Consider the following 55,135-nt stretch of genomic DNA (forward strand, 5'->3'; position numbering starts at 1 on the left):
CTTACCACGCGATCGCAGAACTCCGTGGCAGAGACCTTTTTGCTTACCTCGCTGCACTCATCAAGAAGCCCCTCGACTTCACGTTTGTAGCCAACGCCGCCCGTGCCGAACGCGACCGCCGACAGGAAGAGGAGGGCTCCAAAGCAAAACAACACGCGCGAATCACGGCACTTGCCACAAGCCTCCGTGGTCGTGTCATAGCCGATCCCAACGGCGGCTCTTGGTCCGTAGACGAGGCATCAGTGACGCTCCGCCGTGGCACCGGCCGCGATGCCGCTACGAATGCCTGGCCACTAGCTCTCGCACTACCCCAGTTGGAGTTCCTCGCCCAACTCGCTGCCGGCCAACCCGTATCGGCACCTGGTACCCCGACTCCTGCCACGCGGAGCCTCCGTGCGGCAATTGCTGACCACCTAGACCGCGCCCGGGCAATTGTCGGAGCACGTCGGGCGCCGGCCATGTAAGGTATATACTGAAAAATGGCATATCGTACGCTCGTGCCGCTCCGCGGCAGTCCCGCGAGCAGGGCACCGGCCACGTTGCTTACCAGACACGGCCATTGGGGGAACGCCGGATGATGGTTCGCATGCTCAACCCGAGGACGGCTTGAGTTGATGCGTACGGCAATCTGCCGTATCATTGCCTCTGGAGAACCAGACTATGCCCACTGCCAATACCACCGCCCGCCTCGAAGCGCGAATCAGCTTTGATCTGCACGCGATGCTCAAGCGTGCCGCCGAGCTGCAAGGACGCACCATGACCGACTTCGTTGTCGCTGCGGTCCAGGAGGCAGCCCAGCGCGCCATCGAGCAATCCGACGTCGTCCGGCTGTCCCTCGCCGATCAGGAGTGCTTTGCCAACGCACTGCTGTCCCCGCCGCAACCGACACCAGCCCTCGAGCGCGCGTTTGCCCGCCGCGACAAGCTGCTGCGCGCTGAATGAGCGCCGCGCCGTTTCGGCTAGTCCCGCTTGATCCAGCCCATGATCGCGCCGGCTTCGATAGCGGATCGGACCCCCTGAATCGCTATCTCAGGGAACAGGTCAGTCAGGACGTTCGCCGCCGCGTCGCGGCATGTTTCGTGGCACTCGCCGATGGACCGCGGATTGCCGGCTACTACACCCTCGCATCTGCGAGCCTCTTGCTGGCCGAACTGCCACCCAGTATCAGCAAGAAGCTTCCGCGCTATCCGACGGTGCCGGCCGTCCGCATGGGGCGCTTGGCCGTCGATCAGACCTTCAAGGGGCGGGGCTTGGGCGCTGCCTTGCTAGCTGACGCACTGGAACGTGCCATCCGGTCAGAGATCGCCGCCTACGCGGTGATGGTGGACGCGAAGGACGAGGCGGCGGAGGCCTTCTATCGCTATCACGGCTTCATTGCGTTGCCTGATTCGCCACGCACCTTGTTCCTGCCTCTGGCGACCGTCCAGGCAGCACGCCGATCGTAGGACGGCTTGGTCTGAACGCGCCAGCGAATACACATTGGGACCAACGGTGGACCGGATCGCCTTCGTCGCGTAGCGCGGTGTCACAAGGCTCCGGAGTAGTGCAAGCCGGCGCGCCTGCGCCGATCGCGACTGCTCGATCCGCCGCGACAAGGTGAGGCCCGGGCACTGGCAAGCCCGCTCAGTCGCGCGTGCCGCCAGAACTTTGCCGCGCCAGCAGCCCGACGCCGTCCCCGCCCTGCAGGCGGATCCGAACCCCTCCGCGGTCAGCCCACTCGGCCTGACGGGGGGCGGCGCCATGGTCGGCTTGGGCCGGCGTGTCCCGCAGGATCGACCACAGCACCATGTACTGGCAGTACAACTTCACCTCCCACTCGGTCCCGTTCGTCATGACAATCCGCTGCGGGAGGCCGACGACAACGTCATCAGGCCGGCTGTCGGGACCCCAATCCAGCGGGGTGCGGCGCCGGCTCAACTCGTGCAAGGCACGAAAGAACAGATCAGCCCGATTTGGATTGTCGCGGTCGACTTCGCCCGAAAGGGGGGCTGCAAATGAGGCCTCAGTGGCCGGCAGGTCGAGCAGCCGGCAAACATGGCGAAGGCACGCGCGCTGAATTCCGACCGCATCGGCGGGTGGCGTTTGGACCACCCGGTTACGCGTGCCCGCGGAGGGAGTCAGCGTCCATCCCATGGTCCCCAGCGTCGCCCGAGAGAAGGTAGCTGCATGGAAGCCCAGCCCGCGGGGGAATTGCCCCTGCACGACTGTCGAGCGGAACCGCTTGCGCCCGCTAGGCCCGGGCAACTCATTGGCCACCAGCCGGCCCTCAGTGGGCACCAGATGGCTGCCGTCCGGCAGGGGAAGGCGCTGCTGGCGATGAGGCCAGATCTGCCGCTCCCAGTCCGCCTGCGCCTCCGGGCCGGACGTGGGGCCGCGAGAACCCTTCGACTCCACCAGGCACACGGCTGAGGGCGCGGTGGCCGTTCCATCGCGGAAGAACACGAAGTCGGGGTGCGCGTCAGCGGTCGGGCCGCCACAATCCTCCCAGTGCGCCATCCACGGGTAGCCGGCCTGCATCGTCTGCAGCAGCGTCAGACCGGCGCCCAGCGAGCCCGATAGGAAGGGCTTCACGAAGTCCTTGAGCCGGCCATAGTCGTGGGTCACCCGGAAACCGTCCGCATCCGCCTCGCATACGCTCAGTGCGGCCGCCGCCGTGGCGGCGACGGTGGCCAGGCCGGCGTCGCCCAGGGTCAGGCCCAACTGATTCGCCCGGCACATGGCGAGATATAGCCACCAGAGGTTGATGTGCGCCCCCGCCTTGGGGGCGCGCGCCGCCCAGGCCAAGGGGGGCGCGCCTGGCGCCAGGTGGAATTCCTGGTGGATGGGGACGATCGGCATAACGAGGGCAGGGCGCCGGCGGCGATGGCCGCATTGTCGCCGACCGCGGGCGCAGAAGCCCGCCTTGCGCCACTTCAGAACCGGAATTCTGCATTTTACGGTGCTTGATAATTACTATTATCAAGCACCGTCATAATAAGAGACGGGTGGTAGGTTTCCTGGCCGCCACTTGCGGCTACAATGAAGTCTTGCCGCGCGCACCCCGCGCCAGCGCTGGGCTGGCCGGCCGCCGGCGGCACGCCCACCTCGTGCGCTCACTCAGGACGCCCCTCGATGCCCGCAGCTGCTCCCGCCCGCCCCCTCGTGCTGCCTCCCACGGCACTGGACGCCATCGCCACCCCGTTCGCCGGCGACCTGCTCGGCCGCCAGGCGCTGGCCGAGCGGCTGACCACCTACCTGGACCGGCTGCGCGATGGCGCGGTGCTGGCCATCGACGCGCCCTGGGGCGAGGGCAAGACCTGGTTTGGCCGGCATTGGGCCAAGCAGCTTGAGCAGCAGGGCCACCCGGTGGCCATCATCGATGCCTTTGGCCAGGACTATGCAGAAGACGCGTTCCTCCTGCTGGCCAGCGCGATCGTGGGGCTGCGCAAGGCGGAGAGTGGGGTCACGGCAAAGCTCAAGCACCGGGCTGGCGCGGTCCTGCGCGCCCTGCTGCCCGTCGGCACGAAGGCGCTGGTCAACCTTGCAGGCCGCGCGCTTGGCACGTCGGACCTGGTCGACCAGGTCGATGAGGCGCTGGGTGAGGCGGCCGAGCAGGCGACCGAGAAGGCGGGCGACGCCGCCGGCGCTTGGGTCAAGGGCCGGCTCGACCAGTGGGAGGCCGAACAAAAGACGGTCCAGCACTTCCGCGAAGCTCTCACCGAGTTCGCGGCGGAGACGTTCAACGACACGGGCAAGCCCACGGTAATCCTGGTCGATGAACTGGACCGCTGCCGCCCCGCGTTTGCCGTGCAACTGGTCGAACGCATCAAGCACTTCTTCGACGTGCCGCATCTGGTGTTCGTGCTGTTGATGAACCGCGATCAGCTGGAGAAGGCGATTCGCGGGGTGTATGGGGCCGAGACCGACGCGGCCACCTACCTGGGCAAGTTTCTGCATCTGTCGCTGCGCCTGCCGACGGCGCGAAGCGTGGAGCCCGACGGTTCAATCCCGGGGCTGTCTGCCTATGTGTTCAATACGTTGGAGCGGCTCGGCGCGGTCGAGCGAGACTTCGCAGATGACTTCTCTCTGTGCGCCGCGCTGTTCGAGTTGTCGGCGCGGGATGTGGAGCGCGGGTGCACGCTCTACAGCCTGGCGACCACTGGGGGCGACTCGGCCAATGCGGCCCTGCTTGCTTATGCGATCGCGCTCAAGCTGAAGCATCCGGCGCTCTACGCCGGGCTGATGCAGGGCCGTGCCGATACCAATGTGACATGCATGGAACAGCTGCCCGCGATGCTCGTAGCGCTGCGCATGCGGGATCCATACGGCACGACGCGCGTCGCCGATATGACGCGCTTGACCATCTACCAACAGGCACTGTGGGCTCTCCACTATCGGTGGCTCTATCAACACGCGCCAACCTCACTTGGAGCGCACCAAGCCCCGAAGGACGAAGTAGCGTACAACGCGCATTTTCCGGGGGTAGGAGATCCGCAGTTGTTCTTCCAGAAGACCTTCCGCCGTTTGGATCTGGCGATCAGTTGAGCATCATGCCATCTTCCTCGACGCCCCGCCGCAAGCGTGCCCGTGCCCTCGATCCGAGCGAAGCCTCGCCGTTCCCCCATGGCAACAGCCCGGACGGCGACCCAAGGACGCGAGCGCCGCGGGCGCAACCCATGCCGGGCACACCTGGCACGCTGCCAGGCGGACAGGCCCGCGCAACCGGAGGTGCCGCAGCCATGAGCCGAGACCAACCGCTTCCCGATGGCCGCTACCGGGCACGATGCCGGGAACGATGCTGGGAACGCTCTCTGTTGGGCGCGGCCGCCAATGGTCACTCGCGCGTCTACCCGAGCGCGGATCTGGTCGTGGTCGACGGCTGGGCCCATTTCTACCGAGACTGCCAGGAAGTCTGGTCGTGCAACCCGAGCTACGCGGCCACGCACTTCGATGTGGTGGCGCAGGGGAGGTGACCGGATGACGACGGACCTGGTTCTCATGCAGGCGGAAGCGGTTGCCCCGCCAGCGCGCGCGCGGCGGCGACGCTCGGTCACGCGGCGGCACCTACACCGCGGGCATTTCGGCTTCCTGCGCGCAATCGTGCAGGGTCTGCACGCGCGCCCGATGTGGGAGCGCTACCTGGCTGAGGAGGGCGAGATCGAGGCGGAGCAGGAGGCCGCCGCGGCGAGCGAGGAGGAAGAGCCGGCGGCCCAATTCGCGCGCCACCCGAAGGTGCGCCGCGTGACTACATGGTTGCGCGCCGAGCTGCGCGCCGCGGCGGGCCGCGCGGAGCGGTTCGGCATGGCGCGCCTGGTGCATCTGGATCTTGGCCAGATCGGCCGGCCGGGCGAAGCCCTGCCGTCGCTTGAGGATTTCGCCGCCGAGGCGGGCCTCGATGGCTTCAGCCAGGCCGAGCAACTGGAGGCCTACCGCGGGCACTTCGGACGTGCGGTGGACCGCGAGGCCAAGCGGGCCTCGCTCATGCGCCGGCAGTTGGAGGCGATCGACTGGCTGGAAGGCAAGTATGCGCAGCCGGTGCTGGCCGCTGACGGCTGCCGCGCGTGGCTGGCCGACGCCCTGGCGCAGCGGCTCGAAGAGGCTGGTGTGGCCACCCTGGGCCAACTGATCGACCGCATCAACGGCTTGGGCACCGGCTGGTGGCGCGCGCTGCCGGCCATCGGCGCCGGCAAGGCCCGCGCGATCGAGGCCTTCTTGCGCCAGCACGCAGAGACCTTGGGCAAGGGCGTCGGCGAGCATGTCGCGGTGGCGCGCCGGCAGCGTTACGCGCACGAACTGGCCGCCGTGGTGCCGCGCGGGCTGGCAGCGGCCGACACCCTGGTGCCGCTGGACAAGTTGGTAGTGCCGGAAGCGCTGGACGGCCGGCTGGGCGCCTTCCGACTGCCGCAGGCGCGCTGCCTGATCAGCGCGCACAATGACTATGAGGCCGTGCTGTCTTGGCTGCGATCCAAGCCCGGGCTGCCGCCCGACCAGGTCGCCCGGCTGCGCGAGAAGCGTCGCGACCTCGGTTCAGTCCCGGGGCCGCTCGACTGGCTGCACTACCTGTCGCATACCCAACGTGCCTACCGCAAGGAGGCGGAGCGCTTCCTCCTGTGGGCCATCGTGGAGCGCCAGAAGCCCTTGTCGTCGATGGACACCGATGACTGTCTTGCCTACCGGGATTTCCTGGCGGCGCCGCCGGCGCACTGGTGCGCCCCGCGTTCCCGCGAGCGCTGGAGCCCGATTTGGCGGCCCTTCGAGGGGCCGCTGACGCCACGGGCCCAAGCCTATGCGCTCACGGTCCTGGGCAACCTGTACAGCTACCTAAACGAGAAGAACTACCTGGGGGGCAATCCCTGGACCGGCGTGCGCCCGCCGCGCACCGCGATGCCCGCGATGGACGTCGGCCGCAGCCTGAGCACGGACCAGTGGCAGTTCGTCACTCGGCAGCTGGCGGCGCTGCCGCCCACCTCGGCCAACCAGCGCCTGCAGGTGGCGCTGCCGCTGCTGTACAGCACCGGGCTGCGGCTGGCCGAAGTAGTGTCGCTGACGACGGCGGACCTGGACTGGGTGAGCCTGCCGCGCCCGGGCACGCGCGAGCGGGAAGAGGCGTGGTGGCTGACCGTGCTGGGCAAGCGCAGCAAGGTGCGGCGCGTACCGGTCCCGGACGGGGTGGTGGCCGCGCTGGGCCGGTATCTGGCGGCGCGCGGCTTTGCCGACGATCCGCGCGACCAGCGCGAGCCGGTGGCGCTGCTTGGGCACGCGACCGACACGGCCGAGCGCACGCCGTGGGGCAAAGCCGACACGGCGGGCGCCGCTGCGTCGCTGCAACCGGGCACGCTTTACAAGCAAGTGAAGCGGTTTTTCCAGGCGTGCGCGCGCGACCTGGCACTGGTCGATGCGCGCGGCGCGCAGCGCCTGGCCGAGGCCAGCACCCACTGGCTGCGACATACTCACATCTCGCATGGACTGGCTGCTGGCGTGCCGATCGAGGTGATGCAGCAGAACGCCGGGCACGATTCGCTCGCGACGACCACGCGCTATGTCACAACCGAGGATGCACGGCGTGCGGCGGCACTAAGGCGGTTTTTCGAACAGGGAGATTCCCAGTGACATGTGTAAGCAGAATGCCTGCCACCGGGAAACCAGCGCTGAAACCGTCCTGGCTACTTCGCTGTCGTATTCGGTTGTTTCGGTTCGGACCCTTCAGTCTTCGGGGGGCTATCATCGGCCTCGCCAGAACCATTTGATCCAGCGACTGGTCGCTGAACATACTGCGTCCTAGTTGGCTGAAGCGTTCCAGCAGTCTTGATCAATTCGGTTGCCAACAAGTGGACCTTTGCAGCTTCTAGTCCGTTCGCTTGCAATTGGCATATATAGAACCCCCCGACCATCAGAAACGACGTTCGCTCGGTGGTTGTATTCAGAGCATTTCCCAGCTTCTGAATCGTCGCAGACATCGCGCTAGCAGTAGCCTCGGCATCGTCCTTGTTTGGGGTACCCGTGCCAGTGCCCACCCCGTGTATGGCGGAGGCCGCTTTCAGCAGCGCATCGGATATTTTAAGCTTGGCGTCAGCGCTATACGAGTTTTCGACCATTGCAAATTGCGTGCAAGCTCTCACTTTATTATCGCCATCTGCCACAACCAGTGCGGCGGATCGACTATTTTCCCACGCGTATAACGCCGCGCCTGTCCGAGTGTATTCAGATGATGTCGCGCAACCAGAAATTAAGCCAACAAAGGCCAGTGATAGAATTGTTCGCGCCATGGTTCCTCCCTGATGGATAATGCTATTTTTTAGACGCTTCTTGTGACGTGCCGGTTATTAGCTCTTGGATATCATGGAATCAAAGCGCTCCCGATGTCTAGGGAAGTTCGGTGTCTCCCGACTCTGGAGGGGTTCCCCGCAAGTTGGGAGGTTCTTAGTACGAAAAGCGCAGCTTGACCAATCGACCAAGCGCAGTGCTATAGAATCAGTTCAGTCGCCCGTTGACAGCTCCATCGCGGCCACTGGGGATGATCATTTTGGTGGTGTACATTTCGCATCATGTCAGTCGAAATTGAAAGAGCAGCAGCGATCACCTGGATCCGTGTTCAGATGGCTCGCCACGGGATCAGTCTTGAGGACCTTCTCGCAGCCGGCTGTTTTGGAGTGAGAAAGCGCTCTGCCGCTACGGGGCGCGGCGGCTATGCCAATGCCGCTGGCGAAACCTGGGACGGCGAGGGAGCAATGCCGGATTGGCTGCAGCGTGCTGTAAATGCTGGTCAAGTCGCCGATTTCTTCCGTGTGGGTTCCTGACCCTTGTCCCTCGGCGAAAGTGGGGGGGGGTTCTTGAATACGTCGACTTCACGGTCAGATTGCCCGTCGAGAGCGGAATTCGTCAGCGACCGCCTTCCAGGATTCTTGCGCGGCGTTGAGCTGGTTGCTCCGCGGCGACGCCGACCGTGCCTCCAAGAAACCGGTGACGCCTATTCGTCGCAACCGGTCGCGGGCCTTCGCTCCCAACGCGATAATGGTTGCATTCGGAAATAGTCGGAGTGCCGGCCAAAGATAGGTGGTGGCGCACCTGGTCTCCATGCTGGCGGGTAACCGCCCGCCGGCCGTCTGGGCCGAACAGAGGACAGAGTTGGTGATCCACGTGCGTTCCATCTGTACCGAGAATGGCAGATCGCGCCAACAGAGATCTAGGATCTGCCGAAGGTTCTCATGGAATGGTGTCCCCTTGCGTTCCAGCAATCCCAGCGAAACAATCGCCGCATCGGAGATGTACTCATCCGCCGAGCAAGCTTGGGCATACTCTTCGTCTCGGCGAGGCGTACTTGGTTCGGCGCAAACGAGCACCAGCCGGACGATATCGAGCTCGGTGGTGGCGCCGCACTGGCCGCGGGGTACGTGACCTGCGGTCGGGTCCCAACGAGCATCCGCGCAACTGCTGCCGATACCCGAGCAGGGCTGGTAGGCCTGCCGCAAGATAGCGCGTAAGCGATTGTTCACGGTCATACGGCAATCTCCAGTGGCATGTTGAGGCAGAGCAGATTTTGCTCCTGGATATCGCGAACCGTAGCGCTTCGACAAGACGCCCGCAAGCCCGGTCATATGCGTGTTTTGGGCTTGGGGTCGTGTCGATGGATGCCGGCACGTCGGCGACCGCTAGAATCAAGGGTCTGCTTTGAGGGAGGTCCCATGTGCTATTCCGCCCTGGTCCGAATGGAGCACCGTCGCCTGGAGCGCGAGTATGGCGCGCGCGCCAGCCTGCAACGCTATCTGGATCTGTTCCAAGCAAAGAGCGAGGGCGGTGGATGGCGCCAGATCCCAAAGGCCATGCGCGCAGCCTTCGCGTCGCCGATCAGCGACGAAGAGGCACCTATCGCATCGGTCATCGCTGCGGCCGAGCAACAACTCGCGAGGGAAATCGAAGCTGAGCTCTTCCAGCAGAAAACGCGCCTGGCAAATGCCGAGCGGGTGCTGGCCAGCAAGGCCACCAAGAAGGCCGAGAGCGATCAGCGAATCGCCCGCGACAAGATCGAACGCGCACAGCGGAATCTCGCCGATCTGGCGCGCACCGACCTGGCCGAGCGAGACTCTCGGATCTTCCCCGGCATCTACGCATCGGTGATCATCGAGCACGGTGGCGAGCGGCTTGTAGTGCCGATGCGATACGGCTGCCGATTGCCAGGCTGGACCGAGGCGATCGAACGGAAGTACCCCGGAACCTACAATGCTCGTTCGGACCGCCTTGAAGAATCCTGGGGCAAACTGTTCGGACGCCGCCATGGCGTTGTCGTTGTGACCCGCTTCTACGAGAACGTGGCGCTTCATCGCTCCGAGGGGCGAGATCTGCGGCCAGGCGAGCAGCAGCAGAATGTAGTACTGGAGTTCGCCCCGCAGCCAGCGTTCGATATGCTTGTGGCCTGTCTCTGGAACATTTCCAAGACCGAGAGTGGCGATCTGCTGTCCTTTGCCGCCATCACTGATGAACCGCCGCCGGAAGTTGCAGCGGCTGGCCACGATCGCTGTGTCATCCCGCTGAAGGCTAACAACCTTGACGCGTGGCTTGCCGGGGGCTCAGGAGATTTGGCAGCGATGCACGCTTTGCTGCGCGATCGAGCGCCGACTTGGTTCGAGCATCGGTTGGCAGCATAGCGTGATCGCGTAGCGATCCGAGTGGAGCGATGGAATGCTGGTATGCCCCGTCACCTTCGAATAATGGGTGAAGCGCTGTCGCGGATCAGCCGACTGCAGGTTCTGCCAAGGAGCCCGTTGCAGAACACGACTAGGCACTTCTTGCTGTATCGAGCTTCGCTTTAATGATGTGACCAAGAGAAGCTAATGCTGTGTCTCGCAACTCGTCAAACGAGTACCTGGGCTTAATCTTTGAAGGGGAAACCCGACCCTCGTGCACATAGGTGGAGCGTATGTTATACATGGCTCTGAGCTTGCCCCCGCAAAACGAATCCCTTGCTGAGGTTAAACTGAAGCAAGGAGAGATGTGATGACAAGCAAGACAAAGCGGGCGCAGTACACGCTGGAATTCAAGCTGGAAGCGGTACGGCTGGTGAAGAGCGGGCAGAGCATGGCAGTGGTTAGCGCGACCCTGGGCATCAGAGCGCAGACGCTGCATAACTGGGTCAAGGCGGAGCGGGAAGGCAAGCTGACTGGTGCGGGTATGAAGCCGGTCAGCCCGGAGCAGATGGAGCTGGCCCGGCTTCGGGCGGAGGTGGCGCGCTTGAAGATGGAGCGCGATATTTTAAAAAAAGCCGCAGCATACTTTGCGAAGGAGTCGGTGTGAGGTATGCGTTCATCGAGCGAAACCGACGTTACTGGCCGGTCTCGGTCCTGTGTGAGCTGTTAGGGGTCAGCCCCAGCGGCTATCACCAGCGCAAGCAACGCACAGTAAGCACCGACAGGCCAGATAGAGGCCGACTCAGTGACGATGCCTTGTTGGCCCACATCAAGGCGATTCACGCCGGGGTCAAGGGGGAGTACGGCTGGCCGCGCATGTGGAAGGAACTGCTGGCGCGTGGGGTGCGGGTGGGCAAGGAGCGTGTTCGCAAGCTGATGGCGCTGCACGGCATCCGTGCCCGCCACAAGCGCAAGTACATCGCGACAACCAACTCGAACCACGATTTGCCGGTGGCCCCCAATCTGCTGCAACGCGACTTTAGCCCAGCAGCACCCAATCAAGTCTGGACGAGCGACATAACCTATGTGGCGACCGCCGAAGGCTGGCTCTACCTGGTGGTCATCATCGACCTGTTCAGCCGGCAGGTGGTTGGCTGGTCGATGCAACCACACATGAAGGCCGAATTGGTCACGGACGCGCTGCGCATGGCCTGGTTCCGGCGCCGCCCGGAAGCCGGTGTGATTGTGCACACCGACCGGGGAAGCCAGTATTGCAGCCATCTGTTTCAAGACGCCCTGAAGGCGTATGGCATGCGCTCGTCAATGAGCCGCAGGGGCGATTGCTGGGACAACGCGCCGACTGAGAGTCTGTGGGGGTCGTTGAAGGTCGCTCGCCTGCACGGTCGCCAGTTCGCTACCCGCCGCGCCGCAATGGACGAGGTAATTGACTGGCTTGGCTTTTATAATGCCAGCCGACTCCACTCGACGCTGGGCTACGTCAGCCCCATGACGTTCGAGAAAAACTGGTCCGCAGCTCAGCAACACCGGGCTGCCTAATTCCCTCGGTTATGGGATTCGTGGAACAGGGGCAAGGTCACTTGAGGCGTTCAGGCCATAGGAACCAAGTTTGATAGGTGCCGCTCGGATCGGATTTCCAGCGTTCGATGAGAGTTCGGATGGTGTCTGTCATGGCGTCATTTTTTTTGACAGGCAGTGTATCACCGCGGGTCCGGAAAAATGAATGCCACGCGTCAATTGCACTTGACCTTCCCACGGCGGGAAGGATTAAGGTATATCGGGCAGCGTTGTCTGGTTGTAGCTTGGCTAACTATCTGGAAGGGGACGTCATGGATTCCCACACAGGACAGGATGCTGGCTCGAACGTCGGGCTTAGCCGGCGCGTGGTTTGGTGGCTTGCGCTTGGGGCCGTATTGATCGTCGTACTCGCTTTCGCTTTCTCGGACTGGCAGCGGATTGCGTCGATGTTGCTTTTTGGGCTAGTGTTGCTGTGCCCGTTGATGCATCTCCATCATGCCGGGCGTCACAGGAATGCTTCCTCGGCGCGTGGTAACGCAACAAACGAACAGCGCGTCGGACAACAGGAGTCGCACAATGAATGAACGTAGTCCGCTCCAGTCACAAGATCACTCTGCGCACGGCGCAGCGTCGCCAGGCGATCATGACGCGCATCATGGACATTCGCATGCCGGGCCTGGCTCGCAATGCGATGGCAATCGTGCGCCCGAGACCGATTTGAAAGATCCGGTTTGCGGGATGTCCGTATCGACGGAATCCAAGTTCCGCGCCGAACATGATGGCAAGCAATATTACTTTTGCAGCAATTCCTGTCATCAGAAGTTTCTGGAGGAGCCGGCGAAGTATGTGGGGGTGCTAACCTCTGACGCCGCGGGACTACCACTACCCGTTGTCGAACCGGAAGGGACCATCTATACGTGCCCGATGCATCCGGAGATTCGTCGGGACCGTCCAGGTAACTGCCCGAAGTGCGGGATGGCCCTGGAGCCGCTACTGCCCGATATCGAAGACGGCGAAAGTCCGGAGCTGACGGATTTTCGACGCCGTTTCTGGTGGACGCTGCCGCTGACCGCAATCGTCTTTGTACTCGCGATGTTCGGCTCTCGGCTGGGCTTAATGTCTCCCGCCACTCAAAGCTGGGTGGAGTTCGTTCTAGCGACGCCGGTCGTGCTGTGGGCCGGTTGGCCATTCTTCGAACGCTGCTTGCAGTCGTTCGTCAATCGCAGTCCGAACATGTGGACACTGATTGGGCTGGGAACCGGTGCCGCCTACATCTATAGCGTCGTGGCGACGGTTGCGCCGGGCGTTTTCCCGCCCGCATTCGCCGCGCATGGGCGAATCGGCGTGTATTTTGAGGCCGCCGCAGTCATCATTTCGCTCACCCTGCTTGGGCAGCTTCTGGAGTTGAAGGCCCGCTCTCAGACCTCCGCCGCAATCAAATCGCTGCTCGGGCTCGCTCCGAAAACAGCCCGGCGCATTAGCCCCGACGGACAGGAGGAAGATGTGGCGCTGACCCACGTTCACGTGGGAGACCTATTGCGGGTCCGACCCGGCGAAAAAGTACCGGTGGACGGTGTCGTCACGGAGGGCCGCAGTTCGATTGACGAATCGATGATTACGGGCGAGCCCATGCCGGTTTCGAAACGCGCGGGTGACCACGTCATTGGGGCGACGATCAACACTTCGGGCAGCCTGATCATTCGGTCGGAGAGGGTTGGTGCGCAGACCATGTTGTCGCAGATCGTCCAGATGGTTGCCCAGGCGCAGCGCTCAAAGGCGCCGATGCAGCGCATGGCGGACCGGGTCGCCGGGGTATTCGTGCTCGCAGTCATCGGTGTGGCGGTGGCCACGTTTCTCGCATGGGGGCTCTTCGGTCCAGAACCGAGTTGGGTGTTTGGCCTGATCAACGCCGTTGCCGTGCTGATTATCGCTTGCCCGTGTGCTCTCGGATTGGCGACGCCAATGTCGATCATGGTCGCAAGCGGTAAGGGAGCTGCAAACGGCGTGCTGTTTCGCGACGCGGCGGCGATCGAGAACCTGCGCAAGGTTACCGCACTGATCGTCGACAAGACCGGTACATTGACCGAGGGCAGGCCCGCCTTTGCGCGATCTGTTGGCGTCAATGGCTATGCCGAGGAAGAGGTGCTGCGGCTTGCCGCAAGCCTTGACCAGGGGAGCGAGCATCCGCTGGCCGCTGCGCTGGTTACCGCCGCGCGGGATGCGGGACTGTCCCTGGAGAAGGCAGAGAATTTTGAATCGAGCACGGGGATTGGCGTTCGAGGCATCGTGGCCGGGAAAAGGCTCGCCATTGGCAACACGGCGCTCATGGAGGAGGAGCGTGTCCAGGTCGAGCCGCTGCGTGCGCAAGCCGACGACCTGCGCGCGCAAGGAGCCAGCGTCATGTATTTGTCCGTTGACGGCACGCTGGCTGGGCTACTTGCCGTATCGGACCCCATCAAGCACTCGACGCCGGAAGCGTTGCAGAGTCTGCGGGATGAGGGTATCCGCGTGATCATGGCCACCGGCGATGGCCTCGCCACAGCGAAGGCGGTGGCCACTAATCTGAACATCGACGAGTTCCGCGGGGAAGTGAAGCCCGCCGACAAGCTTGCGTTGGTGACGCAACTGCAGGACGCTGGCGACGTGGTAGCCATGGCGGGTGACGGGATCAACGACGCACCTGCACTGGCCAAGGCCGATGTGGGCATCGCCATGGGCACCGGGACCGATGTGGCAATGAACAGCGCCCAGGTTACCCTGGTGAAGGGCGATTTGCGCGGCATCGCCCGGGCCCGAAACCTCTCGGAAGCGACGATCCGCAACATGAAGCAAAACCTGGCATTTGCCTTTGTCTATAACGCGCTTGGCGTGCCCTTGGCCGCTGGCGTTCTGTACCCGCTTACTGGGTTGCTGCTGTCCCCCATGATTGCGGCGCTCGCGATGAGCCTGAGTTCCGCATCGGTGATTTCCAACGCGCTGAGGCTCAGGCGGACGAGTGTCTGACGCGAGCCGAGCGTTGTTTCAAGTAAGTCAGTACAAGGAAAATTCTAATGAAATACCTGTTTGCCGCTGCCATCCTGGCAGGAAGTACCGCGTCGTATGCCGCGGCGCCTGCCATGACGGTCTATAAGGATCCCAACTGCGGTTGTTGCGAAGAGTGGGTGAAGCACGTCAATCAAGCCGGCTTCCCCACCAAGGTGATCAACTCGACGGATGTGACCTCGGTAAAGACGCGACTTGGGGTGCCGGCCTCATTCAATTCCTGCCACACCGCCGTGCTGGAAACTAGCGGCCAGGTCATTGAGGGGCACGTGCCGGCCGCCGCTATCCAGAAACTGGTGGCCAATCGCGCAGTCAAGGGCGTCGCAGTGCCTGGCATGCCGACCAATGCACCGGGCATGGGCAAGCTGAACGGCGGCCTGGTCACGGTGGATTTCCAGGGCAAGCCCTTCTCCCAAGACTAACGGAATCAGAGCTGGCGGCACCCATGCCGCCAGACAATGCTGCATGGAAGAATCCAACAAGCCGCGCTGGAGGATCATCGGCCTCCTGGGGTTAGGTACCGTCGCCGCGACGGTCATCGCGCTGCAGGCCAAACGCTATCTGGAGACACCGCCAATCCCCGATCGGGCACGGAGTGGGCGCGAATTGCGCATTGACGCATCGGATTCACAGCGGGTGGAGCGAGGCAGGCAGCTATATGCGCAGGCGTGTGCCGCGTGCCACGGTGCCAAACTGGAAGGGCAGCCGAACTGGCGCGATCGGCTGCCAAGTGGGCGGCTGCCGGCCCCACCACACGACGCGTCAGGCCATACCTGGCACCATGCAGACGCGATACTATTCGCGCTCACGAAGAACGGATTGGTACCAGGCGTCTCTGCACCGAGCAATTATGTCAGCGACATGCCGGCCTTCAAGTCGTCGATGTCAGACGAGGACATCGTTGCAGTACTGGCCTACATCAAAAGCACCTGGCCAGAGAAGGTGCAGGCCGCCCAGCGCGAGGCGACCAACGAGTACATCGGTCGCTAGCCTGCCGAGCAACAAGAACGGGCCTCCATGCCTGTCGTCGTCACAGGTTGGAGGCCATCGGTCTGTTTGGCGGGAGTGGTTAGTCGCGCGTCGCGCTATTTTTTCACAACGACCTTGCCGACCATACCGGCTTCGAAGTGGCCGGGCACCAGACAGGCGAAATCGACGGTCCCAGCCTTGTCAAACCGCCAGACGAGAGTCCCCTGCGCGCCCGGTGCGAGCGTGAGCTTGTTGGGGGCAGCGTGCTTTTCGCCGGCCATCTCCCGCATCATTTTTGCATGCTCTTTCAGTTCGGCCGTCGTGCCGATCACCATTTCGTGCTCGACTTTCCCGGCATTGCGTACCTGGAACCGGATGGTTTCACCCGCTTTCACCGGAATCGCGTTGGGTGAGAATCGCATGGTGTCGTTCATCGTGACGTCCACCGTACGCGTGGCCTTGGCACTATCGCCAGGTTGTCCTGCGACCGATGCAGCCGGTTTGCGCGTGGCCGAGCTGTCATTGCTCGGGGCGGCTGTCGCCAGCAACGGAACAAAGGCCACGGCGATGAGGGAAAGCGCGAGTGTCTTCATGGCGAACCTCGGTGGTGGGATGTTAGGGCTAGGCTGAGTCGGATTGACTCAGCCTCTGGATTGGAGGGGTCTTACATTTGCATGGGGGAAAGTATGCCGAGCGACGCAACCAGAACCAGGATCAGCGTCGCGGCGCCGGTCTCGAGCGTCAAGCTGCGTTGCAGCGTGCGTACGGCGACCACGTGATCCCCGGTTCGAACCGCATGTTCAAGCTGCGGGCTGAGATGGAAACGGTTGGCCGCCGCAAGGAGCAGCATGACGCCGAAGAGTGCTAGCTTGAATAGCAGCAGGCCGCCGTACGACGCCAGGCTCAGTTCCGGCAGTTGCAACCCAAAAATCATCCAGTAGTTGACGACGCCGGTGACCACCAGGGTGGCAACCACCATCGTGCCGACCTGCGCGAATCCATTGGACGTCCGGCTCAGTAGCGCCACCTTGTTGGGCGTTGCGGCCGTGCGGGACAATAAAACGAAGGCGATCAGGGCACCGAACCATGCACCGGCTGCGATCAGGTGCGCGATGTCTGATGCAAGGTGGATATAGCCCTTCACGCCGTCGTCCATCGCGCCGTGTCCTCCCCACGCCAACGTTGCCAGCGCGAACGCGGCACCGCCTGTTATGGCGCTGAACTGGGACAGCGGCCGATTGCGCAGGAAGAGCGCGGCGAGCAGACACAGGAACAGGGCAACCAGACGAACAATCCAGGCCGTACCGAACGCGGTTCCGGTCACAATCATCTCGAAAACGTGGCCTTGAAGTTCAGTGTACGAAGCGGCGCCCGTCATGCCCTTCGCCATGACAGCGATGTTCACGAACGACAGGACGATACCGAGCGTTGCGGCCACCTTGCAAAGGGTTGCAAAGGAGGCGCCGATCGATGACCGCCGCTCCTCCTGGCGCAATGCATACAAGGCGAACAGCGGAAGGCCAAACAGCGCTGCAAGATCTAGATAGAGTGCTAAACGCACTGCGACAGTTGCCCAGTCCATTGCAGCTTACTTGACGGTGAAGGTGATATTGCCGTTGATCGGATGGGTGTCGGACGACACAGCGCGCCATTCCACACGATAGTTGCCGGGGCTAAGCGGCTGCGCAGGCGTGACTACCATGGTCTTGGGATCGTCGCCGCCGGCGACCTTTGCTGCGATCTTCATCGGCGAGTGGTCGGCCATGCCCGGCATGCCGGTCATCAGGAGATTTGCGCCGGAGAACTGCGTCGAAAGATTCTCCGAGAACTTCAGTTCGATCTTTTGGGGAGCGGCAACTTCCGCCTTGTCAGCGGGGGTCGATGTGAGCAGCTTCGGGTGCGCAAAGGCCACGGAACTGACGAGCAATGCGGCAGCCGCGAGGGTCGCACGAATAGTGAGGCGTGATGCTTGCATGAAAAACTCCAATTGCTGGTGGGGTGTGAAAAGAAAAAGACGATCAGAACCACATGCGAATACCCGCGACGAAGCGCGTCTCGCCGCTGCGGCCGCCGGAGGCTCGGACCATGTTTGCGGTATTGCCGAAGCTTTGCGAGCGTTCGATACCGATGTACGGCGCAAACTGCCGGCTAAATTCATAGCGCAATCGCACTCCGACAGCGCCGCTGGAAAGGCCACTGCCGATACCGATTTCGGGGTCGTTCTTGCCGTACAGGCTGGCTTCTAACCTAGGCTGCAAGATCAGCCGCTGGGTCAGCAGCAAATCATACTCACCGGAAAGGCGCAGCGCGGTTCGTCCCTCGGTGCCGACATAGCCGGTCGCCTCGACCTCGAACCAGTAAGGCGCCAACCCTTGCACACCGAACGCAAGCCAGTTGCGTGCAGGGCGCCCATAGCCGGCGTCGTTCCGGACACCCAGTTGGGTGTCCCAATACGTGGCAATGGCGTGTCCCCACAACAGTTCGGTGCGGGCTTCGGGAACCTTGCCCTTTTCCACCTCGCCTTCTGCCTTGATCACGAACTTGTTGAACGCATTCCCAATCCACGCCTGCGCTTCGTAGGATGCCGCATTGCTTTCGTTGCCTTTGGTCCATTCAAGGCGATCAACGAGAACGGACGCGAAGATATGTTCGTCCGCCATATGCAGCGACCGGCTGGGGCCAATCGCGTATTGGCCGACGCCGAGCTTTGCGCCGTCGGAATAAGCATCTGGATCTCTGGCGTCCGGCGGAGCGCTTCCACCCTGCATCTGCATGGCGCCATGATCCATGCCCTGCATTGAGCCCTGGTCCATGCCTTGCATTTTGCTGTGGTCCATGCCCTGCATTGAACCCTGGTCCATGCCTTGCATCTTGCTGTGGTCCATGCCCTGCATCGAGCCCTGGTCCATGCCTTGCATCTTGCTGTGGTCCATGCCCTGCATTGAACCCTGGTCCATGCCTTGCATCTTGCTGTGGTCCATGCCCTGCATCGAGCCCTGTTCCATGCCTTGCATCTTGCTGTGGTCCATGCCCTGCATTGAACCCTGGTCCATGCCTTGCATCTTGCTGTGGTCCATGCCCTGCATCGAGCCCTGGTCCATGCCCTGCATCTTGCTGTGGTCCATGCCCTGCATTGAGCCTTGTCCTGCGCTCGGCGTCGAGCCCTGCTTCTTCGCGGTTGGGGCTGCCGCCTTCTGGGGGCGTGAATCCGGCGTCGTTTCGTTTGCCGGCGCACCATCGTTGTTTGAACTGTTGGGCGAATGCGAGTGCTGTGCCCACGCGGCGCTCATTCCCGCAGCGAGCAGGGCGGCGACTGCAATTCGAGTGTACTTGTACATGGGATCTGGTAGTCGGTTGAAGAGAGTCGGATCAGGCCACAAGTACTTCGCGGAACATCCCGGCATCCATGTGCAACATAAGATGGCAGTGCCATGCCCAGCGGCCCAATGCGTCGGCGGTTACGAGGAAGCTGACCCGCTGCGCAGGTTGGACCGGGATGGTATGTCGCCGGGCCTGGAACGAACCGTCAGGCGACTCTAGCTCACTCCACATGCCGTGCAGGTGCATCGGGTGGGTCATCATCGTGTCATTGTGCAGAATCACACGCAGTCGTTCACCGTACTTGAAGCGGACCGGTGTGGATTTGCCGTACTCAACACCATCGATTGACCAGGAGTAGCGCTCCATGTTGCCGGTCAGGTGCAGTTCAACTTCCCTGGCGGGGCCACGCTTGTCGAGGGGGCCGCCAATAGTATGTTGATCGGCCAGGGTCAGAACTCGGCGCCCATTGTTGCGCAGGCCGATGCCGGGGTCGTCGAGATTGGTTCGGGCCATGTCCACGTGCATGTCCGTGGTGGCCCCATATTCGGTCTTGGCGTGCCGCGCCTTGGTGCTGGGGACCTTGAGCGAAGCGTCCATGGCGCCCATCGCGTGCTGGCTATGGTCCATGGTCATGGCCCCGTGGTTCATGCCACCCATGCCACCCATACTGCCCATCATGTCGGCCATGGTGAGCCACTCGGGCTTGTCGACTGCCGGCACCTGTGCGCTCAGTCCTGCTCGCACTGCGAGTGTGCCGCGGGCGTAGCCAGTGCGATCCATGGATTGGGAGAAGATCGTATAGGCGTCGTCTCGCGGCTCCACCAGCACGTCGTAGGTCTCGCCGGCACCAAAGCGGAACTCGTCAACGCTTACGGGCTCCAGATTTTGGCCGTCAACTTGGATAACTTTGAGCTTCAGGCCGGGAATACGGACGTCATAAAACGTATTTCCGGACCCGTTGATGAATCGTAGGCGCACTTTCTCACCGGGCTTGAACAGGCCTGTCCAATTGCCAGCGGGGGTGACGCCATTGGTCAGATAGGTCAGCGTGGCACCGGAAAGGTCCGCGAGGTCGGTCGGATTCATCCGCATCTCGTTCCACATCTTGCGCTTTTCGAAAGCGCTCTTCACACCGTCGTTTGAAACGTCGCGGAAGAAATCGAAGACGGTCGGCTTGTTGTAGTTGTAGTAGTCGCCTTGAACCTTCAGTTTTGACAGGACCCGCATGGGATCCTCGTCGGTCCAGTCCGAGAGCAGAATCGTGTAGTCCCGGTCGGCTCGGACACCGTCCACGCCGGCGGCCGGATCAATCACGATGCCGCCATACACGCCGGTCATTTCCTGGAAGCCGGAATGCGAGTGATACCAGTAGCTTCCGGTCTGTTCGACCTTGAACTGGTAGGTAAATGTCTCGCCAGGGGCGATACCGGCGAAGCTGATCCCCGGTACGCCGTCCATCTGGAACGGCAGGATGATGCCGTGCCAGTGGATCGACGTGTGCTCGCGCAATTGGTTCGTTACGCGGATCGTCACCGTGTCACCTTGCCGCCAGCGCAACGTCGGACCGGGAAGCATCCCATTGATAGTTGTCGCCACCCGCGGCGTACCGGTAAAGTTGACAACCGATTCGGCGATGACAAGGTCAAACTCCGTCCCCGTCAATACCGGGGCGGTGCCGGATGAAGCGCTTTCGGGGAGTCCCGATGATTGTGCCCACGCAGTTCCGCCCAAAGCACTCAGCCCCGCCATTACCCCGCCGGCGGCCAAACCTTGTACGAAACGGCGGCGTGGCAGGTTGGGCAGCAAGATGCCAGACAGTCGATCACGTCGCATGAAAATAGTCCTTTTCGCTTGAATGGCCGCTTCGGTTTTTGCGGCAGGTCAAAGAGTAGCGAGATGCTGGCTACCGACGACTTACCTGAACATTACATTCCGGACAGGTTGGGGTCACCTCGGTGCGTACTGGGTAGACTACGCCGAAGATAAAAATTTGTATTAACAAAACCCGGCCGATCGCGTTGGGAGGAGGTTGGGTAATGAAACTGCTGGTAGTGGAAGATGAAGTCAAGACGGGGGAGTATCTCCGGCAGGGCCTGACCGAGGCGGGGTTCGTGGTCGACCTGGTCGCCAATGGACTCGATGGTCAACACTTTGCGGTCAATGAAACCTACGATCTCATCATCCTCGATGTCATGCTGCCCGACGTCGACGGATGGCATATTCTGCATGCCATCCGCGCGTCAGGGAACGCGGTCCCGGTCTTGTTTCTGACGGCGCGAGACAGTGTTGCCGATCGCGTGCGAGGCCTCGAGCTCGGCGCGGATGACTATCTGGTCAAGCCATTTGCCTTTTCGGAGCTGCTTGCCAGGGTCAGGACGCTGCTGCGTCGAGGCGCGGTGCAACTAGCGATGGACCGGATTCAAGTGGCCGATCTGATTCTGGATCTGAGCCGGCGGCGAGCGTCTCGCGGTGGGCGACGCATCACGCTGACCAGTAAGGAATTCGCCTTGCTCGAGTTGTTTGCGCGTCGAAGGGGGGAGGTGCTTCCCCGATCCCTCATTGCCTCCCAGGTGTGGGACATGAACTTCGATAGCGATAGTAACGTGATCGACGTGGCGATCCGGCGCCTGCGGGCAAAAATCGATGACGGCTTTGAAGTAAAGCTGATCCAGACTGTGCGCGGCATGGGATACGTCCTCGAGGCACCTGAGGATCCTCTATGAGGCACCGTCTGTCCCTGACTGTTCGGCTGACCATCCTGTTCTCGCTTTCCTCCGCAGTGGTCCTGCTCGGACTTGGCGTGCTTATCTGGCTGGCGATGGACCGGCACTTCGCCAACGAAGATTTTGTGGTGCTGGGGGACAACATCCGTCTGATTGAACGCGTCGCGGATGAAACTCCTGTGGAACGTCTGCCTGCGCGCCTGCAGGAGTTGGTGGAGCACCATCCCGGCTTTGTCGCACGGGTGCAGACCGCGCAAGGCAAGACGATTTTTGCCACGCGGGATTTCGATTTCAGGCCGGCGGAGAGCGCTACGAACGAGGGGCCGAACTCCGAAGGCACCTTCGTGTGGCAGCAGGAAACCAAGCACTACCGCGGCATGCGAGCGGAGGTGCCCGTTTTAGGCTCGGATGTGGGCGCCTTGAAAGTGGTCGTCGGAATGGACACGGAGATTCATGCACACTTTATGCATGCCTTCCGCCGGTCCTTGGCTTTCTATACAACGCTCGCTGCTTTCGCTAGCGGCTTGCTGGGCTGGTGGGCTGCGCGCCGCGGTCTGGCGCCACTGCGCATGATGGCATCGCGCGCTAAAGATGTGACGGCGAACCGATTGGATGCGCGCATGCCGGTGGCCGCGGTGCCAGTCGAGATGGCGGATCTCGCGGCGACATTGAACGCGATGCTCGAGCGTCTGCAGAACGATTTTCAACGGTTGTCGGAATTTTCGTCAGATCTGGCGCACGAGTTGCGCACCCCGATTACCAACCTCATGACGCAGACCCATGTCGTTCTGGCCCAGCCGCGTGACGCTGCAAAGTATCGTGACGTGCTCACCTCAAACGCCGAGGAGTTCCAGCGTCTTGGACGGATGGTCTCGGATATGCTGTACCTGGCAAAAATGGAGCACGGCATTACGCTGCCCAACGAGGAATCGATCGACATTGCCGACGAGGTCCAGGCACTCTTCGACTTCTACGACGCGCTGGCCGAGGACAAGGGCGTCAACCTGCAACTTCACGGCAATGCCCGAATCACGGGCGATCGCCTGATGGTGCGTCGGGCGCTCAGCAACCTCTTGTCTAATGCGCTGCGTTACACCGCGGAGGGCCGTCAGATCATGGTTTCTGTGCGGGAGCAGGGTACAACTGCCATGATTGTGGTAGAGAATGAAGGCGAGGAGATCCGGCCGGATCTGCTTCCTTATATCTTTGATCGGTTTTATCGGGCCGACAAGTCAAGGGCGCGACTGGATTCAGACAGTGTCGGGCTGGGACTGTCGATCACGAAGGCGATCGTTGTTGCGCATGGCGGAAATATTGCCGCGTCGTCTTCCGACGGAAGAACCCGTTTCACCATGACTTTCCCGCATGGTCGCATCGGACTGACCTGATCCCACACGAGCGCGCGCGGTCAAAGGGGCCCCACTGGGGCGCGTTACCGTACCGGGCCGCTATCGCCGGGATACAGATGCACGTGACCGCAGTTTGTGTTTCAACTTTTCTACTGAGAAGGAGATAACGTTGCGTCGAATCAAGTTTGGAATTTTTGGGCTGGCGGGGTTGTCCGGGCTTGTCGCTCACGCACACATCATTCCCGTGCCGGACGTGCATCCTGCGGCGGCCGCATATCTGGCGCCCGGCGCGGCAGGGAAGACATTGCCGGTGACGGAGTGGGTGGTGGAAGTGGACCATCTCGACGGCCAGCCTGCGAGCCGTGCCGTCCGGACCGGTGAGACGGTTTCGCTCAGCTTGCGAAACCTGGGTGACAAAAGCATCGACATCGCTGTCGTGCTATCCCAGAGTGAAGCCATGACGCCGATGGCGAATAGTCAGCCCGTGACGATTCATTTGCTTGGGGGGGAACGGCAGGAATGGAGAATACAGGCAACGAAACCGTTGCGGATCTTTGTTTCTGCGCTCCCTGAGTGGGCGAAGTAGGGCGCTTAAAGCGCCCTTGTCAGATTAGCCCCCTTCGCTGTGGCCCTTCTTGAGGGCTTCGTCAAGCCTGAAAATCTCATTGCCCTTCATGATGATTTTCGTGCCGTCCTTGGTCTCCATGACCTTTCCTTCGGGCATGCTCATGGACTTGCCAAACTTGTTCTCCATGCCCATCTTGCCGTCCTTAAAGACGTGCACTTTCGAACCATCCTGCAATTCGTAGGTTTTTACGACATTGCTCATATCGACCGCGGCCGCAGTCAGCGATACGGCAGCAATGAAGGCTCCGACCATCAGCTTTTGTTTCATCGTTTAGATCTCCAGGTTATGGTCCTGCACTAGGGCGCATTGGGTCCACTATTTTTGGGAACAACGGGTTCAATGGACCTTGTCTTCTTGTCATCTTCGCAACCCGCCTGTTGACTGTCCGGCGCAGATGCCGGCTCCGACCGGTCCGTCGGGAGATTCGTCGCCTTCGGCGGCGTAACGTGCTTCATCAAGTGATGCCGGGGATTGGCCGCCAACGCCAATAGTTGGACCTCATCCCCTCCGTCGAGACGTTCTGCCTTGATTCCTTCAATGCCGAGTCCAGCAGGAGTCTCGGCAACCCATGCCAGTTGTATCGCCCACATCTGTCCAGGCGCAAGGCAGAGGGCCACGCCAACGGATATGGATAGCGGCATGCCTGAGTTCATTCCCGTCCTTACATCACAAGTAGCGGTTCGAATCTTCTATCCAAAGCCTTTTTCGATTGCATTTTATTCCCCGACGTAGGTCGCAGGCCGAATGGGAGCATAAATGTAATGATCCCGAAAGATTTAGGTTAACTTGGGGCGGCTTCAGAATTCGGAAAATATTGGCCGTTAAGACTCTTGTCCTATCGCCGACGTTGGCTCGCAGCCAGCAAGAAGCTCTGGGTATCCGTATTTCGTGGTTGACTTCGTCCTGTGCGGTGCGACGTATCGTGTGACGTGGGCGGTTGAAGGGCGCCGAACGGGCCATTTGCTGCTATCCGTCTAAGCAAGCGCAGATGGCCGCTTCGGGCAGACAAGCGACTGTCAATCGGTTGATCAATCGAATCGATATCGAGCGGGCGATCGGCGCCCATCCCCTCGCTCCCCCGCGCTAATGTGCGGAACGCTCGTTTGGTCGCAGGTGGTGCGTCGCCGATATCGATCGCTCAATCAAGGCGTAGGCGGCATCCAGGTGCGTGCTATCACCGGACTGGGCGGCCAGCAATTCGAGCGCGCGCAGCAGTTGATCGGCGGCGCTTACATTCTCGTGCCTCAACGCCAGGGCGTACGCGGCGTAGATGGCCTCCGCCAATGGACGGGCAGATAACTCGGTCATGGCGCATTCCCATGCGATGGTTTATCGGCATCCAATCAGGACGACCCTGCATTGACTATCGACCTTGCCACAGGGGGAAGGTCAAGCGCCTGATGGGCCATGCCGAGCGAGCAACCGGATTGCCGCGCGTGGAGCGGGGCCGCCTCGATCGAATCCATGGGAGCCTCTTTCTGCACACCGAGCACCATCGGCGCCACCCACGCTCCCGCGTTTGCACGTTTGGCTTGACCTTGGAGTAAGGTCCAAGGTCTAGGATTGAGTTGTCCAACGGAGAACCCGCACTGGTGCGCCGCCGTGTGCAGCGGCCCTGCGGGCCTTTGGGTGCCGATCAATCTGGTGAGGAACATTGTGATGACCGTCGCAATATCGGCCAGTTCCGCTCCACACGTCTGGAGCGAGGAACCGGCCAGTGTACCGGGCTGCCGGCGCATTCGCGCCCGGATCGGCGGGCTGCACTGCTCGTTGTGCACCGGGACCATCGAGAAGGCACTGGGCAAGCGGCCTGGCGTCACCAAGGTCGCCGTCAGCCTGACACATGAACAGGCACTGATCGAGTATGACCCCAACGTTGCGCGCGCCCAGGACCTACTGCAAACGTTGAGGGACATCGGTTACACGATATCGGACCCGCGCAAGCTGCGCCCCTTCGATGAGGAAGAACGGGCGCTAACGCGCGAGCGTGGCCGATTTCTCGCCGCGCTAGCAATGAGCATCGCCGCAATGGGCCTGGTCGGCTACCCGGTCGATAGCGCCTGGTTTCCGCTTTGCGTCTTTTCGCTCGTGAGCCTGGTTGCGTTTGCATTCGTCGTCTTGCGTGGCTACGGGGTGAGACAAGCACTGACAGGTACGGTAGGGCTCGGCGCCTTCGGCACCGCGATCTACGCGTTCAAGTTGCAGGGCCTGCTGGGCCCGAGCGTCCCGTGGTTGGCGGGCGCGCTCGCACTGGCTCTCATTTTCGGCATCGGCCGCCATATCGTCTACATGGCGGCGATGGCCTTGCGGCGCGGAATTCTCAACCAGCATGTGCTGGTCGAGTTCGGTGCCTTTGCCGGGCTCGCGGGCGGCCTCATCGGTCTCACCCTGCGCCCCGCTGGCTACCCGACCGAGGCATTCTTCGCCGTCGCGGTGATGGTGCTCAGCTACCACATCTTTTCCGAGTGGCTCTCGCTGATCGTCAAGACGCGCAGTTCGCAGGCTGTGAAGAAGCTGCTCGATCTCGAACCAGACATGGCGCTGGTCGTGCGGGATGGCTCCGAACAGTCGGTTCCGCTCGACGCCGTGCGGGTTGGGGACCGCGTGCGCATTCGTCCCGGGGCGCGCGTGCCGGTCGACGGCGAGGTTGAATCGGGACACTCCGAGGTGGACGAGTCGTTGGTCACGGGGGAGCCGATTCCCGTCGAGAAGCATGTCGGCGACCGCGTCCTGAGCGGCGCCTTGAACGGGCATGGCACGCTGCTCGTGTGCGCAACTGCCGTGGGCGAGGAGAGCTTTCTCCGACAGGTTATCCGTAGCGTGGAGGAAGCCCGCGCCCTCAAGCCCGGCGTGCTCCATCTCGTGGACCGTATCCTGCGGGTCTATACGCCACTGGTGCTGTCGACGGCCCTTGCCGCTGCCGCCCTATGGCTCGTCGGACCGTTGCTCGTAGGCGCTGCACCCGACCTGCAGCGCGCCATCTTTGCCGGGCTGAGCGTGCTCGTGATGGGCTATCCGTGCGCCGTGGGGATCTCGGCGCCGCTCTCGATCGTGCGCGGCGCCGGCGAAGCCGCCGAGCGCGGCGTGCTCATGCGCACAGGTGAGGCATTTCAGGTGCTCCGCCGCGTTGACCACGTGGTGTTCGACAAGACCGGCACGCTCACAGAAGGCCGGCCTGGCCTGCGAGAAGTCATCGCGCTCGCATGCAACGAAGAGGAGCTACTTGCCGTGGCGGCAGGTGCCGAAGCGTTTTCGGAACATCCGCTCGCGCGGGCCGTCGTCGAAGCGGCCTTTCACCGTGGCATCACGCTGTCGAACGTCGAGGACTTCGAGGCGGTCGCGGGTCAAGGTGTGCTGGCACGCATGGGCCAGTCGAGGCTGGTGGTCGGCAATGCGCGGTTCCTCTCGACCGAAGGCGTGGCATTGCCTGGGGGCGGACTCGACGCGCGCCTGGCGGAACTGGAAGCGAGCGGATCCACCGTCATTGGCGTAGCGCGCGACGGCGCGCTGCTTGGGTGGCTGGCGCTCGGCGATGCGTTGCGGGCTGACGCCGTCGAGACGGTCGAGCGCCTGCACGCGCTCGGGATCCGCACCACGCTCCTGACCGGCGACAACGCTCGTGCGGCACGGCATTTTGCGGCGGCCGCCAGCATCGACGAAGTCCATGCGCAGGTGCTGCCCGCCGAGAAGGCGGCCCTGGTCCGGCAACTGCAGACGAGCAGTCGCGTGGCAATGGTCGGCGATGGCATCAATGATGCGCCGGCGCTGATGCAGGCCGATGTCGGCATCGCCTTCGGGCACGGCGCCGATATCGCGATCGAGTCGGCGGATGTGATCATCCTGAACGCCCGGCTGGCCGCTGTGCTCGACGCATACATGATCAGCCGCCACAGCTATCAGAAGATCGTGCAGAACGTGCTACTCGCCTTCCTATTCAACGGCATCGGCATTCCGGCGGCAGCGACGGGCCTGGTCTACCCCGTGTGGGGCATGGTCGCCATGGCGGCCAGCGTGACGACGATTTTCGTCAATTCGCTATGGGGCCACGGCGGCTATTTTTTTGAGGCAATCCGGACGGTTGGACCGTTGTCCTCGCCGCCCGCAAAAACGAACGCGTAACGGTTTCAAAGGAGTCTTCACCATGTTCAAGTCCGTCAGATTTGCCGTCACGGGCGAACAGCGCCTGAACTGCGAGAAGTGCGAGCAGCGTGTCACGCGCCTGCTAAGCAGCCTGCCGGGTGCGAAGCAAGTGCGCGCGCAGGCCGCTCATCAGCAGATCGACGTGTTGTTTGATGGCGCGCTACTGGACGAAACGGCGATTGCCGCGCGGTTGCAGGAGGATGGATATGAGACGCAGGTTATCGGCTAGTCCCTGGCCGACGATCGGTCATCCGCGTGGCGCGATTTCAGCGCGCCACCACATCGAATGCAGGTTGGATCATGGCAGAAGTCACACCAGTCAGGTCAGATAAGGCAAGCCGCCGCGCCTCCGCGACGGCTCAACCGGGCACCGGTGCACGACAACGGCAGCCCGAAGCCTTGTCGAAGGAGGACGCCCAGCCAGGGACCACGTTGACCGTCGGCAAGCTCGCGCGGCTCGCCGAGGTTAGTGCCGACACGATTCGCTTCTATGAGGACGAGCGCCTCCTGATGCCGGACAGCAAGTCGGATGCCGGTTACCGGCTCTATGGTCCCGATGCACTGCGGCGACTCGACTTCATCAAGCACGCGCAGCAATGCGGCATGACGCTGGCGGAGATCCGCCAATTGCTCGACCTGCGCGCCGATGACGGTTCTTGCTGCGGCGACATCCGCAGTCTGGCGATTCGCAAGAAGCTGGAGCTCGAACAGAAGATCAAAGCGATGCAAGCCATGTCGCGGGCACTGAGCAAGCTGATCGATGTCTGTACGGCGGACGACCAGCCCGTGGATGTGTGCCCGATCTTGGCAGCACTCGAATCCAGTACGGCGAATCGGAATGCCCGTCTCACCCCCCAAGCGTCGGACCCGTTATGAGCATCAAGGTAGATATCTTCTTCACGCCCGGTTGCAGCCAGTGTGAGCGCACGCACGAGAACCTACGGGAAATCGCCCGCGCGTTTGGCGGCCAGAACGTGGTTTGGCGTGACATCAACCTCCTGGACGAAGTGGACTACGCGGTGGAGCTTGGCGTGCTGACACCGCCTGCCATCGCCATCGATGGGGAGTTGATCTTTGCGAGGCTGCCCAGCGCCGCACAGCTTCGGCAGGAACTGGAGCGACGGCTGGAACAGAAACAAGTTTGAATGGTCGCTCGTAGATACGAGCATCGCGTCAACTCATCAACTCGGGCCCAGGAAACGTCCCATGGATATCGAAGCGCTGCGCATGACACTGCAACAACCAAGCCTCGCGTCGCTAGGCGTCGGCTTTCTTTTGGGCTTCGTCTTCACGTTCAACCCCGTCGCGCTGGCCTCCATCCCGGTGTCGCTCGCCTACGTCACGAAGGCGCGTGAGCCGCGCACCGCCACGCTCTACGGTGCCATGTTCATCCTTGGCATGGTGGTCGTGCAGACACTGCTGGGGATCGCTGCGGCGTTTGGCGGGCAATGGGCAGCGCAGTTGCTCGGGCGGCAATGGGGCCTGGTGCTCGGCCCGTTGCTGATCTTGCTCGGCCTGGCCTGGCCGGGCTGGATCCGGCTGCCCTTACCCGCGATTCCCATCCGGGCCAAACGCGTCGGTAGCAGTTGGGGCGCCATCCTCCTCGGCATGGCGTTCGCGATCGCCGTTTGCCCGTTCTGCACGCCCGCGCTGGTGGTGCTGCTGGGCATAGCCGCGGCGGTCGGATCGCCGCTGTTCGGTGGCACGCTGCTGCTGGCCTTTGCGCTGGGGCGCGCCGTGCCCGTGATCCTCGGCGCCGTGGCGATGGGCTGGCTCAAGGGCCTTTCCGCCCTGCAGCGATATCAGAAGGCATTCGAGATGGCCGGCGCGGTGGTGCTGGTGCTGTCCGGTCTGTACATGCTCAACGCCTACTTCTTCGTGATCCCCGCCCTGGCGGACTGATGTCGTGCTCCGGTCTTTCCACGACGGTCTGTCTCAACGCTTGACCTTCCCATTGGGGAAAGGTCCATGCTGAATCGCAATCAACTGCTCCCAGAACCGTCTGGATTGACGGGCGCGTAGCCCCCCCACCTCAACGGAGAACCAAAGTGGTGCCTGATGTAGCCTTCCCTGTGTCTGCTGACGAGCGCGAGCGTCTGCTTCGCATGCTTGCCGGCACCACGTTCATCATCTTCTTCCAGGCTTACATGGTGGCGCCGATCATCCCGGCGCTGGCGCGTATCTTCGGAGTGGCAGAACAGACCGTGGGCCTGATCGTGCCGGCCTATTTGATTCCATATGGCATCGCGACGCTGGTCTACGGGCTGCTCGCCGATCGGCTCGGCATTCGTCGGGTCATGTTCGTGTCGCTGGCCGCGTTTGCCGTGCTGACCGCGCTGACGGCGAGTGCGACGTCCATCGAGCAAATCGCATTGTGGCGGATCGCGACGGGGATTGGCGCCAGCGGCGTCGTTCCGCTTGGCTTGGCGCTGGTCGGTCGCCTGTTTCCCTACGAACAACGTGGACGTCCGCTTGGCTGGCTCTTTGGCGCAATGGCCGGCGGCATGGCGTTCGGCTCGCCATTAGGCGCGCTTCTGGTTCCGATGATTGGCTGGCGAGGATTGTTCCTGGTCGTCGGGGCGGCTGGCGCCGCCATCTTGCTACTTCTGCTGTCCTATCGCCGCGTGATCGCGGCGGCGACCCAGCCGGTGACCGGGACGCTGCGTGATTTGTTTCGCGGCTACAAGACTCTGCTCGGTACGCCGCGCGGGCAGCGGACCTTTGGCTACGTTCTGGTCAATTCGATGTTCCACTCGGGCGTCTTCACCTGGCTAGGGGTGTATTTCGAGCGTCGCTATGGCATGGGCGCCGCAGGGGTTGGCTTGGCCTTGCTCGGCTATGGGGTGCCCGGTTTTCTGTTGGGACCGTTCATCGGTCGTCTGGCAGATCGATGGGGCCGTGCGAGAATGCTTCCGATCGGGCTCGCTGTCAGTGCCGCGGCAGGCGCGGTCCTGCTCACCGGATTCCCGGTGAAGTTCGCACCTGTTGTTGCGATGATGTTGTCCCTGGGCTACGACATGACCCAGCCGCTATTTGGTGGCATCGTCACATCGCTTGGCGGGAAGCGGCCGGGGCAAGCGATGGGGCTGAACGTATTCACGCTGTTCGTCGGCTTTGGGCTGGGAAGTCTGCTTTTCGGGGCGGTGCTTCGCTACGGATTCGGGCCTGCCTTGGGCTTGTTTGCATTGGTTGAGTTGGTGGCTGCCGTATGCGCCCTGCGATTGTTTCGCGCTGAAACGCCTGCCGCGTCGGCGGGCCTGTCGTCTGGGAACCGGTAGCGCAGCCACTACCTGATGAACCGGTACAGCGAGCGCAAGGAAGCCGCCGAGGCGAGCTCCACCGCACTTGCTGAGGCGGCCGTGTGTAACGAACGCGGGACTCCCAAGTCGGCGACAACGACAGTGCTGAAGTTGAATAACAAACAACGAAATGGCCATGGGACCAAGCGGTGGTGTGATTGCCAGGCTGGGAATTGCCCAGGCACTGGACCAGACTCGATCGCTCCACGAGCGGCCAGCCAGTGACCGAAGTTTCCCGACTTCGGTCGTCTTTGAAAGCGCGCGCCGATGGCAGTGATGGGTCGAACTGGAACAGCCGATCCGCCTGCGAAATCGTGTTTCGGATTTGTTGGCCCCTTGCATTGCAGCATTCAATGAGGGCATCAACCAGCAACGGATACCCGAAAACCGCTCAGCTACGAGCGCCTATCTGCGAGCGCCGAATGCCAGCCGCATCTGCCTAGCACGCTCAAGTTCATCGCCGTGCAGGTACATGGACGTGGTGGCGATCGACGCGTGGCGCAGGTTGTCGCGCACGGCGGTGAGCTCAGCCCCGCGGGCCAGTGCGTGGCTGGCGTGACTGTGCCGCATCCAGTGGGGCGTTGCACGGCGCAGCTTCTCCGCCGCCACTGGGTGATCGGCTTCGATGGCGTCAGCGGCCTGCACAAAGAACCGCCGCAGCAAGCGCCAAAGATGAGCACCGGAAATGCCGACGGTGCCATCCTCGCCCAAACTCCCCACTAGGGGTGTTTTCGGATTCCATCTCTCCCGGCTGATCGGCAACTGCCGCTGTGCCAGGTATTGGTCTAGCGCCGTATATGCGAGTGGCGGCAAGGCTACCTTTCCGGGCTTGCCGCCTTTTCCGATCAGATGTAGCCAGTGGTCGCCGTGCCCGTCGAGGCGGACGTTGCCTAGTGCGGCGCCTACCAGTTCGCTGGCGCGCAGACCCGTCGCGTACCCAAAGTCGAGCAGAAAACGTAGGCGCTGCGCCGCCGGCTCGGACCAGCCATAGGACCACTCCAGACCGTCGGCGATGGCCCGCAGCAGCAGCCATTCCCCTTCGGTAAAGCCTCGTGCCGTATCCAGGGCAGGTCGCGAGGCATGGCCGCGAACCTTGATGCCGGCAAACGGGTTGGCCAGCACGTAGCGCTGCTCGATGGGGTCGTCTCAGAAAACGGAAAATAAAGCACGCTAAGGCATAGCCGAACCTGCCAAGCTTGCTCCACCCTGTAGTGACGCGATCAGCGGGCAGGAAACGTTCCCCCTTCGCGCATGGCAGGCGCACACCAACTCAGACAGCACGGCCTCCATGCGCGCCAGGTCAGCCATTTTCTCGCGCACGTCCTTGAGCTTGTGCTCGGCCAGACTGCTGGCTTCCTCGCAATGGGTGCCATCCTCCAGCCGCAGCAGCTCGGCGATCTCATCCAGGCTGAAGCCCAGCCGCTGGGCTGATTTCACGAAGCGCACCCGCGTTACATCCGCCTCGCCATAGCGGCGGATGCTGCCATAGGGCTTGTCAGGCTCCAGCAACAAGCCCTTGCGCTGATAGAAACGGATGGTCTCCACATTGACCCCGGCCGCCTTGGCGAAAACGCCAATGGTCAGGTTCTCCAAATTGTTTTCCATATCGCTTGACTCCGTACATGAGTACGGAAGTAAGGTTACGCTATCCAATTTCAATTCGAAAGGACAAGCGCATGTCTGAACCAAAAACCGGGCGCGGCGCGCTCTTCACTGGAGGGCTTGCCGCCATCCTCGCCTCGGCTTGCTGCCTCGGGCCGTTGGTTCTGATCGCCTTGGGGTTCAGCGGCGCTTGGATCGGCAACTTGGCGGTGTTGGATCCCTATCGCCCCATCTTTATCGGCGTGGCGCTGGTGGCGTTGTTCTTCGCCTGGCGGCGCATCTACCGGCAGGCAGCGGCCTGCAAACCGGGTGAGGTCTGCGCGATTCCCCAAGTGCGAGCTACTTACAAGCTCATTTTCTGGATCGTGGCCGCGCTGGTTCTGGTCGCGCTCGGATTTCCCTACGTCATGCCATTTTTCTACTGATCGGAGTTCACCATGAAGAAACTGTTTGCCTCCCTCGCCCTCGCCGCCGTTGTTGCCCCCGTCTGGGCCGCCACCCAGACCGTCACGCTGTCCGTACCGGGCATGACCTGCTCCGCCTGCCCGATCACTGTCAAGAAGGCGATTTCCAAGGTCGAAGGCGTCAGCAAAGTTGACGTGACTTTCGAGACACGCCAAGCGGTCGTCACCTTCGACGATGCCAAGACCAGCGTGCAGAAGCTGACCAAGGCAACCGCAGACGCGGGCTATCCGTCCAGCGTCAAGCAGTGAGTCACTGAAAACGGCACCGCAGCACAACGGACGTCATTGTCTGGCGCCACAAACGATAAAGGATCTGTTGCATGACCCATCTAAAAATCACCGGCATGACTTGCGACTCGTGCGCGGCGCACGTCAAGGAAGCGCTGGAAAAAGTGCCAGGCGTGCAGTCGGCGCTGGTGTCCTATCCGAAGGGCACAGCGCAACTCGCCATCGTGCCGGGCACATCGCCGGACGCGCTGACTGCCGCCGTGGCCGGACTGGGCTACAAGGCAACGCTAGCCGATGCGCCACTGGCGGACAACCGCGTCGGACTGCTCGACAAGGTGCGGGGATGGATGGCCGCCGCCGAAAAGCACAGTGGCAACGAGCCCCCGGTGCAGGTAGCGGTCATTGGCAGCGGTGGAGCCGCGATGGCGGCGGCGCTGAAGGCCGTCGAGCAAGGCGCGCAGGTCACGCTGATCGAGCGCGGCACCATCGGCGGCACCTGCGTCAATGTCGGCTGTGTGCCGTCCAAGATCATGATCCGCGCCGCCCACATCGCCCATCTGCGCCGGGAAAGCCCGTTCGATGGCGGTATTGCGGCAACTGTGCCTACGATTGACCGCAGTAAGCTGCTGGCCCAGCAGCAGGCCCGCGTCGACGAACTGCGGCACGCCAAGTACGAAGGCATCCTGGGCGGTAATCCGGCCATCACCGTTGTGCACGGTGAGGCGCGCTTCAAGGACGACCAGAGCCTTACCGTCCGTTTGAACGAGGGTGGCGAGCGCGTCGTGATGTTCGACCGCTGCCTGGTCGCCACGGGTGCCAGCCCGGCGGTCCCGCCGATTCCGGGCTTGAAAGAGTCACCCTACTGGACTTCCACCGAGGCCCTGGCGAGCGACACCATTCCCGAACGCCTTGCCGTAATCGGCTCGTCGGTGGTGGCGCTGGAGCTGGCGCAAGCCTTTGCCCGGCTGGGCAGCAAGGTCACGGTCCTGGCGCGCAATACCTTGTTCTTCCGTGAAGACCCGGCCATCGGCGAGGCGGTGACAGCCGCTTTCCGTGCCGAGGGCATCGAGGTGCTGGAGCACACGCAAGCCAGCCAGGTCGCCCATATGGACGGTGAATTCGTGCTGACCACCACGCACGGTGAATTGCGCGCCGACAAACTGCTGGTTGCCACCGGTCGGACACCGAACACGCGCAGCCTCGCGCTGGACGCAGCGGGGGTCACTGTCAATGCGCAAGGTGCCATCGTCATCGACCAAGGCATGCGCACGAGCAACCCGAACATCTACGCGGCCGGCGACTGCACCGACCAGCCGCAGTTCGTCTATGTGGCGGCAGCGGCCGGCACCCGTGCCGCGATCAACATGACCGGCGGCGATGCGGCGCTCGACCTGACCGCAATGCCGGCCGTGGTGTTCACCGATCCGCAAGTGGCGACCGTGGGCTACAGCGAGGCGGAAGCCCACCACGACGGGATCGAGACCGACAGCCGCACCTTGACCTTGGACAACGTGCCGCGTGCGCTCGCCAACTTCGACACACGCGGCTTCATCAAGTTGGTTATCGAGGAAGGCAGCCATCGGCTGATCGGCGTACAAGCGGTCGCGCCGGAAGCGGGTGAACTGATCCAGACGGCGGCTCTGGCCATTCGCAACCGCATGACGGTGCAGGAACTGGCCGACCAGTTGTTCCCCTACCTGACGATGGTCGAGGGGTTGAAGCTCGCGGCGCAGACCTTCAACAAGGATGTGAAGCAGCTTTCCTGCTGCGCCGGGTGAGAAAAAGGAGGTGTTCAATGAACGCCTACACGGTGTCCCGGCTGGCTCTTGATGCCGGGGTGAGCGTGCATATCGTGCGCGACTACCTGCTGCGCGGATTGCTGCGCCCGGTGGCGTGCACACCAGGCGGCTACGGCTTGTTCGATGACGCCGCCTTGCAACGGCTGTGCTTCGTGCGGGCGGCCTTCGAGGCGGGCATCGGCCTCGACGCGCTGGCGCGGCTGTGCCGGGCGCTGGATGCGGCGGACGGCGACGAAGCGGCCGCGCAGCTTGCCCTGCTGCGTCAGTTCGTCGAGCGTCGGCGCGAAGCGTTGGCCGATCTGGAAGTGCAGTTGGCCACCCTGCCGACCGAGCCGGCACAGCACGCGGAGAGTCTGCCATGAACAACCCCGAGCGCTTGCCGTCCGAGACGCACAAACCGATCACCGGCTACCTGTGGGGCGGACTGGCTGTGCTGACTTGCCCCTGCCACCTGCCCATCCTCGCTGTCGTGCTGGCCGGCACAACCGCCGGTGCTTTCCTCGGCGAGCATTGGGTCATCGCGGCGCTCGGTTTGACCGGCCTGTTCCTTCTGTCCCTGTCGCGGGCGTTGCGGGCATTCAGGGAAAGAGAATGAGCGCTTTCCGGCCGGATGGATGGACGACGCCGGAACTGGCCCAAGCGGTCGAGCGCGGGCAGCTTGAACTGCACTACCAGCCCGTCGTCGATCTGCGCAGTGGTGGGATTGTCGGCGCGGAAGCCCTGTTGCGCTGGCGTCATCCGACGCTTGGACTATTGCCACCGGGCCAGTTCCTGCCCGTGGTCGAATCGTCCGGCCTGATGCCTGAAATCGGCGCTTGGGTGCTGGGCGAAGCCTGCCGCCAGATGCGTGACTGGCGAATGCTGGCATGGCGACCGTTCCGGCTGGCCGTCAATGTTTCGGCGAGCCAAGTGGGACCGGACTTCGACGGGTGGGTAAAGGGCGTGCTGGCTGATGCCGAGTTGCCCGCCGAGTATCTCGAAATCGAGCTGACCGAATCGGTCGCGTTTGGTGATCCGGCGATCTTCCCCGCCCTGGACGCCTTGCGGCAGATCGGTGTGCGCTTCGCCGCCGATGACTTCGGGACGGGGTATTCCTGTCTGCAACATCTGAAGTGCTGCCCAATCAGCACGCTCAAGATCGACCAATCGTTTGTCGCCGGGCTCGCCAACGACCGCCGCGACCAAACCATCGTGCACACCGTGATTCAGCTTGCGCACGGGCTGGGCATGGATGTGGTGGCTGAAGGCGTGGAAACATCGGCGAGTCTTGATCTATTGCGACAAGCGGACTGCGACACAGGACAAGGCTTCCTGTTCGCGAAGCCAATGCCGGCGGCGGCATTCGCCGTCTTCGTCAGTCAATGGAGGGGTGCCACCATGAATGCAAGTGACTCGACCACCACCAGTTGCTGCGTGTGCTGCAAGGAAATCCCGCTCGATGCCGCCTTCACCCCGGAAGGCGCGGAATACGTCGAGCACTTCTGCGGGTTGGAGTGTTATCAACGCTTCGAAGCGCAAGCGCATCGGTTACGTCCGCGTCAGCAGCTTCGACCAGAACCCAGAACGGCAGCTCGAACAGATCCAGGTGGATAAAGTGTTCACCGACAAGGCGTCGGGCAAGGACACACGGCGGCCCGAACTGGAACGGCTGCTCGCCTTCGTGCGCGAAGGCGACACGGTCGTGGTGCACAGCATGGATCGTCTGGCGCGCAACCTCGACGACCTGCGCCGCCTGGTGCAGGGCCTCACCCAGCGCGGCGTACGCATCGAGTTCCTTAAGGAGCATTTGACCTTCACCGGCGAGGACTCGCCGATGGCGAACCTGATGCTGTCGGTAATGGGCGCGTTCGCCGAGTTCGAACGCGCCTTGATCCGCGAGCGGCAGCGCGAGGGCATCGCGCTCGCCAAGCAGCGCGGGGCCTACCGTGGCAGGAAGAAATCCCTGTCGTCTGAGCGTATTGCCGAACTGCGCCAACGTGTCGAGGCTGGCGAGCAAAAGACCAAGCTGGCTCGTGAATTCGGAATCAGTCGCGAAACCCTGTATCAATACTTGAGAACGGATCAGTAAATATGCCACGTCGTTCAATCCTGTCCGCCGCCGAGCGCGAAAGCCTGCTGGCGTTGCCGGACACCAAGGATGAGTTGATCCGTCACTACACGTTCAGCGAAACCGACCTCTCCATCATCCGGCAGCGGCGCGGCCCGGCCAACCGGCTGGGCTTCGCCGTGCAGCTCTGTTACCTGCGCTTTCCTGGTGTCATCCTGGGCGTCGATGAGCCGCCGTTTCCGCCCTTGTTGAAACTGGTCGCCGACCAGCTCAAGGTCAGCGTCGAAAGCTGGGACGAATACGGGCAGCGGGAGCAGACCCGGCGCGAGCACCTGGTCGAACTGCAAACGGTGTTCGGCTTCCAGCCCTTTACCATGGGCCACTACCGGCAGGCCGTCCAGTTGCTGACCGAGATGGCCTTGCAGACCGACAAGGGCATCGTGCTGGCCAGCACCTTGATCGAGCACCTGCGGCAGCAGTCGGTCATTCTGCCTGCCCTCAACGCCGTCGAGCGGGCGAGCGCCGAAGCAATCACCCGCGCCAACCGGCGCATCTACGATGCCTTGGCCGAACCGCTGTCGGACGCGCATCGCCGCCGCCTCGACGATCTGCTCAAGCGTCGGGACAACGGCAAAACGACCTGGCTGGCCTGGCTGCGCCAATCGCCCGTCAAACCGAATTCGCGGCACATGCTGGAACACATCGAACGCCTCAAAGCGTGGCAGGCGCTCGACCTGCCTTCTGGCATCGAGCGGTCGGTGCACCAGAACCGCCTGCTCAAGATCGCCCGTGAGGGTGGCCAGATGACGCCCGCCGACCTGGCCAAGTTCGAGGCGCAGCGACGCTATGCCACCCTGGTGGCGCTTGCCATCGAGGGCATGGCCACCGTCACCGACGAAATCATCGACCTGCACGACCGCATCCTGGGCAAGCTGTTCAACGCCGCCAAGAACAAGCATCAGCAGCAATTCCAGGCGTCCGGCAAGGCGATCAACGCCAAGGTGCGGCTGTTCGGCCGCATCGGCCAGGCGCTGATCGAGGCCAAGCAGGCGGGCCGCGATCCGTTCGCCGCCATCGAGGCCGTCATGTCCTGGGATGCCTTCGCCGAGAGCGTCACCGAAGCGCAGAAGCTTGCGCAGCCCGAGGACTTCGATTTCCTGCACCGCATCGGCGAAAGCTACGCCACGCTGCGCCGCTACGCGCCGGAATTCCTTGCCGTGCTCAAGCTGCGGGCCGCTCCCGCCGCGAAGGACGTGCTCGACGCCATCGAGGTGCTGCGCGGCATGAACAGCGACAACGCCCGCAAGGTGCCCGCCGACGCGCCGACCGAGTTCATCAAGCCGCGCTGGCAGAAGCTGGTCATGACCGACACCGGCATCGACCGGCGCTACTACGAACTGTGCGCGCTGTCGGAGATGAAGAACGCGTTGCGTTCCGGCGACATCTGGGTGCAGGGGTCGCGCCAGTTCAAGGACTTCGAGGACTACCTGGTGCCGCCCGCGAAATTCGCCAGCCTCAAGCAGGCCAGCGAATTGCCGCTGGCCGTGGCCACCGACTGCAACCGGTACCTGAACGACCGGCTGACGCTGCTGGAAACACAGCTTGCCACCGTCAACCGTATGGCGACGGCCAACGAGCTGCCGGACGCCATCATCACCGAGTCAGGCTTGAAGATCACGCCGCTCGACGCGGCGGTACCCGACACCGCCCAAGCGCTGATCGACCAGACGGCAATGATCCTGCCGCACGTCAAGATCACCGAACTGCTGCTGGAGGTGGACGAATGGACGGGCTTCACTCGGCATTTCGCGCATCTGAAATCGGGCGACCCGGCCAAAGACAAGAACCTGTTGCTGACCACGATCCTCGCCGACGCGATCAACCTGGGCCTGACCAAGATGGCGGAGTCTTGCCCCGGCACGACCTACGCCAAGCTGGCTTGGCTGCAAGCCTGGCACATCCGCGACGAAACCTACGGGGCGGCGCTGGCCGATCTGGTCAACGCACAGTTCCGCCATCCCTTCGCCGAGCACTGGGGCGACGGCACCACCTCATCGTCGGACGGCCAGAACTTCCGCACCGGCAGCAAGGCCGAGAGCACCGGCCACATCAACCCGAAATACGGGAGCAGCCCAGGGCGGACGTTCTACACCCACATTTCTGACCAGTACGCGCCATTTCACACCAAGGTCGTGAACGTCGGCGTGCGCGATTCGACCTACGTGCTCGACGGCCTGCTGTACCACGAGTCCGACTTGCGGATCGAGGAGCATTACACCGACACGGCGGGCTTCACCGATCACGTCTTCGCCCTGATGCACCTCCTGGGCTTCCGCTTCGCGCCGCGCATCCGCGACCTGGGCGACACCAAGCTCTACATCCCGAAGGGCGACGCCGCCTATGACGCGCTGAAACCCATGATCGGCGGCACGCTCAACATCAAGCACGTCCGCGCCCATTGGGACGAAATCCTGCGGCTGGCCACCTCGATCAAGCAGGGCACGGTGACGGCCTCCCTGATGCTCCGAAAGCTCGGCAGCTACCCACGCCAGAACGGCCTGGCCGTGGCGCTCCGCGAGCTGGGCCGCATCGAGCGCACGCTGTTCATCCTGGACTGGCTGCAAAGCGTGGAACTGCGCCGCCGCGTGCATGCCGGCCTGAACAAGGGCGAGGCGCGCAATGCGCTGGCCAGGGCAGTGTTTTTCAACCGCCTGGGTGAAATCCGCGACCGCAGTTTCGAGCAGCAGCGCTACCGGGCTAGCGGCCTCAATCTGGTAACGGCTGCCGTCGTGTTGTGGAACACGGTCTATCTGGAACGGGCTGCGCACGCGCTGCGTGGCAACGGCCATGCCGTTGATGACGCGCTGTTGCAGTACCTGTCGCCGCTCGGTTGGGAGCACATCAACCTCACCGGCGATTACCTCTGGCGCAGCAGCGCCAAGATCGGCGCGGGCAAGTTCAGGCCGCTACGACCGCTGCAACCGGCTTAGCGTGCTTTATTTTCCGTTTTCTGAGGCGACCCCTTCCTGCTTGAGTCGACCGAGCTCGCGGTGCAAACGCCGCTCATCTTCCTGCTCTGGTGTGGGCACCCGCGCGACTGTCCACACGCGCCGCTCGCCGGCGTGGTAACGCATCAACATCGAGAGCAGCTTGTCGCCGTCGAGCCGGTCAGTCTTGGCGCGTCGCGCACGGCGATTGACTTCGATGCTGGACGAATCCACGACCAGGTTAAGGATGCCTTGTTCGGTCAACCAGCGGTGCAGCCAGAAGCCATCGCGCCCGGCTTCGTAGCAACTGCGCACCGGGGCTTGCGACGCGAGGCCGCAGCGTGCCTTGGCCTTGGCGATCACTTCCAGGACTGCATGCAGGTCGCCAGCCACCAGCGTATGCCGGCTCGGTCCATGCACGCCGTCGCCCAGCGACAGCTTCCAGCCCTTCTCGCCCAGTTCGAAGGCCATGTACAGCCAGCCGGTGATCGTCGTATTCTGCCCCTGAAGGGCTGTGCGAGGCGTGTTCATTTGCGTGCTCCTTGGAGAAACGAGACTGCGAATCTTCGTTTTACTCCAGGGGCTTCCTCCGCGGCCCTTCATAGTATCTCAGCCGGTGACAATATTAGTTCGTTGGGCGTAAGTCCTTGATTCTTTTGATGGTACGTCCGGTTGCCGCGCCGTTGCCGCGCGAATTGACGACATTCCTTCGGTAACGGTGACACTCTTCCTTTGTTCTACGATCGTCGAGACGGGCGGCGACAAAGCAAGGGAAAACACCAGTCCCGGGCATCTTCTTAAAGGTGATATGCTACTAACATATTAGCAACATATATCAACTCGAAGAATATGCCAAAAGGCACAGGAGACCTCATGATCAATCGACGGATCTTTTTGCGCGGGGCACTGGGCGGTGCAGCATTGGCCCTTGGGGCTCCGGCCATCGCGCAAGACCGGCCACTGCGCCTTGGATTGCTCGCACCACGATCAGGAGTCGGGGCGTTTCTGGGTGAGGACAGCATCCGGGCCGTCAGATGGGGGGCGGATCGCATCAATCGGTCCGGCGGCATCGCGGGCAGAAGAGTGGAGCTCGTCGTCCAGGAAGAGACGACACCAAAGGACACCATCGAGCGCTTCCGGCACCTCGTGCTCCAGGAAAAAGTCGATGCCGTGCATGGCCTCATCTCCACGGGTGTCACCCTGGCCGTCGCGCCCGTTGCCGAGGATGAGCGCGTTCTCCTGCAGTGCTGGGATGGCACGACCCAGAACGGTGTTCAGGAGTCGATGCCGAAATCGCGCTTCGTGTTTCGTTCCACCGACAACGAGTGCGAAGCGGTGATGGCCGCACTCATGGTCATAAAGCACTACAAGGGCAAGTTTGTCACCGTGGCGGGCATCAACCCGGACTATTCCTATGGCCGCAACTGCTGGGATACGTTCAAGGCGCTGCTCGAAAGGTTCGGGATCAAGGCCAAGGTCGTATCTGAGCAGTGGGTCAAGGTCGGCGCCACGGACCTCACGACCAACGTGGCTGCGCTGAATGCGTCCAAGCCCGATCTGATCTTCACCTCGCTCTTTCTCTCGGACTTGCCGATCTTCCTGCGCCAGGCGTCCGCCTCCGGATTGCGATCCATCATTGCCTCGACCGTGGCAGGAGGGCAGATCAATGACCTGAGAAGCAGTTTCGTCCCGGAAGGTACCGTGCTGGGGCACAACACCTTCTTCTTTGCCTTGCCGGGGGCATCCGAGCTGCAGAAGACCTTTGTTTCGGAGTACCAGGCGCGCTACAAGGCTGTGCCGACCTCATCGGCGGACCGTGCGTACTTCAACCTGATGGCCTACAAGGCTGGCGTCGAGAAGGCCGCCAAAGCCACTGGCCGGTGGCCAAAGACGGATGAGATCGCGGAATCGATTGTGGGCGCCGAAGTCGAAAGTTTTGGCGGACGTGGACGATACCGGGCTGACAAGATCGCCGAGCAGATGTTCTACCAGGGCTTGGCCAAACACCAGAGTGACTATCCGTACCCGCTGCTGTCGGATATCACGGTGGTGTTCTCCGACAGACTGCAAAAGCCCGCAGGCGCGGACTACTGGCAGTGGATCAAGAGCGCTGATTTCCGCATCTGATCTTCCGCCACCCGAGCAGCGCCGCTGCGGGTTTCTCGCGGCGCACGGCGTCGCGGATCACCAGAACATCGTGGTCTTGGCGCGGCACCTTCTACAGGGGCATCCCTATCGGTCCGCCCCTCCATCCCGGAGCAAAGCCGTTGTGCAATATTTGAATCTCATTCTGGCAGGCCTGTTCCAGGCGGCCGTACTGTTTCTCGTGGCCTGCGGGTTGCAGTTGATATTTGGTGTTCAGAAGATCGTCAATCTTGCTTGCGGCTCTTTCTATGCCCTTGGCGCCTTCTTCGCGATCACTGTTGTTAGCATCGTGCAGCAATGGCAACTGCCAGCGCTGCTGCTGATTCCTGTGTTGGTCCTTGCCGGCTTGGCGATCGGGTTGGTCGGCGCACCCTTGGAACTGCTGCTGCGCCCGGTCTATCGGCGCGATCCCAGCTATCAGTTGCTGCTGACGTTCGGCCTAGTGCTGATGTTCCAGGATGTGTTCCGGTTCTTCTGGGGAGCAGCGCCGCGCTCGATGGATACGGCATTGTACGGTGCGTATGGAACGCTTGAGGCTCAAGCCGTCAGCATTCCCATCTACAACCTGCTCGTGATTCTGGCCAGCATTGCCATTGCGCTGATACTGGGCCTGACACTCAAGCGCAGTCGGGTCGGCCGGATCGTGCGCGCTACCGCCGAGAACAGGGACATGACAGAAGCATTGGGAGTGAACGCCTCGCGAGTCTTCACACTTGTGTTCACCGTAGGCTGCATCCTGGGAACGGTCGGCGGCGCGCTAATCGTCCCGACTTCGGCGGCCTCACTGACGATGGCGGCCGAACTCGTCGTTGACGCCTTTGCCGTCGTGGTGATTGGCGGCCTGGGGAGCATGGCCGGAGCCGTAGCAGGCGCGGTCATCGTCGGCCTGATGCGGACGGTCGCTGTGACGTTCGCCTCTGAAGTCGAGATTCTCTCCATCTATCTCGTTGTCGTGGCCGTTCTGCTGTTCCGCCCCAAGGGCCTGTTCGGAAAGGAGGCCGTATGAGCGCGTTGCCCGAGACGCTTCCGGCCTCGACGCCGGCGGCACAACCACTCTTGCTTGGCGGTGTTGGTCCATTGGTGATTCTCCTGGTGGGCTTGGCTGTGTCGCCGGTCTTGCTGAGTGCCTATGCCACCGTCACGCTCATGCCGGTGATTGCCTACGGCATTGCAGTACTGGGAATGAACATTCTGTTCGGATACACAGGGATGCTGTCCTTCGGACACGCCATGTTCCTCGCGATCGGTGCCTACTGCGCGGCCGTGGCGACTCAACACGGAATCTTGTCGTTCGAGTGGATTCTCCTGGTTGCCTCGGGAGTGGGCGCATCCATCGCGCTTATCGTTGGCTCCCTGTGCGTGAGGTTTACGCACATCTTTTTTGGCGTACTGACATTGGCCATCGGGATGCTCCTGCACTCCTTCCTGTTCAAGTTCTATGACCTCACCGGCGGCGACCAAGGCATGCGCGTGCTGCGGCCGACGCTGCTCGGGCAGACATGGGACATGAGCGCCACACAGTTTCTCAGCGGGCCGTTCTACTACTACTGTCTGGTCGTGTATGTGGTGTTCGTCCTGGTGACCTATCGCATGATCAAGTCTCCCGTCGGGCTGCATCTGCAAGCAATCCGGGACAACGAGAACAAGGCGCGATATCTCGGGGTGCATGTGTATCGCCTGCGACTCGGCGCCTTTGTCCTGTCAGGCATGCTGGGTTCCATTGGTGGGGCTATGCTCGGAGTCTCGACCGGCCTTGCCGACCCGGAGCTGGCGTACTGGACCCAATCGGGCAATCTCATCTTCATGCTGGTCCTTGGTGGGGCCGGCACATTCTCAGGCCCGGGCGTCGGCGCGCTCATCTTCGTCCTGCTCCAGGACATCGCGGCCTCCGAAACCCAGTATTGGCGATTCCTGCTGGGCGCCACGCTGACGGTTCTCGTTCTCGCACTTCCGGATGGGTTGCTCGGAACCCTCTCGAAGTACGGCGGACGCAAGAACCCAGGAACACAGCCATGAATATGATACTTAGTGCTCAAAATGTTTCCAAGGCCTACGGCTCGTACCAGGCGTTAAGGGACGTCTCGTTGAACGTAGGCGATACTGAGTTCGTCTCGATTGTCGGTCCCAACGGCGCAGGCAAGACGACGCTAGTCAATGTGCTGACTGGACTGTCCAAGCCCACGAGCGGATCCGTGCATTTCAGCGGCCGGAGCATCGCCGGAATTGGCCCTGTCAGGCTGGCAGCCTTGGGCATGGCCCGCTCATTCCAGCTCGTGAATGTCTTTCCCAGCCTTTCCGTCTGGGAATCGATCGCCGTGGCAGTTTCATCCAGGCTGGGCAAGGCGCGCAATCCGTTCGCCACGCTCTTCAAGAGCCGTCAAATAGATGACGAAGTCCAGCGGGTCGCGGCCACTTTCGGGTTGTCCCAGAAGTTGACGACAAAGACCGGCGAACTTTCCCAGGGAGAGAAGAAGCTGCTCGATATCGCAAGCGCCTTCGCGTTGCGTCCCAGGGCCATCCTGATGGACGAACCAACCTCCGGCGTGGCTAGCGCCGACAAATACGACATCATGGAATTGCTCGTCAAGGCGGCGCGCCTGCAAGGGGTCGGTACGATCATCCAAGTCGAACATGATATGACCCTTGTCGCAAGGTACTCCCACCGCATCGTGGCGCTTCAGGAAGGGCGAGTGATCGGAGACATGACGCCAGATGCCTTCTTCAAAGACCCGCTCATGCTGGAGGCCGTCATCGGACCGGCGCACAGCAAGCAGGCTCAATCCGCCGGGGAGACGCTGCTATGCTGAACGTCGTTGATCTGTGCGTAGACATCCAGGGCAGCCGGATTCTGCGGGGTGTCAATCTTGATGTGAAGCCTGGTGAACTGGTGTGCCTTCTGGGGCGCAACGGCGCCGGCAAGACCACCACGTTCCGGACGCTGATGGGCTACCTCCGCCCGGTCTCCGGCCACCTGCGGTGGCATGATCAAGATCTGGCGGAGCTGGCCACTTGGCAAATCGCGCAGCAGGGCATCGGCTTCTCGCCCGAGGAATCCGAGGTCTATGCCGACCTGACGGTTGAGGAAAACATCGAACTCCCGACCTGGACCCGCATGCGCGGGCGTCCCGCCGCCGAGCGCATCGCAGAGGCCTACCGGATCTTCCCCAAGCTCGAGCGATATCGAAAACGCGGCGGCGCCGAACTCTCTGGTGGTGAGCGAAAAATGGTGTCGATTGCACGCGCGCTCGCTCTCGATGCGGAGTTGTTGCTGCTCGACGAGCCATTCGAAGGGCTGTCGCCAGCCATCATTCCGCAGGTAGCAGAAGGGATCGCGGCGATCCGCCAATCCGGAAAGGCCATCGTGATGGCGGAATCTAACTTGCATCACGTGCCTGAATACATTGACAAACTCCTCGTCATTGAACGAGGGGAAATCATCTATTCAGGCTCACTCGAGAATGCGCTTGCGAGCCCGGATGTGATGAGCGTGATCGCCGGAGCGGTGGAACTGTAGTGCACATCACAACAAGGAGTAGCTATGAAAACCTACACAGGTGATCGAACCATCGATGGCGTCAAGGTTCATGTTGATGGCAGGCCGCTGCCCGACAAGGCAGATATTCAACGCTATACGGACATGGGATTCGAATGGGGCTACGAAGGGCAGGAACCCAGGCAGCTGGCCTTCGCGCTGCTTTTCGACCATACGGGCAACGCCGGGTTGGCCCACTCATCCTCGGACGCCTTCATGCGAGCCATGGTGGCAAACCTTTCGAACGAATGGCATCTGACTTCGGAAAGCATCGAGGAGTTTCTGCGCATCGCCTGTAGTTGAGTCGGCACTGGCGATTCGCGATCAACTTGCCCCTGAATTTCAGCTTTTCAACCCGATTTCCACGAAGGTAATCATGGAACTTCAACACAGCTGCATGAGCGACAGACAACGTCGCTATCGCAAGGAATACAGGTATCGCGTAGCAGGGTGGTACCACGGATGGCTGCATCTGATGATCATCGCGATGAGTGGTATCGCGGCCATCTACATCTACACGTCCAATCTCGTGAGTGTGCAATGGCGGGATTGGCTGGCTCTGCCATTGGGATTCCTTTCCTATCAGCTCGCTGAATATCTTCTGCACACACAAACAATGCACAGGCCGCGCAAGAATCCAATGCTGAGGGCACTGTATATCCGGCACACCCTCATGCATCACCAGTTCTTCACGGAGCAGGAGATGCGATTTGCGGATCACCGCGACTGGCGCGTGACATTCTTTCCCCCGTTCACCATGATCGTGTTGACGCTGCTGTCGCTCGCGCCCTCACTGACCGCCGGCCTCATCATTTCTCCCAACTTTGGATGGCTTCTGATGACTGCCCTGACGGGCAGCTATATGTTCTACGAGGTCGTTCACTTCTGCTGCCACGTCGATGACAACTGGCTGATCCGCAATCTTCCCATCATCAATACCGCGCGAAGGCATCACCAGGCGCACCATGACCAAGCATTGATGATGGAAGTCAATATGGGAATCGGTACGCCCATTTTCGATTGGCTGCTCGGAACCTCCGACCTGGATCGCGGCTTCTTCGGTCATCTGTTCAATGGGTACAGCAGAAAGTACCTGAAGAAGAATCTGCGCCGGACGTCGCGCACGCCCAAGCCGGGCAACGTCAAGATTCCCGAGTCGCGCACGGACGCCCATTGAAACCGAATCGTCACCCCAGGAGTCCACGATGCCGTTCAAGTTCAAATTCATTCTCTCGATTCTGATTTTCGGCGTGTTCGCGCTGACCGGCCGGTACGAACTCTCGCACGACCTGTCCCGGCCGGCTTATGTTGCCTTCTTCCTTGCGGTGTTCATGGTCCTGTCGATCTGGATTTTCCCGGATGTCAGCCGGGATGCTCCCGAAAGCGAGGGCGGAACGCAGTAGGAAACCGCGATGTTCCGGGCAAAGTTATGTTGTGCCGGCGGTCCTGGCTCCGTGCGCGCAGAGCACGGAGCCGAGCGCTTCCGTACGCGCGCGTGCCGCCGTCACTTTTCGATCGTCTCGCGAGAAAAGCTCTCGATGTAGTCGATCAGGCGATCCGACGCGGTCGCAGCATCCGCCGGCTTGCCCTGGCTTATGGCTTTCGCGATCTTTGCATGAAGCTTGGCGGCCAATGGAAGGTCGCCCGTGCGGCGATAGTGTTCAAACCAGAAACGCCGGGACAGGCCACGCATCAATGACATCGTCTTGACAATGAATTCGTTTCGCGCTGCGTCCCACATCCGCTCGTCCAGTTCACGGTCAAGCTGGGAAAACAGCTTCTCATCATGCTCTGCGGCGGCTTGGGTCAATCCAGCTTCAATGTTGGCGAACTTGGCCCTCTCCTCCACGGTGGCTCTCTCGGCAGCAAGCCGAGCCAGCAAACGCTGAACTTCACGCCGCAGTTCCAGCAAGCGCAGTTGGGTCAGGATGTTTGTTTCGGAAACGAACACCCCGCGCTTGGGAACGATGGATACCAGTCCCTCCATGGCGAGACGTTGCAATGCCTCGCGAATGGGGGTTCGGCCGATCTCCAGGGATTCAGACAGGCTGCTTTCGGACAAAGCCATGCCGGGCGGTAATTGGAGCGTGATGATCAGTTCCTCGATGGCTTTGTAGGCTTGCTCGGCGAGCGATGGCGCTGGCATGCGCTTTGCCATCTTGGTGGTCCGCTGCCTGCTGAGTTCGCCAGGTCCGGCGTCGGTCGTAAGTCCGCGCGTGCTGGCTGCCTTGTTGGATGTCCGTCGCATAGCCCTCTGATTGTTCGCGATGGCGAGGCATCGATGCTCGCCCAGGTTGAGTGTTGAAGCTGTGTAGGGTTGATATGTTAGCTGAATGGCATTCGCCCGTGGCACTGCCGTGGACATGTCCGACGGCAAAATCGTTTCCATTCGCCAATAAGAAGAGGCTCATCGCGGGTATAGTTTTGCATGCAGCTAATATATATGTACAATATCAGACATGCACAAATAGCTGCCCTGACGGGGTGGCATCAACATTGGAGACAAGCATGCGGTTCAAGGACAAGACTGTTTTTGTGACTGGCGCTGCCAGTGGCATTGGTGAAGTGACGGCGAGGATGTTCGCCACCGAGGGTGCTCGCGTCGTGCTCGCGGACTTATTGGAGGAAGAGGGCGTCGCAGTGACGCAGGCCATCAATGAAACGGGCGGGGACGCGTCTTTTGTCAAGCTCGATGTGTCGAGCGAGACGGACTGGAGGCACGCGATAGCGTCCGCGGAAAAGGACTTCGGGGCCGTGCATGTCGTTGTCAGCAATGCCGGCATCAGCGGAATGGTGCCGGACCATGAAAATGTTGAATACATGGACCGGCTGACGTCGGTGCACATTCGTGGGACCTTCCTGGCGATTCGGCACGGGGCGAAAGCGATTGTTCGGGCCGGTGGCGGATCAATCGTGACGGTGTCGTCGATTGCGGCCTACTGCGGATTGCCGGGCCTTCACATGGGCTATGCCGGGGTCAAGGCGGGCGTGCTGGGAATGACCCGGTGCGCAGCCGGTGAGTACGCAAGATCGGGGGTGCGCGTCAATGCGATTGTGCCGGGGCTGCTGCCCCCAATGAGAACGTCCGTGGTCTCCGCGGATCCGGCCATGCGAGAGAAGTTCTTCGAGACCGTGCCGCTCGGTGGCACTGGAGGCAGAGAGGATGCTGCCAATGCCATTCTGTTTCTCGCATCGGATGCGGCCGCCTACGTCACCGGTGCCGAAGTCCTTCTGGATGGCGGTTTCCTCGCCTACCGATGCTGAGGCCGGCCATGCCTGTCTTCGTGGGAGTGCATGGTGCTTGGTCCGGCGGGTGGGCGTGGTGGCGGATGCATTCGCTTTTCCTCGGCAAGGGCATCCGCTTCGTCATGCCGACCTGTACCGGCTTGGGGGAGAGAGCGCACTTGCTGAATCCTGGCATTGACCTTAACACGCACATCGAAGACATCGTTCAGGTCATCGAACACGAAGATCTATCCGATGTCGTGCTCGTTGGACACAGCTATGGCGGGATGGTTGCGACTGGCGTTGCTGCGCGGGTGGCCAATCGGATCCGGCGGCTGATTTACGTCGACGCGCTGCTTCCGGAGCCCGGTGAGTGTGCGCTCGACCTCTTGCCTCGGGTACAGAGTCAGGGCGTGCTGGAAGCCGCGCAGCAGAAGGGATTCGGGTGGTTGATTCCACCCACGCCCATGCCCGAGGACACGCCCACGCGTGATCTCGACCTCGCAGCGACGCGACGAGGGCCTCAGCCCTTGCACACATTCACGTCCGCACTTCCGGCGAGGGATCATGCGAGCCGTCTCCCGGCCACGTATGTCTACTGCACACGGATCGGTCTGTACGACAGCTTCGGCAGTTCTGCCGCACGCGCCCGCGGCCATTCCGGCTGGACGTTTCACGAGCTGAATGCAACGCACAACCCGCACATCACGATGCCGGAGCGCCTCGTCGAACTTCTGACGCAGAACATCGAACGCAGCAGCAATCCCTCGAGCTGAGGACGCAGGCGACAAGACGTTTTTCTGGCGCCGCACCACATCCTTGGCGGGATGCGGTGATGAGTGCTGGTGCTTATTGACATTCTTTTCACACAAGGAGCGTGTTTCATGCTCGGTTTGATGCAAGATCGTCCGCTTTTGATTTCCAACCTGATCGACTTTGCCGAGCGCCACCATGGTGAAGCCGAAATCGTCTCTCGCCGCGTCGAGGGCGACATCCACCGCTGCACCTGGGCCGACGTCGCACGGCGCGCGCGCTGCGTGGCCAACGCGCTCGACGCCGATAAGCTGGCGTTCTCCGAGCGGGTGGCCACGCTGGCCTGGAATGGCTACCGCCACCTGGAGCTCTACTACGGCGTCTCGGGCTCGGGCCGCGTTCTGCACACCATCAACCCGCGCCTGCACCCCGACCAGATCGCCTGGATCATCAACCACGCCGAGGACCAGGTGCTGGCCTTCGACACCAACTTCCTGCCGCTGGTGCAGGCCGTGCATACCAAGTGCCCCACGGTGAAAAAGTGGGTGGCGCTGGCCGACGCAGACAAGCTGCCGCAGGACACCGGCATTCCGAACCTCGTGAGCTACGAAGCCTGGATCGCGGGGCAAGCTGACACCTACGACTGGCCCGAGTTCGACGAGAATTCTGCCTCCAGCATGTGCTACACCAGCGGTACCACCGGCAATCCGAAAGGGGTGCTGTACAGCCACCGCTCGACCACGCTGCACGCTCTCGCAGCAACGCTGCCGGACGGGGTAATCGTACTTTTCGTGCTAAATCTGGCGCTTTCCCTGAAAGCCGTTACTGGCAGGGCTTGTCGGTCGACTCCCGCGACCGTCGGCAGACTCTGAGAGATCTCGCGGTAACATAGCTGCCCACGCACCGCGCCGCCGCAAGGAGGTAGGGAAATGCCAGGCATGGAATTTCGCTATGTGGGAATCGACCGCTTGCCCGCCAAAATGTCGGAGTTCGACGTGGAGCGGTACTTTGCGCTCACCGACAGCGACATGGCGGAAGTGAATGAGCGGTTTCGACGAGACTGGCGCGCCGGCGCGGCAATCCAGCTGGTCTTTCTTCGGGCGAGCGGCCATACGCTGGACCATGTCGGCACCCTGCCGCGTCAGTTGCTGCGTTACATCGGTGAGCGCCTTGGCGTGCCGACGCCAACCATCGCGTCGCTGCGGACCATGTATCACCGCTACAAGACGCTCTATGACCACCAAGTCTGGGCCTGCGACTATCTCGGGCTGACACGGATTGGGCCAGACCATTGGGCAGGGCTTGGGGCGTGGATGCGCCAGGATGCAAAAGAATCTCTGACGCCCGAGGACCTGCTACAGCACGCGCGCTCCTGGCTATACGAGCGGCGGATCCTGATCCCGGCCGAGCGAGCGTTGCGCGATCTCGGCCGCTCGATCTGGGCGGAAATCGAGCGAGCTGTGGTAGCCATGATCGAGGCTACCATCCCGGAATCTCAACTTGCGCGTGCGGACGCGGTTCTGTCGACCCGTCACGAAACGTCGGGAGTGACCGTTCTTGAGTGGCTGAAGACCCCGCCAGCACGTCACAGCCCGACAACCATTGCCGAAACGCTCGAGAAAATACGATTCCTGAAGGAACTCGGAGCGCATACCTGGCAACTGGACGCGGTGCCTATGGAGAAGCAGCGGGCCTGGGCCAAGCGCATCGAGGCGCGCCGCCCCGTTAAGATCAGAGAACTGAAGGCGTCGACGCGCACGCTGGAACTGGTTTTCTTCCTTCGAGTGACCTTACTGGAATTGACAGACTCCCTGCTTTATCAGACAGGGCGACGGGTCTCCGATCTGGTCCGACAGGCCTACGAAAAGACCACGACCAAGCAGGCCCGCTCTGCCGCGGATTACCGCCAGCGCCTGCTAGCGATCAAGATGCTCGTCGGCGAGGCCGAACGTTCGGCCGAGGAGCGGCTCGCGGAGATCGGCAAGCTGCTGGGGGATTTACCTAGCAAGCCCGCCATGAGCCATGCAGCCAGTGTGCGCGAGACACTGACTGAGGACAATCAGCGGATCCGAGCTCTACTCACATCGCTGCGGGAACTGGATTTTGCCGGCCGGGAAGCGGAACCCAGCCTGCGCCAATTGGCGCTCGTTACCAAATTGCACGATAGCGGTGCGAGTGAGCTACCCCGCGGCAGTGAGGTGCCAGCCAGCGGCAGTTGGCATGACCTTATCGAGAATGACGATCGCAAACGTGCACTGCATGCGTTGGAAGCCTCGGCAATCACCGGCCTGCGCAAAGGCCTGCGACGTGGCTCCGTGTGGATTCATCACAGTCTATCTTTCCGGGAACGGGATCAACTGCTGATTCCATCGACGCAATGGGAAAACGAACGCGACCGACATCTGTCGTCGCTGGCATTGCCATCGACGGCCAATGCGTTTATCGACCGCCTGTCGGAGCACCTCAAGGTGAATCTTGCGGCCTTGGATGAGGCGCGCGAGGCCGGCCGGGTCACGATCGGCTCAGACGGTACGCTGCACCTGTCGGCATTGGAGGCGCTGCCCACGGATGGTCTGCCTCGCAAGACACGCGACATGCTCTTCAAGGCCATCGGTACAGCCCAGTTCGCGGATCTGATCATGGAGATGGACGCCCGCACCGGCTTCAGCGCAGTCCTCCTGGCCCGAAGAGCGCGTGACGCGAACGAACTCGTGGCGTTGTACGGCGCGCTGATCGCACACGGCACTGAGATCGATGCCAAGGCTGTCGCAGCGATGATTCCCCAGCTGGACGCGGCGCACATTTCAACACTGATGCGCGCGTTGGAGATGCCAGGCCGACTGGCACGTGCCAATGATCGGGTAATTGAGTTCCAGCGGACTCACACGATCACCGAACTATGGGGAGACGGACAACGAGCCTCGAGCGACTCCATGAGCCTCGACACCTCACCCCACCTTTTCTATGCCCGCGCCGATCCCCGGCGGCGCACCCACGCGGTCGGAATCTATACGCACGTGCTGGACCAGCACGGAATTGTGTACAACCAGCCGATCGTGCTCAACGAGCGACAAGCTGGCGTCGCGATCGAAGGCGTCGTGCGCCACAATGACACGCGCGACGACGGTGGCTTGCTTCGACTTTCCGTCGACACGCATGGATATACGAGCGTCGGCATGGCGGTTGCGAAGCTGCTTGGATTCGATCTGTGCCCGCGTCTGCGCAATCTGGCCGAGCGCAAGCTCTACTTGCCGCGGCGATTGGCCGCCCCGGACAAGCTGACACCGGTCGTCGCCCATGAAATCTCTCTCAAGGCTATTCGTGATGGCTGGGACGGCTTGCTGCGGCTGGTGGCATCTATCAAGTCCGGACGCGTCAGCGCCGTGGTTGCCCTTCAGCGCTTCGGCAGTGCCGCACAGGGTGATGCCGTCTATCGTGCCGCCGATCAGCTCGGCAAGCTGCTGCGGACGCTGTTCCTATGCGACTATTTTGGCAATCCAGAATTCCGGCGGGAGTTGCATACCCTGCTCAATCGCGGAGAGTCAGTCCATCAGCTCCAGCGTGCGGTCTACACCGGCAAGGTCGCGCCAGAACGGGGCCGTCGGCGTGACGAGATGATCGCGATCTCGGGCTCACTGACCCTGCTCACCAATCTGGTGATTGCGTGGAACACGCAGCGCATGCAGGTGACAGTGGATGCCTGGCGCCAGAAGGGGCAGAGGATCGATGATGACTGGCTACGGAGAATGGGGCCAGCGCACTTCGGACATATCAACTTCCGGGGCACGCTGCGTTTCCCGCTCCATCTGTATCAGGAGATGTTGCTGGACGCCGCACACGGGCAGCGCGCGACAGGTTCATGAGGAACGCACCATGGAATCTGTACTGAGAAAGCCTCCTCGTCTTGCACTACCGAAACTTGAGCTTCCTTTAGCTCAAGGTAGAGAAAGTGGTCGGAGGACCCTCAAGCGATTTTCAACAGTGCGGAGGCAGTGCCACGCTAATGCGAATGACGATGATGCACGTCCGGATAATGCGGATGCTTGTGTACCATCACCTCGTGCGCGTGCCAGTGTCTGTGGGGCTCCTTGCCATCCCATGGGAAGTCGTGCTCATGCTGATGATGCTCGTCGTGTCGATGCGAGTGGCTGTGCGCCAGTGGCTCATGGGTATGCTCGTGCTCGTGCCGCTCGCGCAGGTGCAACCACACGCCCAATGCCATCAGCGCCGCGGCAAGCCAGAAAGCCAAGCCTGGCACTTCAGGCCAGATCACAAATGAGATCAGGACTCCAAACAATGGTGCGACCGAGAAATACGCACCGGTTCGCGCAGTGCCCAACAGACGCAGCGCCACCACAAACAAGGCGAGACTCACACCGTATCCGGCGAATCCGACGACCAGCGCACCTGTCGCGGTACTGAGCGGTGGAAACACAGCCCCATGCATCAGGGCGAGCGTCGTGTTGCATAGTCCAGCGACAACACCCTTCAGGCAGGCGACGAGTAGCGCGTCATTGCTGGAGACCTTGCGGGTCAGGTTGTTGTCAACCGCCCAGCACAGGCAAGCGCCGACGATAAGCAGCGCGCCAGTCGACATCTGCAGGCTGCCCGGCTGCCAGGAAAGCAGCAAGCCGCCGGCCACGATCGCGATCATCCCCAGAACAATCTGTCGGTCGGCGTTCTCCTTGAACACCACCCAGGCGATGACGGCCGTGAACACACCCTCCACGTTCAGCAGCAGGGATGCCGACGCGGCGTTGGTCGAGACGAGGCCAGTCATTAGCAACGCTGGCCCCGCCACGCCGCCCGCAAGGATTGCGCCAATTAGCCACGGCACCTCTGCTCGCGGAATGCCACCATGATCATTTCCCGGATCAGGCTTCGCCCAGATTCTTCGGATCGCGAGCACAAGGGCCAAGCCGAAGCCGCTGCCCAGATATAGCAGCCCGGCCAGCAAGAGCGGGGCAACTGAACCGGTCAGCGCCTTGGCCAGCGGCGTGCTTGCACCGAATAGCAGAGCGGCCAGTAATGCCGGAGATGCGGTACGAATGGACATGGCGGATCAGGGGATGGGGCTAAAGTGGACTCGCGAACTCACATTTCTAGCACGGCTTGCGCTTCCGGCCGGCCGGCGGCCCGGCGCTTCAGCACCATGCCGCAAAGTGCCGGCAGCACAAACAATGTCAGCACGGTTGCGGTGATGAGTCCACCGATGACGACGGTGGCCAGCGGCTTCTGGACTTCCG

At 62.0% G+C, this 55,135-nt stretch carries 56 protein-coding genes and 3 pseudogenes (2 of these 59 only partly in view); 43 read left to right on the forward strand and 16 right to left on the reverse strand.

Annotated features, from left to right (window positions below):
* From BKK79_RS40970 to BKK79_RS37375, 3 genes are all read left to right on the forward strand, one after another.
* Positions 1-464: the 3' portion of a hypothetical protein gene (locus BKK79_RS40970; protein WP_157128702.1), read on the forward strand. 811 nt of this gene lie to the left of the window's left edge; 464 of the gene's 1,275 nt are visible here — the last part of the coding sequence; the start codon falls outside the window, past its left edge; it ends in the stop codon at positions 462-464.
* Positions 465-660: 196 nt separating this feature from the next.
* Entirely contained in the window at positions 661-942 is a 282-nt protein-coding gene (locus BKK79_RS37370) for a type II toxin-antitoxin system TacA family antitoxin (protein WP_071040741.1), read from the forward strand.
* On the forward strand, positions 939-1,445 hold the full coding sequence (locus tag BKK79_RS37375; RefSeq protein ID WP_071040742.1) for a GNAT family N-acetyltransferase: 507 nt from the start codon (positions 939-941) through the stop codon (positions 1,443-1,445). The genes BKK79_RS37370 and BKK79_RS37375 overlap by 4 nt, the downstream gene beginning before the upstream one ends.
* Before the next feature lie 178 nt (positions 1,446-1,623).
* Here the strand turns inward: BKK79_RS37375 and BKK79_RS37380 are convergent, their stop codons facing one another.
* On the reverse strand, positions 1,624-2,838 hold the full coding sequence (locus tag BKK79_RS37380) for a hypothetical protein (protein WP_071040743.1): 1,215 nt from the start codon (positions 2,836-2,838) through the stop codon (positions 1,624-1,626).
* 273 nt (positions 2,839-3,111) lie between these two features.
* On the opposite strand from BKK79_RS37380, the gene BKK79_RS37385 reads away from it, so the two are divergent.
* From BKK79_RS37385 to BKK79_RS37390, 3 genes are all read left to right on the forward strand, one after another.
* A complete protein-coding gene (locus tag BKK79_RS37385) occupies positions 3,112-4,524 on the forward strand; it encodes a KAP family P-loop NTPase fold protein (RefSeq protein ID WP_198173432.1) in 1,413 nt (470 codons plus the stop codon).
* A gap of 194 nt (positions 4,525-4,718) precedes the next feature.
* Positions 4,719-4,952, forward strand: a complete 234-nt coding sequence (locus BKK79_RS39820) for a hypothetical protein (RefSeq protein ID WP_084085801.1) — start codon at positions 4,719-4,721, stop codon at positions 4,950-4,952.
* A 4-nt stretch (positions 4,953-4,956) separates the two neighbouring features.
* Positions 4,957-7,089 carry a phage integrase family protein gene (locus BKK79_RS37390; RefSeq protein WP_232346500.1) on the forward strand — a complete coding sequence of 711 codons (2,133 nt, stop codon included), beginning with the start codon at positions 4,957-4,959 and terminating at the stop codon, positions 7,087-7,089.
* Positions 7,090-7,142: 53 nt separating this feature from the next.
* Here the strand turns inward: BKK79_RS37390 and BKK79_RS40975 are convergent, their stop codons facing one another.
* Positions 7,143-7,745 carry a hypothetical protein gene (locus BKK79_RS40975; RefSeq protein ID WP_157128703.1) on the reverse strand — a complete coding sequence of 201 codons (603 nt, stop codon included), beginning with the start codon at positions 7,743-7,745 and terminating at the stop codon, positions 7,143-7,145.
* A gap of 279 nt (positions 7,746-8,024) precedes the next feature.
* On the opposite strand from BKK79_RS40975, the gene BKK79_RS39825 reads away from it, so the two are divergent.
* A complete protein-coding gene (locus BKK79_RS39825) occupies positions 8,025-8,276 on the forward strand; it encodes an H-NS histone family protein (protein WP_084085803.1) in 252 nt (83 codons plus the stop codon).
* Between the two features lie 54 nt (positions 8,277-8,330).
* Here BKK79_RS39825 and BKK79_RS37395 read toward each other — a convergent pair whose 3' ends face one another.
* Positions 8,331-8,978, reverse strand: coding sequence for a hypothetical protein (locus tag BKK79_RS37395; protein WP_071040745.1), 648 nt, complete (start codon positions 8,976-8,978; stop codon positions 8,331-8,333).
* A gap of 183 nt (positions 8,979-9,161) precedes the next feature.
* On the opposite strand from BKK79_RS37395, the gene BKK79_RS37400 reads away from it, so the two are divergent.
* The 7 genes from BKK79_RS37400 to BKK79_RS37425 all read left to right on the forward strand — a co-directional run bounded on the left by BKK79_RS37400 (position 9,162) and on the right by BKK79_RS37425 (position 15,668).
* Entirely contained in the window at positions 9,162-10,121 is a 960-nt protein-coding gene (locus BKK79_RS37400; protein WP_071040746.1) for an SOS response-associated peptidase family protein, read from the forward strand.
* Positions 10,122-10,470: 349 nt separating this feature from the next.
* A protein-coding gene (locus BKK79_RS37410) for an IS3-like element ISRme13 family transposase (RefSeq protein WP_085960481.1) occupies positions 10,471-11,657 on the forward strand; the annotation gives its coding sequence in 2 pieces (ribosomal slippage) (positions 10,471-10,726 and positions 10,726-11,657; 1,188 coding nt in all).
* A 425-nt stretch (positions 11,658-12,082) separates the two neighbouring features.
* Positions 12,083-12,220, forward strand: a complete 138-nt coding sequence (locus BKK79_RS42460) for a DUF2933 domain-containing protein (protein WP_232346525.1) — start codon at positions 12,083-12,085, stop codon at positions 12,218-12,220.
* Positions 12,217-12,357 (forward strand): hypothetical protein, encoded by a 141-nt coding sequence (locus BKK79_RS41845; protein WP_227874096.1) that lies wholly within the window; start codon positions 12,217-12,219, stop codon positions 12,355-12,357. The genes BKK79_RS42460 and BKK79_RS41845 overlap by 4 nt, the downstream gene beginning before the upstream one ends.
* Positions 12,358-12,374: 17 nt before the next feature.
* Complete coding sequence (locus tag BKK79_RS37415) at positions 12,375-14,639, forward strand: heavy metal translocating P-type ATPase (protein ID WP_232346526.1); 2,265 nt, start codon at positions 12,375-12,377, stop codon at positions 14,637-14,639.
* A gap of 47 nt (positions 14,640-14,686) precedes the next feature.
* Positions 14,687-15,100, forward strand: a complete 414-nt coding sequence (locus tag BKK79_RS37420) for a DUF411 domain-containing protein (protein WP_008652087.1) — start codon at positions 14,687-14,689, stop codon at positions 15,098-15,100.
* Positions 15,101-15,143: 43 nt separating this feature from the next.
* Positions 15,144-15,668, forward strand: coding sequence for a c-type cytochrome (locus BKK79_RS37425; RefSeq protein WP_008652088.1), 525 nt, complete (start codon positions 15,144-15,146; stop codon positions 15,666-15,668).
* Positions 15,669-15,763: 95 nt separating this feature from the next.
* Here the strand turns inward: BKK79_RS37425 and BKK79_RS37430 are convergent, their stop codons facing one another.
* The 5 genes from BKK79_RS37430 to BKK79_RS37450 form a co-directional block, all read right to left on the reverse strand.
* Complete coding sequence (locus tag BKK79_RS37430; protein WP_029306637.1) at positions 15,764-16,240, reverse strand: cupredoxin domain-containing protein; 477 nt, start codon at positions 16,238-16,240, stop codon at positions 15,764-15,766.
* A 71-nt stretch (positions 16,241-16,311) separates the two neighbouring features.
* A complete protein-coding gene (gene copD, locus BKK79_RS37435; protein WP_029309276.1) occupies positions 16,312-17,229 on the reverse strand; it encodes a copper homeostasis membrane protein CopD in 918 nt (305 codons plus the stop codon).
* Positions 17,230-17,235: 6 nt separating this feature from the next.
* Positions 17,236-17,622 (reverse strand): copper homeostasis periplasmic binding protein CopC, encoded by a 387-nt coding sequence (copC, locus tag BKK79_RS37440; protein ID WP_029309277.1) that lies wholly within the window; start codon positions 17,620-17,622, stop codon positions 17,236-17,238.
* 43 nt (positions 17,623-17,665) lie between these two features.
* Positions 17,666-18,985 (reverse strand): copper resistance protein B, encoded by a 1,320-nt coding sequence (locus BKK79_RS37445; protein WP_084085807.1) that lies wholly within the window; start codon positions 18,983-18,985, stop codon positions 17,666-17,668.
* Between the two features lie 31 nt (positions 18,986-19,016).
* Positions 19,017-20,801 (reverse strand): copper resistance system multicopper oxidase, encoded by a 1,785-nt coding sequence (locus tag BKK79_RS37450; protein WP_071040748.1) that lies wholly within the window; start codon positions 20,799-20,801, stop codon positions 19,017-19,019.
* A gap of 203 nt (positions 20,802-21,004) precedes the next feature.
* On the opposite strand from BKK79_RS37450, the gene BKK79_RS37455 reads away from it, so the two are divergent.
* The 3 genes from BKK79_RS37455 (at position 21,005) to BKK79_RS37465 (ending at position 23,626) form a co-directional block, all read left to right on the forward strand.
* Positions 21,005-21,691: a heavy metal response regulator transcription factor gene (locus tag BKK79_RS37455; RefSeq protein ID WP_008652575.1), complete on the forward strand. Its 687-nt coding sequence runs from the start codon at positions 21,005-21,007 to the stop codon at positions 21,689-21,691.
* Positions 21,688-23,079, forward strand: a complete 1,392-nt coding sequence (locus BKK79_RS37460) for a heavy metal sensor histidine kinase (protein WP_071040749.1) — start codon at positions 21,688-21,690, stop codon at positions 23,077-23,079. The genes BKK79_RS37455 and BKK79_RS37460 overlap by 4 nt, the downstream gene beginning before the upstream one ends.
* 130 nt (positions 23,080-23,209) lie before the next feature.
* Positions 23,210-23,626 (forward strand): copper resistance protein CopN, encoded by a 417-nt coding sequence (locus BKK79_RS37465; protein ID WP_227874028.1) that lies wholly within the window; start codon positions 23,210-23,212, stop codon positions 23,624-23,626.
* Between the two features lie 24 nt (positions 23,627-23,650).
* On the opposite strand, the gene copK is transcribed toward BKK79_RS37465, so the two are convergent.
* Positions 23,651-23,935: a periplasmic Cu(I)/Cu(II)-binding protein CopK gene (gene copK / locus BKK79_RS37470; RefSeq protein ID WP_029307141.1), complete on the reverse strand. Its 285-nt coding sequence runs from the start codon at positions 23,933-23,935 to the stop codon at positions 23,651-23,653.
* A gap of 816 nt (positions 23,936-24,751) precedes the next feature.
* Complete coding sequence (locus BKK79_RS37475) at positions 24,752-24,976, reverse strand: hypothetical protein (RefSeq protein ID WP_029307142.1); 225 nt, start codon at positions 24,974-24,976, stop codon at positions 24,752-24,754.
* Between the two features lie 351 nt (positions 24,977-25,327).
* Here BKK79_RS37475 and BKK79_RS37480 point away from each other — a divergent pair, with 351 nt between their 5' ends.
* The 6 genes from BKK79_RS37480 (at position 25,328) to BKK79_RS37505 (ending at position 31,086) form a co-directional block, all read left to right on the forward strand.
* The gene (locus tag BKK79_RS37480) at positions 25,328-27,787 is read left to right on the forward strand and encodes a heavy metal translocating P-type ATPase (protein ID WP_029307144.1); all 2,460 of its coding nucleotides are present in this window, start codon (positions 25,328-25,330) and stop codon (positions 27,785-27,787) included.
* 22 nt (positions 27,788-27,809) lie between these two features.
* Positions 27,810-28,037, forward strand: coding sequence for a heavy-metal-associated domain-containing protein (locus BKK79_RS37485; protein ID WP_029307145.1), 228 nt, complete (start codon positions 27,810-27,812; stop codon positions 28,035-28,037).
* A 71-nt stretch (positions 28,038-28,108) separates the two neighbouring features.
* Entirely contained in the window at positions 28,109-28,684 is a 576-nt protein-coding gene (locus BKK79_RS37490) for a heavy metal-responsive transcriptional regulator (protein ID WP_227874029.1), read from the forward strand.
* On the forward strand, positions 28,681-28,953 hold the full coding sequence (locus tag BKK79_RS37495) for a thioredoxin family protein (protein WP_029307147.1): 273 nt from the start codon (positions 28,681-28,683) through the stop codon (positions 28,951-28,953). The genes BKK79_RS37490 and BKK79_RS37495 overlap by 4 nt, the downstream gene beginning before the upstream one ends.
* A gap of 61 nt (positions 28,954-29,014) precedes the next feature.
* Positions 29,015-29,710 carry a cytochrome c biogenesis CcdA family protein gene (locus BKK79_RS37500; RefSeq protein WP_029307148.1) on the forward strand — a complete coding sequence of 232 codons (696 nt, stop codon included), beginning with the start codon at positions 29,015-29,017 and terminating at the stop codon, positions 29,708-29,710.
* Between the two features lie 203 nt (positions 29,711-29,913).
* On the forward strand, positions 29,914-31,086 hold the full coding sequence (locus BKK79_RS37505) for an MFS transporter (RefSeq protein WP_227874146.1): 1,173 nt from the start codon (positions 29,914-29,916) through the stop codon (positions 31,084-31,086).
* Positions 31,087-31,512: 426 nt separating this feature from the next.
* On the opposite strand, the pseudogene BKK79_RS37510 reads toward BKK79_RS37505, so the two are convergent.
* Positions 31,513-32,244: pseudogene (locus BKK79_RS37510) on the reverse strand (tyrosine-type recombinase/integrase); the annotation flags it as partial.
* Positions 32,245-32,277: 33 nt separating this feature from the next.
* Complete coding sequence (locus BKK79_RS37515; protein WP_003131969.1) at positions 32,278-32,712, reverse strand: mercury resistance transcriptional regulator MerR; 435 nt, start codon at positions 32,710-32,712, stop codon at positions 32,278-32,280.
* A gap of 71 nt (positions 32,713-32,783) precedes the next feature.
* On the opposite strand from BKK79_RS37515, the gene merT reads away from it, so the two are divergent.
* The 8 genes from merT (at position 32,784) to BKK79_RS37555 (ending at position 40,237) form a co-directional block, all read left to right on the forward strand.
* On the forward strand, positions 32,784-33,134 hold the full coding sequence (merT, locus tag BKK79_RS37520; protein ID WP_006224622.1) for a mercuric ion transporter MerT: 351 nt from the start codon (positions 32,784-32,786) through the stop codon (positions 33,132-33,134).
* A gap of 12 nt (positions 33,135-33,146) precedes the next feature.
* On the forward strand, positions 33,147-33,422 hold the full coding sequence (gene merP, locus BKK79_RS37525) for a mercury resistance system periplasmic binding protein MerP (protein ID WP_003131987.1): 276 nt from the start codon (positions 33,147-33,149) through the stop codon (positions 33,420-33,422).
* Between the two features lie 71 nt (positions 33,423-33,493).
* The gene (gene merA / locus BKK79_RS37530) at positions 33,494-35,179 is read left to right on the forward strand and encodes a mercury(II) reductase (protein WP_003156770.1); all 1,686 of its coding nucleotides are present in this window, start codon (positions 33,494-33,496) and stop codon (positions 35,177-35,179) included.
* Positions 35,180-35,196: 17 nt separating this feature from the next.
* A complete protein-coding gene (merD, locus tag BKK79_RS37535) occupies positions 35,197-35,562 on the forward strand; it encodes a mercury resistance co-regulator MerD (RefSeq protein WP_000995360.1) in 366 nt (121 codons plus the stop codon).
* The gene (merE, locus tag BKK79_RS37540; protein ID WP_003132004.1) at positions 35,559-35,795 is read left to right on the forward strand and encodes a broad-spectrum mercury transporter MerE; all 237 of its coding nucleotides are present in this window, start codon (positions 35,559-35,561) and stop codon (positions 35,793-35,795) included. Before merD ends, merE begins: the two co-directional genes overlap by 4 nt.
* The gene (locus BKK79_RS37545; RefSeq protein WP_008652068.1) at positions 35,792-36,793 is read left to right on the forward strand and encodes a DUF3330 domain-containing protein; all 1,002 of its coding nucleotides are present in this window, start codon (positions 35,792-35,794) and stop codon (positions 36,791-36,793) included. The genes merE and BKK79_RS37545 overlap by 4 nt, the downstream gene beginning before the upstream one ends.
* The gene (locus tag BKK79_RS37550; RefSeq protein ID WP_027982055.1) at positions 36,699-37,268 is read left to right on the forward strand and encodes a recombinase family protein; all 570 of its coding nucleotides are present in this window, start codon (positions 36,699-36,701) and stop codon (positions 37,266-37,268) included. The genes BKK79_RS37545 and BKK79_RS37550 overlap by 95 nt, the downstream gene beginning before the upstream one ends.
* A gap of 2 nt (positions 37,269-37,270) precedes the next feature.
* Positions 37,271-40,237 (forward strand): Tn3 family transposase, encoded by a 2,967-nt coding sequence (locus BKK79_RS37555; protein ID WP_001138070.1) that lies wholly within the window; start codon positions 37,271-37,273, stop codon positions 40,235-40,237.
* Positions 40,238-40,252: 15 nt separating this feature from the next.
* Here BKK79_RS37555 and BKK79_RS37560 read toward each other — a convergent pair.
* Positions 40,253-40,765: pseudogene (locus tag BKK79_RS37560) on the reverse strand (IS110 family transposase); the annotation flags it as partial.
* 342 nt (positions 40,766-41,107) lie between these two features.
* On the opposite strand from BKK79_RS37560, the gene BKK79_RS37565 reads away from it, so the two are divergent.
* From BKK79_RS37565 to BKK79_RS37600, 8 genes are all read left to right on the forward strand, one after another.
* Entirely contained in the window at positions 41,108-42,361 is a 1,254-nt protein-coding gene (locus BKK79_RS37565) for an ABC transporter substrate-binding protein (RefSeq protein WP_214608524.1), read from the forward strand.
* 142 nt (positions 42,362-42,503) lie between these two features.
* On the forward strand, positions 42,504-43,385 hold the full coding sequence (locus BKK79_RS37570) for a branched-chain amino acid ABC transporter permease (RefSeq protein WP_071040751.1): 882 nt from the start codon (positions 42,504-42,506) through the stop codon (positions 43,383-43,385).
* Complete coding sequence (locus BKK79_RS37575) at positions 43,382-44,395, forward strand: branched-chain amino acid ABC transporter permease (protein ID WP_071040752.1); 1,014 nt, start codon at positions 43,382-43,384, stop codon at positions 44,393-44,395. The genes BKK79_RS37570 and BKK79_RS37575 overlap by 4 nt, the downstream gene beginning before the upstream one ends.
* Complete coding sequence (locus BKK79_RS37580) at positions 44,392-45,186, forward strand: ABC transporter ATP-binding protein (protein ID WP_071040753.1); 795 nt, start codon at positions 44,392-44,394, stop codon at positions 45,184-45,186. The genes BKK79_RS37575 and BKK79_RS37580 overlap by 4 nt, the downstream gene beginning before the upstream one ends.
* A complete protein-coding gene (locus tag BKK79_RS37585) occupies positions 45,180-45,893 on the forward strand; it encodes an ABC transporter ATP-binding protein (protein WP_071040754.1) in 714 nt (237 codons plus the stop codon). Before BKK79_RS37580 ends, BKK79_RS37585 begins: the two co-directional genes overlap by 7 nt.
* Before the next feature lie 24 nt (positions 45,894-45,917).
* Entirely contained in the window at positions 45,918-46,214 is a 297-nt protein-coding gene (locus BKK79_RS37590; RefSeq protein ID WP_071040755.1) for a DUF6166 domain-containing protein, read from the forward strand.
* Positions 46,215-46,287: 73 nt separating this feature from the next.
* Complete coding sequence (locus BKK79_RS37595) at positions 46,288-47,088, forward strand: sterol desaturase family protein (RefSeq protein WP_071040756.1); 801 nt, start codon at positions 46,288-46,290, stop codon at positions 47,086-47,088.
* A gap of 28 nt (positions 47,089-47,116) precedes the next feature.
* Positions 47,117-47,314 carry a hypothetical protein gene (locus BKK79_RS37600; protein ID WP_071040757.1) on the forward strand — a complete coding sequence of 66 codons (198 nt, stop codon included), beginning with the start codon at positions 47,117-47,119 and terminating at the stop codon, positions 47,312-47,314.
* A gap of 101 nt (positions 47,315-47,415) precedes the next feature.
* Here the strand turns inward: BKK79_RS37600 and BKK79_RS37605 are convergent, their stop codons facing one another.
* Positions 47,416-48,069 (reverse strand): GntR family transcriptional regulator, encoded by a 654-nt coding sequence (locus tag BKK79_RS37605; RefSeq protein WP_071040758.1) that lies wholly within the window; start codon positions 48,067-48,069, stop codon positions 47,416-47,418.
* Positions 48,070-48,419: 350 nt separating this feature from the next.
* Here BKK79_RS37605 and BKK79_RS37610 point away from each other — a divergent pair, with 350 nt between their 5' ends.
* The 4 genes and pseudogenes from BKK79_RS37610 (at position 48,420) to BKK79_RS37625 (ending at position 53,752) form a co-directional block, all read left to right on the forward strand.
* The gene (locus BKK79_RS37610; protein WP_071040759.1) at positions 48,420-49,175 is read left to right on the forward strand and encodes an SDR family NAD(P)-dependent oxidoreductase; all 756 of its coding nucleotides are present in this window, start codon (positions 48,420-48,422) and stop codon (positions 49,173-49,175) included.
* Between the two features lie 8 nt (positions 49,176-49,183).
* Positions 49,184-49,912 carry an alpha/beta fold hydrolase gene (locus BKK79_RS37615; protein ID WP_071040865.1) on the forward strand — a complete coding sequence of 243 codons (729 nt, stop codon included), beginning with the start codon at positions 49,184-49,186 and terminating at the stop codon, positions 49,910-49,912.
* Positions 49,913-50,020: 108 nt separating this feature from the next.
* Positions 50,021-50,662 (forward strand): annotated as a pseudogene (locus BKK79_RS37620) (AMP-binding protein); the annotation flags it as partial.
* A gap of 156 nt (positions 50,663-50,818) precedes the next feature.
* On the forward strand, positions 50,819-53,752 hold the full coding sequence (locus tag BKK79_RS37625; protein WP_024570391.1) for a Tn3 family transposase: 2,934 nt from the start codon (positions 50,819-50,821) through the stop codon (positions 53,750-53,752).
* Positions 53,753-53,889: 137 nt separating this feature from the next.
* On the opposite strand, the gene BKK79_RS37630 is transcribed toward BKK79_RS37625, so the two are convergent.
* Together BKK79_RS37630 and BKK79_RS37635 are read right to left on the reverse strand one after the other, a co-directional pair.
* Positions 53,890-54,945 (reverse strand): DMT family transporter, encoded by a 1,056-nt coding sequence (locus BKK79_RS37630; protein WP_024570392.1) that lies wholly within the window; start codon positions 54,943-54,945, stop codon positions 53,890-53,892.
* 38 nt (positions 54,946-54,983) lie between these two features.
* Positions 54,984-55,135, reverse strand: partial view of a CusA/CzcA family heavy metal efflux RND transporter gene (locus BKK79_RS37635; RefSeq protein ID WP_024570393.1) — the final stretch only. It continues 3,079 nt past the right edge of the window; only the last 152 of its 3,231 coding nucleotides appear in the window; its start codon lies beyond the right edge, outside the window; its stop codon occupies positions 54,984-54,986.

Origin of the sequence: Cupriavidus sp. USMAA2-4 (genome assembly GCF_001854305.1) — a bacterium.
Classification (GTDB): Bacteria; Pseudomonadota; Gammaproteobacteria; order Burkholderiales; family Burkholderiaceae; genus Cupriavidus; species Cupriavidus malaysiensis.

What these genes read in the sequence shown, in the direction of transcription:
- BKK79_RS37630 (WP_024570392.1), bottom strand. Translation starts at nt 54,945, where the DNA reads ATGTCCATTCGTACCGCATCTCCGGCATTACTGGCCGCTCTGCTATTC.
- BKK79_RS37390 (WP_232346500.1), top strand. Translation starts at nt 4,957, where the DNA reads ATGACGACGGACCTGGTTCTCATGCAGGCGGAAGCGGTTGCCCCGCCA.
- BKK79_RS37545 (WP_008652068.1), top strand. Translation starts at nt 35,792, where the DNA reads ATGAGCGCTTTCCGGCCGGATGGATGGACGACGCCGGAACTGGCCCAA.
- BKK79_RS37460 (WP_071040749.1), top strand. Translation starts at nt 21,688, where the DNA reads ATGAGGCACCGTCTGTCCCTGACTGTTCGGCTGACCATCCTGTTCTCG.
- BKK79_RS37430 (WP_029306637.1), bottom strand. Translation starts at nt 16,240, where the DNA reads ATGAAGACACTCGCGCTTTCCCTCATCGCCGTGGCCTTTGTTCCGTTG.
- BKK79_RS37605 (WP_071040758.1), bottom strand. Translation starts at nt 48,069, where the DNA reads ATGGCAAAGCGCATGCCAGCGCCATCGCTCGCCGAGCAAGCCTACAAA.
- BKK79_RS37455 (WP_008652575.1), top strand. Translation starts at nt 21,005, where the DNA reads ATGAAACTGCTGGTAGTGGAAGATGAAGTCAAGACGGGGGAGTATCTC.
- BKK79_RS37395 (WP_071040745.1), bottom strand. Translation starts at nt 8,978, where the DNA reads ATGACCGTGAACAATCGCTTACGCGCTATCTTGCGGCAGGCCTACCAG.
- BKK79_RS37625 (WP_024570391.1), top strand. Translation starts at nt 50,819, where the DNA reads ATGCCAGGCATGGAATTTCGCTATGTGGGAATCGACCGCTTGCCCGCC.
- BKK79_RS37445 (WP_084085807.1), bottom strand. Translation starts at nt 18,985, where the DNA reads ATGTACAAGTACACTCGAATTGCAGTCGCCGCCCTGCTCGCTGCGGGA.
- BKK79_RS37595 (WP_071040756.1), top strand. Translation starts at nt 46,288, where the DNA reads ATGGAACTTCAACACAGCTGCATGAGCGACAGACAACGTCGCTATCGC.
- BKK79_RS37555 (WP_001138070.1), top strand. Translation starts at nt 37,271, where the DNA reads ATGCCACGTCGTTCAATCCTGTCCGCCGCCGAGCGCGAAAGCCTGCTG.
- merP (WP_003131987.1), top strand. Translation starts at nt 33,147, where the DNA reads ATGAAGAAACTGTTTGCCTCCCTCGCCCTCGCCGCCGTTGTTGCCCCC.
- BKK79_RS37580 (WP_071040753.1), top strand. Translation starts at nt 44,392, where the DNA reads ATGAATATGATACTTAGTGCTCAAAATGTTTCCAAGGCCTACGGCTCG.
- BKK79_RS37490 (WP_227874029.1), top strand. Translation starts at nt 28,109, where the DNA reads ATGGCAGAAGTCACACCAGTCAGGTCAGATAAGGCAAGCCGCCGCGCC.
- BKK79_RS37375 (WP_071040742.1), top strand. Translation starts at nt 939, where the DNA reads ATGAGCGCCGCGCCGTTTCGGCTAGTCCCGCTTGATCCAGCCCATGAT.
- BKK79_RS37370 (WP_071040741.1), top strand. Translation starts at nt 661, where the DNA reads ATGCCCACTGCCAATACCACCGCCCGCCTCGAAGCGCGAATCAGCTTT.
- merD (WP_000995360.1), top strand. Translation starts at nt 35,197, where the DNA reads ATGAACGCCTACACGGTGTCCCGGCTGGCTCTTGATGCCGGGGTGAGC.
- BKK79_RS37475 (WP_029307142.1), bottom strand. Translation starts at nt 24,976, where the DNA reads ATGACCGAGTTATCTGCCCGTCCATTGGCGGAGGCCATCTACGCCGCG.
- BKK79_RS41845 (WP_227874096.1), top strand. Translation starts at nt 12,217, where the DNA reads ATGAACGTAGTCCGCTCCAGTCACAAGATCACTCTGCGCACGGCGCAG.
- BKK79_RS37380 (WP_071040743.1), bottom strand. Translation starts at nt 2,838, where the DNA reads ATGCCGATCGTCCCCATCCACCAGGAATTCCACCTGGCGCCAGGCGCG.
- BKK79_RS37450 (WP_071040748.1), bottom strand. Translation starts at nt 20,801, where the DNA reads ATGCGACGTGATCGACTGTCTGGCATCTTGCTGCCCAACCTGCCACGC.
- BKK79_RS37480 (WP_029307144.1), top strand. Translation starts at nt 25,328, where the DNA reads ATGACCGTCGCAATATCGGCCAGTTCCGCTCCACACGTCTGGAGCGAG.
- BKK79_RS37565 (WP_214608524.1), top strand. Translation starts at nt 41,108, where the DNA reads ATGATCAATCGACGGATCTTTTTGCGCGGGGCACTGGGCGGTGCAGCA.
- merE (WP_003132004.1), top strand. Translation starts at nt 35,559, where the DNA reads ATGAACAACCCCGAGCGCTTGCCGTCCGAGACGCACAAACCGATCACC.
- BKK79_RS37600 (WP_071040757.1), top strand. Translation starts at nt 47,117, where the DNA reads ATGCCGTTCAAGTTCAAATTCATTCTCTCGATTCTGATTTTCGGCGTG.
- BKK79_RS37590 (WP_071040755.1), top strand. Translation starts at nt 45,918, where the DNA reads ATGAAAACCTACACAGGTGATCGAACCATCGATGGCGTCAAGGTTCAT.
- BKK79_RS39820 (WP_084085801.1), top strand. Translation starts at nt 4,719, where the DNA reads ATGAGCCGAGACCAACCGCTTCCCGATGGCCGCTACCGGGCACGATGC.
- merT (WP_006224622.1), top strand. Translation starts at nt 32,784, where the DNA reads ATGTCTGAACCAAAAACCGGGCGCGGCGCGCTCTTCACTGGAGGGCTT.
- BKK79_RS37615 (WP_071040865.1), top strand. Translation starts at nt 49,184, where the DNA reads ATGCCTGTCTTCGTGGGAGTGCATGGTGCTTGGTCCGGCGGGTGGGCG.
- BKK79_RS37415 (WP_232346526.1), top strand. Translation starts at nt 12,375, where the DNA reads ATGTCCGTATCGACGGAATCCAAGTTCCGCGCCGAACATGATGGCAAG.
- BKK79_RS37575 (WP_071040752.1), top strand. Translation starts at nt 43,382, where the DNA reads ATGAGCGCGTTGCCCGAGACGCTTCCGGCCTCGACGCCGGCGGCACAA.
- copD (WP_029309276.1), bottom strand. Translation starts at nt 17,229, where the DNA reads ATGGACTGGGCAACTGTCGCAGTGCGTTTAGCACTCTATCTAGATCTT.
- BKK79_RS40975 (WP_157128703.1), bottom strand. Translation starts at nt 7,745, where the DNA reads ATGGCGCGAACAATTCTATCACTGGCCTTTGTTGGCTTAATTTCTGGT.
- BKK79_RS37385 (WP_198173432.1), top strand. Translation starts at nt 3,112, where the DNA reads ATGCCCGCAGCTGCTCCCGCCCGCCCCCTCGTGCTGCCTCCCACGGCA.
- BKK79_RS37515 (WP_003131969.1), bottom strand. Translation starts at nt 32,712, where the DNA reads ATGGAAAACAATTTGGAGAACCTGACCATTGGCGTTTTCGCCAAGGCG.
- BKK79_RS37420 (WP_008652087.1), top strand. Translation starts at nt 14,687, where the DNA reads ATGAAATACCTGTTTGCCGCTGCCATCCTGGCAGGAAGTACCGCGTCG.
- BKK79_RS42460 (WP_232346525.1), top strand. Translation starts at nt 12,083, where the DNA reads ATGTTGCTTTTTGGGCTAGTGTTGCTGTGCCCGTTGATGCATCTCCAT.
- BKK79_RS37485 (WP_029307145.1), top strand. Translation starts at nt 27,810, where the DNA reads ATGTTCAAGTCCGTCAGATTTGCCGTCACGGGCGAACAGCGCCTGAAC.
- BKK79_RS37425 (WP_008652088.1), top strand. Translation starts at nt 15,144, where the DNA reads ATGGAAGAATCCAACAAGCCGCGCTGGAGGATCATCGGCCTCCTGGGG.
- copC (WP_029309277.1), bottom strand. Translation starts at nt 17,622, where the DNA reads ATGCAAGCATCACGCCTCACTATTCGTGCGACCCTCGCGGCTGCCGCA.
- BKK79_RS37400 (WP_071040746.1), top strand. Translation starts at nt 9,162, where the DNA reads ATGTGCTATTCCGCCCTGGTCCGAATGGAGCACCGTCGCCTGGAGCGC.
- BKK79_RS37495 (WP_029307147.1), top strand. Translation starts at nt 28,681, where the DNA reads ATGAGCATCAAGGTAGATATCTTCTTCACGCCCGGTTGCAGCCAGTGT.
- BKK79_RS37585 (WP_071040754.1), top strand. Translation starts at nt 45,180, where the DNA reads ATGCTGAACGTCGTTGATCTGTGCGTAGACATCCAGGGCAGCCGGATT.
- copK (WP_029307141.1), bottom strand. Translation starts at nt 23,935, where the DNA reads ATGAAACAAAAGCTGATGGTCGGAGCCTTCATTGCTGCCGTATCGCTG.
- BKK79_RS37610 (WP_071040759.1), top strand. Translation starts at nt 48,420, where the DNA reads ATGCGGTTCAAGGACAAGACTGTTTTTGTGACTGGCGCTGCCAGTGGC.
- BKK79_RS37505 (WP_227874146.1), top strand. Translation starts at nt 29,914, where the DNA reads ATGCTTGCCGGCACCACGTTCATCATCTTCTTCCAGGCTTACATGGTG.
- BKK79_RS37500 (WP_029307148.1), top strand. Translation starts at nt 29,015, where the DNA reads ATGGATATCGAAGCGCTGCGCATGACACTGCAACAACCAAGCCTCGCG.
- BKK79_RS39825 (WP_084085803.1), top strand. Translation starts at nt 8,025, where the DNA reads ATGTCAGTCGAAATTGAAAGAGCAGCAGCGATCACCTGGATCCGTGTT.
- merA (WP_003156770.1), top strand. Translation starts at nt 33,494, where the DNA reads ATGACCCATCTAAAAATCACCGGCATGACTTGCGACTCGTGCGCGGCG.